The 42,641-nt window shown below is 49.7% G+C and carries 34 protein-coding genes; 8 read left to right on the top strand and 26 right to left on the bottom strand.

Annotation, left to right across the window (positions count from 1 at the left end; genetic code table 11):
• Nucleotides 1-320: 320 nt before the first annotated feature.
• The 8 genes from ACI4WN_RS02495 to ACI4WN_RS02460 form a co-directional block, all read right to left on the bottom strand.
• The gene (locus tag ACI4WN_RS02495) at nucleotides 321-551 is read right to left on the bottom strand and encodes a hypothetical protein (RefSeq protein WP_439776834.1); all 231 of its coding nucleotides are present in this window, start codon (nucleotides 549-551) and stop codon (nucleotides 321-323) included.
• Between the two features lie 136 nt (nucleotides 552-687).
• Entirely contained in the window at nucleotides 688-1,515 is an 828-nt protein-coding gene (gene nadE, locus ACI4WN_RS02490) for an ammonia-dependent NAD(+) synthetase (RefSeq protein ID WP_154486171.1), read from the bottom strand.
• A gap of 114 nt (nucleotides 1,516-1,629) precedes the next feature.
• On the bottom strand, nucleotides 1,630-2,331 hold the full coding sequence (locus ACI4WN_RS02485) for a glycosyltransferase family 32 protein (RefSeq protein WP_439776833.1): 702 nt from the start codon (nucleotides 2,329-2,331) through the stop codon (nucleotides 1,630-1,632).
• 7 nt (nucleotides 2,332-2,338) lie between these two features.
• Nucleotides 2,339-3,442: a glycosyltransferase gene (locus ACI4WN_RS02480; protein ID WP_439776832.1), complete on the bottom strand. Its 1,104-nt coding sequence runs from the start codon at nucleotides 3,440-3,442 to the stop codon at nucleotides 2,339-2,341.
• Nucleotides 3,443-3,455: 13 nt separating this feature from the next.
• Nucleotides 3,456-4,181, bottom strand: coding sequence for a WecB/TagA/CpsF family glycosyltransferase (locus tag ACI4WN_RS02475; RefSeq protein ID WP_439776831.1), 726 nt, complete (start codon nucleotides 4,179-4,181; stop codon nucleotides 3,456-3,458).
• 4 nt (nucleotides 4,182-4,185) lie between these two features.
• Nucleotides 4,186-5,619 (bottom strand): oligosaccharide flippase family protein, encoded by a 1,434-nt coding sequence (locus ACI4WN_RS02470; protein ID WP_439776830.1) that lies wholly within the window; start codon nucleotides 5,617-5,619, stop codon nucleotides 4,186-4,188.
• A gap of 81 nt (nucleotides 5,620-5,700) precedes the next feature.
• Complete coding sequence (iscB, locus tag ACI4WN_RS02465) at nucleotides 5,701-7,029, bottom strand: RNA-guided endonuclease IscB (protein WP_439776829.1); 1,329 nt, start codon at nucleotides 7,027-7,029, stop codon at nucleotides 5,701-5,703.
• Nucleotides 7,030-7,415: 386 nt separating this feature from the next.
• Complete coding sequence (locus ACI4WN_RS02460) at nucleotides 7,416-10,937, bottom strand: DNA polymerase III subunit alpha (RefSeq protein WP_439776828.1); 3,522 nt, start codon at nucleotides 10,935-10,937, stop codon at nucleotides 7,416-7,418.
• Nucleotides 10,938-11,096: 159 nt separating this feature from the next.
• Between ACI4WN_RS02460 and ACI4WN_RS02455 the strand changes: the two genes are divergently transcribed.
• From ACI4WN_RS02455 to proC, 4 genes are all read left to right on the top strand, one after another.
• Nucleotides 11,097-11,297, top strand: a complete 201-nt coding sequence (locus tag ACI4WN_RS02455) for a YjzD family protein (RefSeq protein WP_008461313.1) — start codon at nucleotides 11,097-11,099, stop codon at nucleotides 11,295-11,297.
• Nucleotides 11,298-11,427: 130 nt separating this feature from the next.
• Nucleotides 11,428-12,507 carry a glutamate 5-kinase gene (gene proB, locus ACI4WN_RS02450; protein ID WP_439776827.1) on the top strand — a complete coding sequence of 360 codons (1,080 nt, stop codon included), beginning with the start codon at nucleotides 11,428-11,430 and terminating at the stop codon, nucleotides 12,505-12,507.
• Between the two features lie 58 nt (nucleotides 12,508-12,565).
• Entirely contained in the window at nucleotides 12,566-13,813 is a 1,248-nt protein-coding gene (locus ACI4WN_RS02445) for a glutamate-5-semialdehyde dehydrogenase (protein WP_439776826.1), read from the top strand.
• 51 nt (nucleotides 13,814-13,864) lie between these two features.
• A complete protein-coding gene (gene proC, locus ACI4WN_RS02440) occupies nucleotides 13,865-14,638 on the top strand; it encodes a pyrroline-5-carboxylate reductase (protein ID WP_439776825.1) in 774 nt (257 codons plus the stop codon).
• Nucleotides 14,639-14,761: 123 nt separating this feature from the next.
• On the opposite strand, the gene ACI4WN_RS02435 is transcribed toward proC, so the two are convergent.
• The 4 genes from ACI4WN_RS02435 to ACI4WN_RS02420 all read right to left on the bottom strand — a co-directional run bounded on the left by ACI4WN_RS02435 (nucleotide 14,762) and on the right by ACI4WN_RS02420 (nucleotide 18,072).
• On the bottom strand, nucleotides 14,762-16,141 hold the full coding sequence (locus ACI4WN_RS02435; protein WP_439776824.1) for a glycoside hydrolase family 1 protein: 1,380 nt from the start codon (nucleotides 16,139-16,141) through the stop codon (nucleotides 14,762-14,764).
• A 171-nt stretch (nucleotides 16,142-16,312) separates the two neighbouring features.
• Complete coding sequence (locus ACI4WN_RS02430) at nucleotides 16,313-17,026, bottom strand: GntR family transcriptional regulator (RefSeq protein WP_439776823.1); 714 nt, start codon at nucleotides 17,024-17,026, stop codon at nucleotides 16,313-16,315.
• A 142-nt stretch (nucleotides 17,027-17,168) separates the two neighbouring features.
• On the bottom strand, nucleotides 17,169-17,459 hold the full coding sequence (locus tag ACI4WN_RS02425; protein ID WP_439776822.1) for a hypothetical protein: 291 nt from the start codon (nucleotides 17,457-17,459) through the stop codon (nucleotides 17,169-17,171).
• Nucleotides 17,460-17,508: 49 nt separating this feature from the next.
• A complete protein-coding gene (locus tag ACI4WN_RS02420; protein ID WP_439776821.1) occupies nucleotides 17,509-18,072 on the bottom strand; it encodes a TIGR01440 family protein in 564 nt (187 codons plus the stop codon).
• Between the two features lie 222 nt (nucleotides 18,073-18,294).
• On the opposite strand from ACI4WN_RS02420, the gene ACI4WN_RS02415 reads away from it, so the two are divergent.
• The gene (locus tag ACI4WN_RS02415) at nucleotides 18,295-18,954 is read left to right on the top strand and encodes a hypothetical protein (RefSeq protein ID WP_439776820.1); all 660 of its coding nucleotides are present in this window, start codon (nucleotides 18,295-18,297) and stop codon (nucleotides 18,952-18,954) included.
• Nucleotides 18,955-18,959: 5 nt separating this feature from the next.
• On the opposite strand, the gene ACI4WN_RS02410 is transcribed toward ACI4WN_RS02415, so the two are convergent.
• The 8 genes from ACI4WN_RS02410 to uvrC all read right to left on the bottom strand — a co-directional run bounded on the left by ACI4WN_RS02410 (nucleotide 18,960) and on the right by uvrC (nucleotide 30,012).
• Nucleotides 18,960-20,876, bottom strand: a complete 1,917-nt coding sequence (locus tag ACI4WN_RS02410) for a DEAD/DEAH box helicase (RefSeq protein ID WP_439776819.1) — start codon at nucleotides 20,874-20,876, stop codon at nucleotides 18,960-18,962.
• Between the two features lie 123 nt (nucleotides 20,877-20,999).
• Nucleotides 21,000-22,562 carry a bifunctional metallophosphatase/5'-nucleotidase gene (locus ACI4WN_RS02405; protein WP_439776818.1) on the bottom strand — a complete coding sequence of 521 codons (1,563 nt, stop codon included), beginning with the start codon at nucleotides 22,560-22,562 and terminating at the stop codon, nucleotides 21,000-21,002.
• A gap of 122 nt (nucleotides 22,563-22,684) precedes the next feature.
• Nucleotides 22,685-22,876, bottom strand: a complete 192-nt coding sequence (gene rpmF / locus ACI4WN_RS02400) for a 50S ribosomal protein L32 (RefSeq protein ID WP_008461345.1) — start codon at nucleotides 22,874-22,876, stop codon at nucleotides 22,685-22,687.
• A gap of 114 nt (nucleotides 22,877-22,990) precedes the next feature.
• Entirely contained in the window at nucleotides 22,991-23,785 is a 795-nt protein-coding gene (locus ACI4WN_RS02395) for an SDR family NAD(P)-dependent oxidoreductase (RefSeq protein WP_439776817.1), read from the bottom strand.
• The gene (rnz, locus tag ACI4WN_RS02390) at nucleotides 23,778-24,719 is read right to left on the bottom strand and encodes a ribonuclease Z (RefSeq protein WP_439776816.1); all 942 of its coding nucleotides are present in this window, start codon (nucleotides 24,717-24,719) and stop codon (nucleotides 23,778-23,780) included. Before rnz ends, ACI4WN_RS02395 begins: the two co-directional genes overlap by 8 nt.
• A gap of 35 nt (nucleotides 24,720-24,754) precedes the next feature.
• Nucleotides 24,755-26,710 carry an acyltransferase family protein gene (locus ACI4WN_RS02385; protein ID WP_439776815.1) on the bottom strand — a complete coding sequence of 652 codons (1,956 nt, stop codon included), beginning with the start codon at nucleotides 26,708-26,710 and terminating at the stop codon, nucleotides 24,755-24,757.
• 60 nt (nucleotides 26,711-26,770) lie between these two features.
• Complete coding sequence (obgE, locus tag ACI4WN_RS02380; RefSeq protein ID WP_154487077.1) at nucleotides 26,771-28,099, bottom strand: GTPase ObgE; 1,329 nt, start codon at nucleotides 28,097-28,099, stop codon at nucleotides 26,771-26,773.
• 110 nt (nucleotides 28,100-28,209) lie between these two features.
• Nucleotides 28,210-30,012: an excinuclease ABC subunit UvrC gene (uvrC, locus tag ACI4WN_RS02375; protein WP_439776814.1), complete on the bottom strand. Its 1,803-nt coding sequence runs from the start codon at nucleotides 30,010-30,012 to the stop codon at nucleotides 28,210-28,212.
• 184 nt (nucleotides 30,013-30,196) lie between these two features.
• Between uvrC and ACI4WN_RS02370 the strand changes: the two genes are divergently transcribed.
• Together ACI4WN_RS02370 and ACI4WN_RS02365 are read left to right on the top strand one after the other, a co-directional pair.
• A complete protein-coding gene (locus ACI4WN_RS02370) occupies nucleotides 30,197-31,585 on the top strand; it encodes an APC family permease (protein ID WP_439776813.1) in 1,389 nt (462 codons plus the stop codon).
• A 141-nt stretch (nucleotides 31,586-31,726) separates the two neighbouring features.
• A complete protein-coding gene (locus ACI4WN_RS02365) occupies nucleotides 31,727-32,668 on the top strand; it encodes a nucleoside hydrolase (RefSeq protein WP_439776812.1) in 942 nt (313 codons plus the stop codon).
• Between the two features lie 58 nt (nucleotides 32,669-32,726).
• Here the strand turns inward: ACI4WN_RS02365 and recQ are convergent, their stop codons facing one another.
• The 6 genes from recQ to ACI4WN_RS02335 all read right to left on the bottom strand — a co-directional run bounded on the left by recQ (nucleotide 32,727) and on the right by ACI4WN_RS02335 (nucleotide 40,295).
• Nucleotides 32,727-34,496 (bottom strand): DNA helicase RecQ, encoded by a 1,770-nt coding sequence (recQ, locus tag ACI4WN_RS02360; RefSeq protein ID WP_439776811.1) that lies wholly within the window; start codon nucleotides 34,494-34,496, stop codon nucleotides 32,727-32,729.
• 21 nt (nucleotides 34,497-34,517) lie between these two features.
• Nucleotides 34,518-35,465, bottom strand: coding sequence for an NAD(P)-dependent oxidoreductase (locus tag ACI4WN_RS02355; RefSeq protein WP_009557667.1), 948 nt, complete (start codon nucleotides 35,463-35,465; stop codon nucleotides 34,518-34,520).
• A 66-nt stretch (nucleotides 35,466-35,531) separates the two neighbouring features.
• On the bottom strand, nucleotides 35,532-36,731 hold the full coding sequence (gene coaBC, locus ACI4WN_RS02350; RefSeq protein WP_439776810.1) for a bifunctional phosphopantothenoylcysteine decarboxylase/phosphopantothenate--cysteine ligase CoaBC: 1,200 nt from the start codon (nucleotides 36,729-36,731) through the stop codon (nucleotides 35,532-35,534).
• Nucleotides 36,731-37,204: an arginine repressor gene (locus ACI4WN_RS02345; protein WP_439776809.1), complete on the bottom strand. Its 474-nt coding sequence runs from the start codon at nucleotides 37,202-37,204 to the stop codon at nucleotides 36,731-36,733. Before ACI4WN_RS02345 ends, coaBC begins: the two co-directional genes overlap by 1 nt.
• Before the next feature lie 249 nt (nucleotides 37,205-37,453).
• Nucleotides 37,454-39,151 (bottom strand): arginine--tRNA ligase, encoded by a 1,698-nt coding sequence (gene argS, locus ACI4WN_RS02340; protein ID WP_439776808.1) that lies wholly within the window; start codon nucleotides 39,149-39,151, stop codon nucleotides 37,454-37,456.
• A gap of 229 nt (nucleotides 39,152-39,380) precedes the next feature.
• Nucleotides 39,381-40,295 (bottom strand): LysR family transcriptional regulator, encoded by a 915-nt coding sequence (locus ACI4WN_RS02335; protein ID WP_439776807.1) that lies wholly within the window; start codon nucleotides 40,293-40,295, stop codon nucleotides 39,381-39,383.
• Between the two features lie 130 nt (nucleotides 40,296-40,425).
• Between ACI4WN_RS02335 and ACI4WN_RS02330 the strand changes: the two genes are divergently transcribed.
• On the top strand, nucleotides 40,426-41,640 hold the full coding sequence (locus ACI4WN_RS02330; RefSeq protein WP_439776806.1) for a PLP-dependent aminotransferase family protein: 1,215 nt from the start codon (nucleotides 40,426-40,428) through the stop codon (nucleotides 41,638-41,640).
• The last annotated feature ends 1,001 nt before the right edge of the window (nucleotides 41,641-42,641 follow it).

Below are 42,641 nucleotides of genomic sequence, written 5' to 3'. Positions count from 1 at the left end.
TTTTTCTGAATATTATCACCGGTTCAATTTTTATAATACGAGTTGAGTAAACTTTGGGCAGCAACGCCCATTACTTGAGTAAGTCTGTGTGCATCCCGCCCCTGTTTTGACTCAACCAAACTTGATTTGCCGTTTTTTCGCCCCCGAGTTGACTCAACCAGACTCGTTTGCCACTTTTCCGCCCCCGTTTTGACTCAACCGGACTCGTTTTACCACTTTTCCGCCCCCGAGTTGACTCAACCAACCCCATTTTTCCATTTTTTTGCCCCCGAATTAACTCAACCGGACTCGTTTTGCCACTTTTTCGCCCCCAAGTTGACTCAACCGAACCTGGTTGACATACTTTGGGGGCAAATTTCGGCAAAATCCAGCGCGGTTGACATACTTCGGGGGCAATTTTCGACAAAATCCAGACCGGTTGACATACTTCGGGGGCAATTTTCGACAAAAATCTGACCGGTTGACATACTTTGGGGGCGAATTTCGCCAAAAAACAAGCCGGTTGACATACTTTGGGGGCTTTTTCCGGCAAAATTCAGACCGGTTGACATACTTCAGGGGCGATTTTTGCCAAAATCCAGCGCGGTTGACATACTTCGGGGGCACCATCACCGCCACCACACCGCACCCCACACCGCACCAACGACCACACAAAAAGGCGACCCACCGGGGCCGCCCTACCTAACTTTACTTTTTATAAAAATCATCAAAAATCGTGACTGGCAAGTGACGCTTGTGCTCGCTCTTCTTCCACAGCTTTTCGATCTGTTCAGCCGCAGCATCGCTGACTTCCCGGCCTTCCAGGTAGTCGTCGACTTCGTTGTAGGTCACGCCAAGCGCTTCTTCGTCTGGCAAGTCTGGCTTTTCTTCTTCCAGGTCAGCCGTTGGCGCCTTCAAGTACAGGTGCTCTGGGCAGCCGAGCTCCTTCAGCAGCGCCTTGCCCTGCCGCTTGTCCAAGCGGAACAACGGCGTGAGGTCAGCGGCGCCGTCACCGTACTTGGTGTAAAAGCCGCTGAAGTTTTCAGCCGCGTGGTCAGTCCCGACAACCGCACCATTGTTGGCGCCGGCGATGGCGTATTGCACTACCATTCTTTCCCGGGCCTTGATGTTGCCCTTGTTAAAGTCGGTGATCGCAACACCCGTGTCTTCCAGAGTCTTGACCAAGGCATCAACGCCGGCCTTGATGTTTTCGATCAAGTCCACGTCCGGCTTGATGAAATCAACGGCGTCTTGAGCGTCAGCGGCGTCATTTTGCACGCCGTATGGCAGGCGGACAGCGATAAACTTGTAGTCTTCCCCAGTTTCTTCCCGCATTTCGCTGATGGCCATTTGGCAGAGCTTGCCCGTCAAAGTGGAGTCTTGCCCGCCGGAAATGCCCAAAACGTAGCTCTTCAAGAAGGGGTTAGCCTTCAAGTAGCCCTTCAAGAAATCAATGGTCTTGCGGATTTCTTCCTTCGGGTCGATTTCTGGTAAAACATGTTCATATTCAACGATCTTCTTTTGCAGATCTCTCATTTGCTGCCTCGCAATTCTAGTTTTATATAAAAAATTATCTCTGCCCTTTATTATAACCAAAATTGGTCTACTTAGTTTTCAGAAAATGACTTTCAAGCCTTTTTCTTTAAAAAATTAACGTCTAAAGGCCTGATAGTAAATTTTCGCACGTTTTTGGCTGGTAATATGTAATTTTAAAAAGGTCACCAGGTCGTGCTTAAAGGAATTTTTCCCTTCCAGCCAGGTACCGGTAAAGAGGTGGATGGACAAAGAATCCGGCGACGGGTTGCATAAAATCCCGTCCGGGTAAACGTGCAGGCCGGCTTTCAGGACCTGGTCAAAATTGCCCTTCTTCAGGCCGTACTTGTCCACTGCGATGTCGGTTACCGACAAGGAGTTGACCCCGGCCAGCTGGTCGCCCTGGTCAAAAGTAAAGTCCAGGTCATCGTAGTAGTGCAAAATGTCGCTGGCCAAGGGGTGGCCTTTTTCACAGCCGATAATGGCGGCTGACAGGTAATCGTTATTTTCGAAACCGATAAAGGCCCGGTCGCTGAGCAAGCCGTCAAAGGACTCTAGGACCATCACGTCGGTATCCAGGTAGATCCCGCCCATGTCATAGAGGGCCTTAGCCCGGACGTAGTCGGACACGAAGGCCCATTTTTTGGCCTGGTAGGCCTGCTCCACGTAACGGTTGGCATGCAAATCGATCTTGTCTTCGTTCCATTCGATGATCTGGTAGTCCGGCAGGCGCTTTTGCCAAGAGGCGATGCACTTTTGGATCACCTTGGACTTGGGCGCTCCGCCCACCCAGACATAGTGGATAATTTTGGGAATCATAATTTTTCTAACCCTTTTTTGAATCTAGCGCCGTCTCATAGGCGGTCATGATGTCGGCCAGCTGCTGGTCGAGGGAAAAATGCTGGCTGGCATAGGCCTTCTCTTTTTCCGCCATAGTCATACGATCGCCTTCTGGCATCTGGCAAAAAGTCTTCAAACCCGCAGCCAGTGCCTCCGCATCCCCGACCGGGACGATCCGACCATAGCTGTCATCCGGGATCAAGGCTTCTACGCCCCCCACGTCTGTGGTCAAAAGCGGCAGCAAGTTGTCGGCGGCTTCCAGCAAGACCAGCGGGAAGCTTTCAGAATAAGAGCTGAGCACCGCTAAATCCATGGTCTGGTAGAGCTGCTTAATCTCTTTTTGCGGCAAAAAGCCGTGGAAGACCACCTGCTGGTCTAACCCCAGCTGCTTGGTCAAGTCGCGCAAGTGGTCTTCTTCGCTTCCCGCACCCACCAGGTGCAAGACCAGCTGCGGATCGGCCGCCTTTTTCACAGCTCGCAAGAGCAGGTCTTGGCCCTTAACTTTTTCAAAGCGGCCAACGTTGACAATATTAAAGCCTTCGTGCAGCTTTTTAGGCAAAAGCAGGGCATTATCGGTAAAGTTCAGGCCGTTGTAGATTACGGCGATCCGCTGGGGATCGACGCCGTCGGCCGTCAGGATCTTTTCAAAGCGCTGGGTGATGGCGAAGACCAGGTCTGCCTGGCGGATGGCCCGCAGGTTCAGCTTGGTAAACAGGGTGCCGGCCGCGCCCCGGCCCGCAAAGTCGATGGCGGGGTCAGAATGGACGGTCACTGCCCACAGGCAGGGCAAGGACTTGTGGATCAAGCTGACAAAAAGATTGGCCCGGGCCCCGTGGGTGTGGACCACGTCGTAGCCGCCCTCCAGGATAAAGGCCTTCAGCCGCTTAGGCAAACTCAGGTCATACCGGCTGGCCTTGCCCAGGGTTGTCACCTTGATCCCGCGCTCTCTGGCAGTAGCGGCGACTGGGCCATCGGCAAAAGTCAAGAGCTCAAAATTTTCCTGGGCTTCTTTGGCCTTTTCCAAAAGGCTGACAATGTGGGTTAAGCCGCCGCCCACTTCTAAACCCGCGTTAATATGCAGTACTTTCATTGCTTAGCCCGTCCTACTTTTTCTTGCTCTTTTTGACTTCGACCACGAACTTGGGCAAAACCATCATCCGGCCGATCCGGGTCGGCTCTTTCAAGAGGCGGTAAAACCACTCAAGATGCGCATCTTGGAAGGCTTTCGGCGCCCGTTTGGCCATGCCGGAAAAGACGTCAAAGCTGCCGCCGACCCCCATCATGGTGGCCGGGAGCTCCTCTTCCCGCAAAATGGCCAGCAACCGCTCTTGCTTAGGGAAGCCCAGGGCCGCAAAGACCAGGTCAGGCTGGGCCGCCTTAATCCGGCTGGCCACTGTTTCTAGCGAATCCTTGAAATAGCCGTCTTCGCAGCCCACCAGCTGGATGCCGGGGTAGTCGGTCTGAACCTTTTTTTCCACGGCCTGGATGACTTCGGGCTTGGCCCCGATCAGGTAGACCCGGAGCTTGTCTTTATTTGCCGTATCGAGGAACCAGGTAAAAAGGTCGTAGCCGGTCACCCGCTCGGGCAGGCGCTTGCCCAGCATCCGGGCGGCCTTGACGATGCCGATCCCGTCAGCGGTCACATAGTCGGCCACATTGTTAATGATGTCCCGGTAGCTGGGGTCGTCTTTGGCCGTCATCACGATTTCCGGGTTGGCGGTCACGATGAAGGTGGATTGGCGCTTTTTTAACCGGTCTAAAAATTTCGCCTCGAATTCGCTCAGGCTGTACTTGTCAAAGCCGACGCCTAAGATGTTGATTTTTACCATGGTCTCACGCTTTCTTGAAAAACTTTTTTAAAACGGCCACAAGGTCTTGGTTCAGGTCAAACTTAACCAGCCAGATGATCAGGGCGTAAACCGCCATGATCACCAAAGACTTGACCGTCATGTTGATAAAGGCACTCGGGATGGCCGGGAAGGGCCAGAATAGCCCCAAAGCCAGGCTGACCGCCATGGCCAAGAAGCATTTGGGAATCTCGCCAAAAGTCCCCTTAAAATTGTAGGCATCCCGGACGATGTAGCAGCGCAAAAAGAGCACGACGAGCTCCGTGATTAAGATGGCGGCCGTGGCCCCAGCGGCCGCATAAGGCCGGTCCAAGAGGTAGCTCAGGATTAATTCCAAAACCGCCCCGATGGTCACCGGAATGGCGTAGTCCTTGTCTCTTTGGTTGGCCAGGGCGTACTGGTTGGCAAAAACGCCCCCCATCGGGATCATGATGATGGTCAGGGTGAAGAAGAACATCAAAGGCGTCATCGGAATATACTTTTTGCCAAAGAAAAACGGGACGAATTCCTTGGTATTGACCATGACGATCACGGCAAAAAGCGTTCCGAGCAAGGTTGTCGCTTCAAGCGACTTCTTCATGACCTTCTTTTGCTCGCTCTGCCCCTGGATGGCCATCTGCGGCATGATCACCAGGGAAATGCTGGTGATTACGCCGAGGAGCATGTTGGAGATTCGCTGGGAATTATCGTAAAAAGAAACCTGGGCCGTATTTTGGAAAAGGCCCAAGATTGGCTTGTCCAAAGAGGTATAGATCTGGGTTGCGATCTGCGGAATCATCAGGGTCATGATGGCCTTTTTGGTCTCGGCAAAGTGGTAAAAATGCCAAGTTGGCTTGCCCACGTACTCCCGGATCCGGAGCCAAAAGACGAAAGAACCCAGCATGGTGGAAATGGACATGATCAAAAAGTACTTCCAAAGGTCGCCGGGACTTTTGACCAAGAGCAAGATGAAGACCACACTGGTGATCTTAACGATGGTGTTTCTGAGCACCACCCGGCCAAAGTCGGCCAAGCCCTGGAAGAACCAGGAAATGTCAAATTGGGCCGACACCAGATATGGCAGCATCAAGAGGTACCATTGCCAGTACTTGACGCGGAAGAGCAAGCAAACGAAGACCGTCAAGGCAATGGTGGCCAAGCCGCCCAAAAATTGGAAGTACCACAGGCCCCAAAAAGCCCGGGTCAGCTCGCCCTTAACCCGCTGATTGCGGGCTTTGGAAATCGACCGCACCCCAATGTTGGTGAGCGACAAGACGCAGAAGATCATCAAGAACTGGACGGTGTTGTTGACGCTGGAGTAAATGCCATAAGTCGTTGGCCCCAAGACCCTTGACAGGTAAGGAACCGTGATCAGGGGCACCAGGACCAAAAAGATCTGGTAAACGGCATTGTAAAAAATATTTAGCAGTGTTCTTTTCAATGATTTTCAACGGCAGGCAAGACCGGGATTCCACCTATTTCAATGGGTGGAGGAATAGGGCTCGCCTGCCTTCCTTCTTTCTTACTTAAATTCGTACAGAGAAAGCTTTTGCTCTGCTTTTTGCCAGTTGCCGTTATGCATGATCAGCCGGCACTGCTTTCTATTAATATAATTCTTGCCATTGTTCAGTACGTAATTGCCTAAGCCATCCGCCAAATATACAAAATATCCGTTCGACTTAAAGCCTTGAACGTAGCCCTTGGCATTATTTCCAATTATGCGAACGTAGTCATTCAGCCATATACCGCGGGCATATTTCGTGTTCTTCGCGTTCCGCTTGGCTGCCTTGTTCGGCTGCTTTCTGCCTTTTCTCGCGGTTGCTTCATGAAGCGACCGCTTCTTCTTGCGGAACTGGCTGATCATCGTCACCGTTTCCGGCATTTGACCCACTGACTTGATCCCGCTGATTGCGATTGCATCCATAAAGTGACCTTTTGGCAAAAGAAGATTCTTACGATCTACGTAGGTTTGCGAACCGTACTGAAAACTTGCTTCTGGGAAGGCAGTCATAATCCGCTTGCGCAGAATGTTCATGAACGTTGCACCCTTCAGCTGCTTTGTCACTTTCTTCTTTGCCTTCATCCACTTGTAGAGCTTGCCACCTGGCTGGTGGTTCTTCGTGGTATGGCAGTCCGTGCAAAGCGTTATTAGATTGTCCACCCGGTTTGTCCCGCCTTGTGAGCGGTAGACAATGTGGTGGACAACAAGCTTTACGCCTTCGCCATGTTTATGGCAGAGCTGACAGGTGTACTCGTCACGTGCCAGCACGTAATACTCATAGTTCTTCCAGTCCTTCAGTGAGCCTTCTTGATACTGCTTGCCTGAAATCGTCGGATTGAGCATCTTGGCCATGTCAAACTTGCCTACTTCGATGTGAAGATCGGGATTTGGCAACACAGCCAGATAGCGTTTGATCCAAGCAATGTTATGGCTTACCTTGCCTTTTATTGACGGCGGAAGCCATAAGCCGTCTCGCTTGCCATGCACTCTGTTTAAAAAGCGGGCTTGGCGATAGCGGGTCTTGCGGTTTCTTCTGCTTCTGCGGTAGATCTTGCGGGTGTACAGATTTTTGTGCACGTCTTGGCGAAGATCTACCTCGCTTTGGTACAGCACCTTGTTTTGACTGACAACGGCAAAGCCAATGTGTCTCTGCCCAGTGTCTACGCCAAGGCTTACCTTCTGTTTATAGCCATACGAGCCATATTTCAGCTGGATGGTGAATGGATATTTCTTGACCACAAAAGCCTTGCCGCTTTTCAGCAGCAGCCTGGCCTTTCTTGGACGGCATGGCATTAGCGGCTTGCCGTCCCTGCCCAGCAGAAACACCCGATTGGCATTTTCATGCTTCATGTTTTTTCTCCTTTTTCGTAATGCAGGAAACAGTGATTCCTGCCACTCGTCCAAACCAGGAGACCCAATTTGGATTTGCGTTGTTGCCCATCGACAATGTTATCCATGCTTGTGGGCGCAGTTGACTGTCACGTTAACCTCATGACTGTTTACAGAGCTGCCACAGAGCCAAAGACTTGGGCATCATCCTTGGGTGTGATGACATGGATAACGTAGTTCCTCTATCCAGTCAGCCGAAGCCGATTGGATAGCTTAGTCTAGACAATGAAAGCTGGATTTCTCCAGCCTCCCTGCTAAAGATAAGAGACCTGAAGCTTGCACTTCAAGCCCCTTACTTCGGTAAGGGGTTACCATTGACAAAAATGAATTGGTCAAGAAAATTTTCGCTACTTTTGCAAATTTACTTGGCGGACATGGTAGATCTTAAAATCAATGCCGGCATTTTGACTGGCCAGACCTTCGGTATCAATCAGGTAATAGCTGCCTGCTTGCGGCTTTTGCTTGATTGAGCGAAATTCCTCAGCAAAAAGCAAGGCCCGGTAGCGGCCACTGGAATCAGCAATTGACAAGGTTGCCATTTGATTGCCGTTTTTGTCCAGGTGGTCGCGGACAGCTAAGACCTTGACGATCGCCCGGGCTCTTTGCCGCAAGTGAATCTGTCTTAATCGCACCGTTTGAAACTGCTGGTCACAATACTGCTCAAGCGCCTTTTCCTTTGGCTTTGGCTGCTGTGCTTGCTTGACTTCTCTAGCCTTTTCTAAGAGCTTCTTTTCTGATAAAATCGTAAGCTCCCGCAAGATCAGCTGGTAGCCGCGCGGATCATTTTGGTCATTTCTTTTGGACACCCGGATCAGACATAAAGTACCTTTCGGCAAGGCTTCCAGCTTGAAGCGCCGGTATTCATCTGAAAAAATCGTGACTTTTTCAGACAACTGGGAATCGTTAAAGTAGGCATTGCTGCCCTTTTGACCAGCGTTAGCCCCTTTTTTGATCAGCCAGTCATTTTTTCTTTCAAAAACAGTCAAGACATTGGCCGTTTGGCCTAAGGCGATGGCCGCAAAAGGAATTGCCTGGTAGCTGGCACCCAAGACTCTTTGAGCCAGGGCAAGCGGGGATTTAGTAATGGCAAAGCCTAAGCTCTGCTGCTCCATGGCCATCTTTTCACTGGCGGTGGGTTCTGGCATCTGTTCAAGCTTCACGGTTAATAAGTCCTGCAAGACCAGGCTCTTTTTGGTCATCTTGGCATTTTTGATCAAGGCCGGGCAATTGGCCAAGAGGTTGTTGCGATTAGTGTCTAATTGGTCAAAGGCTCCCGCCGCAATCAGGAGCTTGATCTGGTTTTCTTTCAGATTTTGGTCATCCAGCTGCCTTAAAAAAGCCGAAAAACTGGTAATTGGCCGCTTCATGGCCAGAAGGTTGTCGATAAAGGAATTCGGCAGGCCAATCACCGCCCTAAAGCCCAGATAAATGGCGCCGTTATGGACGCTGGCATTTGCCTCGCTGTGGTTAATGTCTGGCCCAAAGACTTGAAGGCCAAACTTTTGTGCTTCGGCATAGTAATTGCCCAGGTCCTTGCCCCTAGTCTTGCCAAACTGCACCAGGAAAAATTCCTGCGGGTAGTGGACTAAGAGGTAAGCTTCCCAATAGGCCAACAAGGCATAGGCGACGGCATGGGAGTGGTTAAAGCCGTAGCCGGCAAAAGGCTCAATTGCCCGGAAGATTTCTAGAGCTTTTTCCTGGCTATGGCCTTGGCTGACTGCCCCTTTGACAAATTTGGTCTTTTGTTCTTCTAAGACAGCGGCCTCTTTTTTAGAAATGGCCCGGCGGAAGATGTCGGCTTCACTTAGGTTAAAGCCAGCAAAAAGCTGGGCCGTCTGGATGACCTGCTCTTGGTAAACCAGGATTCCGTAAGTTGGCTCGAGGATCGGTCTTAGGGAATCGTCTAAATAGCTGACCGGACTTTGACCATTTTTCCGGGCGGCATAAAGCGGCACGCTCTTGATCGGACCAGGCCGGTAGAGGGCGATGGCGGCCGACAGATCGTCAAAAGATTCTGGCTTCAGCTGCCTTAAGGTGTCCTGCATTCCTCTTGACCCCAATTGAAAGATCAGCGCGGTTTCCCCAGCCTGGAGGAGGCGGAAAACGGCCGGATCATTCAGCGGAATCTTGAGTAGGTCAAGGTCCGTCCCCTTTTCCTTGATTAGCTTCAAGACCTGTTCCAGCATCTCTAGGTTGCTCAAGGTCAAAAAGTCGATTTTTAAAAGGCCGTACTTTTCCACGTATTCCTTCGTTTGCTGAACCGTCCATAAGGGCGCCTCTTGCCCGGTCATCAGGCCAATCTTGCTGGACAAGGGCTCTTCACTGATCACGACGCCCGGGGCATGCGTCCCCGTATCTTCAGGCAGGCCCGACAATTTTTTAGCAGTTTGGTAGACCAGCTGGTTCAGCCAAGAGGCAGAGACTATGGTGCGAAATTCTGGCTGCTGAAAAGCCTCGTCTAAATTTTGGGCGGCCCCCATGGCCTTTTTCAGCTGGTCAATGGCCAGGTTGGTCAAGCCAAAGGCATGGCCGACCCGCTCCAAGGCGCTTTTTGCCTGCATGGTGGTGAGGGCCAAGATCCGGGCCACTAGGTCAGAGCCATGGTCAAAGCGGAGCCTTTGCCCGTATTTTTCCTGCACATAGGCCATGGCGGCCTGGCGGCCGGCCGCGGTGAAGTCTAAGTCGATATCGGGCATGCTGCTTCTAGCCGGGTTTAAGAAGCGCTCAAACAAGAGGTCATACTTTAAAGGATCAATCTGGGTAATGCCTAAGGCATAGGCCACAAGTGAGCCTGCGGCTGACCCTCTCCCTGGCCCCATCAAGTAGCCCTGCTTTTTGGTATAAGCGACGATGTCGCCGACGATCAAGAAGTAGTCGCTAAAGCCCATCTGCTTGATGACTGTTAGTTCTTTTTCTAGGCGTTTTTGATAAGCTGGCCCCGTTAAGCCCAGCCGCTTTAAACCGGCGACCGCCCACTTGGTCAAATAGTCATCCGAGCTTAGGCCCGTTGTTTGCGGAAAGACCGGCAATTGGGGCTTAGCAAATGGGATTTGAGCATCCGCCTTTTCTGCAATCTCCCAGGTATTCAAAAAGGCCTCTTTTAAGCCCAGCTTTTGGCAGGCGTCAAAAAGCTCGCTAGCCGGCCGCAAGTAGTGGGACCCCCGCCCCTTGGCGATTGTTTTTAGCTCGTCTTCTGTAAAGATCTTTTTCGTCTTGATGGCACCTAGCACCTTTTGGCTAAACTGATCTTCCGGGTTAAGGTAGCGGACGTCTTCAGTAATTGCCGTTTTTAAGGAAAAGTCTTTTGCCAGCTTTTGGACAAACTGGTTATAAAAAGCCGCACTCTCAGCTGGGTATAAGCCAAGATAAAGGTCCCACCCACTAGTTTTTGCCTGCTCTCTTAAAGCCGTCAAAAAAGTCTGCCCAACGCTCTCTTGCCCCATATCATAGAGGTAGCGCAGCTCGCTGGTCGGCCCGGCAGGCACGATGGCCATTAAATCCGGCAGGTCTTGGGGCAAGGAATTAAGTGCCGGCAGGCTCTCCCCTTTTAAGTCGCCGGAGGCCAAATTTAAGTAGCTGGACAAGCGCATCAGCGACTGGTAGCCCCGCTGGCTCTTGGCTAAAAAAATCAGGTCAAAAGCCTGATCACCGCTGCCCAGATACCGTCCCTGGATCCCTAATAAGGGCTTGATGCCAGCCTTTTTGGCGGTCAGGTAAAAGTCGGCCAGACCAAAAGTGACATTGACGTCGGTCAAAGCGACCGCGCCATAGCCGCGCTCCTTGGCCCCCAAGACCAGGTCCTTGACCTTCAATGGACTGGCTAAAATCGTATTGGCGGAGATTGCCTGCAAAACTGCTGCTTTGACCATTTTTTGCCCCTTTCTGCGTTACTTATCTTTCCTTGTTTTCTCTCATTTTTTCTTTTTTAAGATATTTATCGTCCTTTCAATTATAGCAAAGTCACCCTTTTTCACATTGAATTTAGTCGCCAATTCTGCTAAAATGCATAGCGAAAGAAGGAAGATAGTATGGGACGTTATATTGTTTGTACCGTCTGGGGGATGATCTTCATGTTCATCGTTGGCTTCATTGGGGCTCCCCTGACTCAAAGCAGCTATGATCCTGTTACCTTGTTGGTAGTGGGTGCAATTTTTGGTTTCTTGTTCTCTTTGATCATTCCAAAAATCACCGCCCATTCTGTTAAAGACGATTCCGTTTATAGCAAATAAGGCACAGATGAATATGTTTCTAGGCTAGTCACTTCGTGGCTAGCCTTTTTGCATTGTACTAAAAGTAAGCAGACATGCGCAAAAAATGCTATCATATCTAGACAAACCAAAATATTAAGGAAGTTTCAATATGGAAGAAAACTTGATCGTTTTTAAAGTCGGAACCTCTTCCCTGACTAGTCCAGCCGGGGATTTGGATCCAAGCAAGATCTTGAAGATTACCAGTCAGCTGGCAGCTTTGCACCAAAAGGGCTACAAGCTGGTTTTGGTAACCTCAGGTTCAATTGCCGCTGGCTTTCGCCGGCTGGGCTTTGACAAACGACCCAAGAAGGTAGCCGACAAGCAAGCCGCTGCCGCCGTGGGCCAGGGCCTATTAATCGAAGAATACACTAAAGACCTCTTGGCCAAGGGCGTGGTCTCTGCGCAGATCCTCTTGACTCAAGACGACTTTGCCGACCAGCGCCGCTACCAAAACGCTTCTAACGCTTTAAGCGTCTTGATCAACCGCCGGGTGATCCCGATCATCAACGAAAATGACACCATTGCCATCGACGAATTAAAGGTTGGCGATAACGACACCCTGTCAGCCCAAGTAGCATCCCTTTTAAAGGCTGACCTCCTGGTCCTCTTGACCGACGTGCCTGGCCTATACAGCGCTAACCCGCGGACTAACCCTAATGCTCACCCAATTCCTGTGATTGAAAACATCACGCCAAAGACCTTCGAAATTGCTGGCGGTGCGGGTTCTAGCAACGGGACTGGCGGGATGGCCACCAAGATCAAGGCCGCTGACATGGCCACCAAGTCTGGCGTGCCGGTCTTCATCTGCTCATCAGAGAGCTCTCAAGCGATGATTGACGCCGTTGACCAGTTAAACCAAGGAACGCTGTTTACCGCCAACGAAAATGCCTTTAACCAAAAGAAGCAATGGCTGGCCTTTTACGCCCCGACCACGGCCAAGGTCTTTATCGATCAAGGGGCCGTCAATGCCATGGCTAAAAAAGGCTCTAGTCTCCTCATCTCCGGGATCAAGCAGGTTAAGGGCAACTTCCAAAAAGACGATATCGTGGAAGTCTACAGCTTAACCACTAAGCACCTGATCGGCAAGGGCAAGGCCCGCTTCTCTAAGCCGGTTTTAAAGGAAATTCTGGAACAAAACCACCCTGAAGGGATCTTCATTCACCGGGATGACTGGGTAACTACATTATAATTTTGACAATTTCAGCTTATTATTTGATCTATACTATTTTTTAAAAAGGAACGACACTATGGAAGAATCATCAACGCAACGGCTGATGGACAGCCTGCTGGTCCACAAGCAAGAAGTCAACTTGGCTACGACCGAAGAAAAGAATGAAGCCTTAGCTGCCATGGCTGATGAGCTATTGGCAGAAAAAGACGAGATCTTAAAGGCCAACGAACTTGACCTGGAAAAGGCCAAGGGCACGATCTCAGACGTGATGCTGGACCGGCTCCGCTTAACCGACAAAAGACTGACCGGGATGGCCAATGGGATCAGAGCCCTGTTCGACCTGCCAGACCCAGTCGGCCGTGTACTGGACAAGTACGTGGCTGACAACGGCTTAGTTATTGAAAAGAAGTCTGTGCCATTTGGCCTGCTTGGCATGATCTACGAAAGCCGGCCAAACGTTACTTCTGACGTCGCTGCTTTAGCCATCAAGTCCGGCAACGCGGCGCTGCTTCGTTCAGGCAAGGAAGCCTTCAACTCCGCTAACGCCATCATGACTGCTTTAAAAAAGGGCTTGGAAAAGAGCGCAATTTCACCTAAGACCATTGAACTGGTGCAAGACACGACTCGCCAGTCATCAACTGAAATGATGACCGCTCGGGGCAAGATCGACCTCTTGATTCCTCGGGGCGGCAAGGGCTTGATCCGCGCCGTCGTTGACAACGCTACGGTTCCAGTCATCGAAACCGGGACGGGGATCTGCCACATTTACGTTAACAAGGCAGCCAACTTAGACGAAGCCGTTAGAATTACGGCTAACGCCAAGATGAGCCGGCCATCTGTCTGCAACGCGGCTGAAGTCTGCTTGGTTGACCAAGAAGTTGCGGCCGACTTTTTGCCAAAACTTGCAGAAGCCTTCGCCGGCAAAGTGGAAATGCGGGCTGACGAACGTGCTAAGGAATACCTGCCAGACGCCAAATTAGCTGGCCCAGACGACTTTGACACGGAATTTTTGGACTACATCATGGCCATTAAGGTGGTTGACGGATTAGAAGACGCCATCAAGCACATCGCCAAGCACTCCACCCACCACAGTGAAGCCATCATCACCGAAGACCAAGCAGCTGCCGACCGCTTCACCCAAGCCGTCGACTCAGCCGCCGTTTACGTTAACGCCTCTACCCGCTTTACCGACGGGGGTGAATTTGGCCTAGGATGCGAAATCGGGATTTCAACCCAAAAGATGCATGCACGTGGACCAATGGGCTTAAACGAGCTGAACACCTACAAGTACATCATTCACGGGGATGGGCAAATCAGAGAATAAGCTGATCAAAAATAAAAGACAGCAAAAAATACTAGTTAGGAGAGATACTTAATGTTAGTTGGATTTATTGGACTAGGCAACATGGGCTCAGCCATCGCCAAGGCAGTAGCCAAGGTGGAAGGCACCGACCTCCTGCTCAGCAATCACAACGTCGAAAAAGCCAGCAAGCTGCAAGCGGAAATTGGCGGTACGCTGGCTACTAACCAGGAAATCGCTGAAAAGAGCGACGTAGTCTTTTTAGGCGTAAAGCCATACCAAGTGGGACAAGCGATCGCCGAACTTAGTGACAGCACTAAAAACAATGCTATTTGGATCTCCATGGCTACTGGCGTGGCCTTGGCTGACCTGGAAAAATTATTGCCTGGCCACAGCATTGTCCGGATGATGCCAAACACCCCCGTTGCCTTGGGTGCCGGCATGACCAGCTTTACCGCTAGTGACGACGAAGCTAAGGCAGTCTTCACCAAGTTGATGGCTTATTCCGGTGAAATCGTGGAAATTGCCGAAAACTTGATGGATGCTGCAACGGCAGTAGCTGGCTGCGGCCCAGCTTATGTCTACCAATTTATCGAAGCCATGGCTGATGCCGGCGTGCAAAATGGCTTGGCTCGCCAGGCCGCGATCAAGATGGCTGCCCAAACCGTTTTGGGGTCTGCTGAAATGGTCTTAAAGACCGGCCAGCACCCAGCCCAGCTGCGCGATGCCGTTACCTCACCAGGCGGCTCCACCATTGCCGGCGTAGTTGCCTTAGAGCAAAATGGCTTCCGCTACGCCACGATCAGCGCTGTTAACGCTGCTTTGGCCCGGAACAAGGAATTAGGCTAAAAAGATAGCTAATCATAGCTAATCAAATCAAAGAAAAACAGCTTTTTGACAGATGCATATTGTCAAAAAGCTGTTTTTTTGTACCTGATAGTTTTGGTTTCGGAAAGTATCTAGTTTCAAATGCTACAGTTTTTCACCGTTGCTGGTAAAGACCTGCTTAAACCAGGCAAAGGACTTCTTTGGCACCCGCTTAAGGTCGCGCAGGTCGTGGTTGCCCCGGTTGACATAAACGGCTCCGTAGCGTTTTTCCATGTCGCCATGGGAGCTTGGGATGTCGATCAGGCCCCAGCCGAGGTAGCCCAAAACTTTTGCCCCATCTTCAAAAATCGCATCTTCCATAGCCTGGATGTGGGCCCGGTGGTAGGCAATGCGGTTATCATCGGCGATTTCATGGACTCCATCCCACTTTTCCCGGCAGCCGATCCCATTTTCGATTGGGAAAACTGGCAAATGGTAGGCATTATAGGTATGGGTAATGACGTTTCTAAAGCCGAGGGGGTCAATATCCCAGCCAAAGTCGCTGGTAGCCAAGAAGCGGTTATGTTCTCTGCTCCAATTTAGATAGCGGTTTGGCGCCTCCCCTGCCGGCACCTTGTCTCCGTTTAAGCAGGTTGACTGGTAGTAGCTAAAGGCCAAGAAGTCCGTATGCATCTGGGCCAAGATTGCTTCATCGCCTGCTTGAAAGTCCGGATCAATTTTGTGACTCTTGATCCAGGCCAGAACTTCATCTGAATACTTGCCGGTCGTATAGAGCTTGTTCAGGTTTTCGTTCAAAAATTCGTTGGACTTCCGCGCCATAAAGACATCGATCGGCTTGCTGCTTGCGGGATAAACCGGCGTATAAGCAATCATGCCGCCAAAGTTGATCTCTGGATATTTTTCGTGAGCGTAGTGGCTCAGCTCAGCATGGGCCAGCATGGTGTGGTGGAAGATTTGGTATAAGTCACTAATCGATTTATCGCCTTTGGTGTAGCCTGCGATCTCAAAAGCCAGGTCGGTAAAGTAGAGATTATGCTCGTTAAAAACGATCCAGTACTTAACCCGGCCGGCAAAATGGTCCAGCATGGCTTTCCCATAGCGGACAAAGTCGCCGACAACTTTCCTGGACATAAAACCATTGTCTTCTTTGGCAAGTTTTAAGGGCATGTCAAAGTGATATAGGCAGATCATGGGCTCAATACCCCGCTTCCGCATCCCATCTACCAGACGATCATAATAAGCTAGCCCGGCTGGATTAAGCTCGCCGTCCCCATCCTTGATCACCCGCGACCAAGAAATCTGGATCCGGTACATGTTCATCCCCATTTCTTGCATGAGGTCTAAATCTTCGTCATAGCGGTGGTATTCGTCAATGGCCGTGTGCCAGTCGGAGCTGTTTTCCGTGGCTTCCCGCACGTCATAGACTGACAGGCTTTTGCCATCCAGATTCCAGGCACCTTCGGTTTGCATGCTGGAAGTCGAATTCCCCCAGAAAAAGTCTTTTGGCAGCTTTCTTTCGCTCATTTTTTGCCTCCTATTACGTTTGCCCATCAGACATTAATATGTCTTTCTTTTTTACTATCTATGCCTTTATTATATAGCAACCGTTTTCAAATTGTAAAGAATATGTTTTATCTTTGGGCCAAAAAAAGTCGGATCTTACTTTTTGAATAAGATCCGACTTTTAATTTTTATTTACCGCGTGCCCTCAACCGTGGAGTAAGCCCGCTTGTCGTAAAGGTTACGTGAGCGTGAGTATTCGATGTTAGTCCCAGAATTAGTCCAAACGATTTGTTCGATTTCTAAAATCGGCGTTTCTTTAGTTGCACCGAGGTACTTGATGTCGTATTCGTCAGGAACGGCTGCCTTGATCTTCCGATAGGCCCCGCCAAACTTGATGTGCAGCTTTTGGTGCAGGTAGTCGTAAACAGAACCTTCTAAGACCTGCTTGGACAAGCCTGGCACGTCCTTGACTGGCATGTAGGTGTGCTCAATAATGAAAGGTTCCTTGTCAATCAAACGTAAGCGGATGATTTCATAGACTGGATTGTTAGGCTCCAAGTTCAGCTTGGTGCACAGGTCCTGGTCAGGAAATTCTACGGCAAACTTGATCACCTTGCTAGTAACGTGGTCATCACCCTGTTCGCTAGTCAGCCCCATGAAGGAATCAACTGGTGCGTCATGCTTGTTGACCAAAGACAGGTTGGACAAAACCAAAGTGCCTAAGCCTGACTCCTTGTAGACAAAGCCTTGCCGGGCTAACAAGTCCAACGCGCTCTTGATCGTGATCTTGCTGACATTAAATTCCGTTGCCAGCTGGTCTTGACTTGGCAAGAAGGATTGAGCTGGATAGGTCCCGTCAAAAATCCGATTCTTAATTGTGTCAGCTACATATTGATATTTTTTCATCGTCATGCCACCTTGATTTTGATTAATATTACTTGCCTAGATATACTAATTCCATTCTATCAAGATTTTGCCGGACTTGGGGGGAATTTTGTTAATTTTTTACAAAGCTTTGGATATTCTTTTTAAAAGGCTGATAGCATTTTTATCTAGTAACAAAATAATTATAGACCAAGTACAGGAAACACAGGGCTAAGGATAAGCAAAAGGCTAGCAGCTTGACTTGCCAAGGTTTGAATTTACCAGAATTGCGCTTGGCCAAGGCAAATTCACCTTCTTCATAGAGAATGATCAGCCAGGCCCAAAATAAAAAGTTGCCTAGTTCTGCCTTACCGCTCCAAGGCGCCAGGATCGTGGCAATTGCTAACAGGCCTAGCAGCAGATAGCGAATCAGGCGCTTTTTGTCTTTGTACCAGTTCTTTACTTGCTCATTCATCGACTTCTCTCATTTCTTGCTTTTTGCTTGGTTGTTACTTGGTCTTTTTCTACATCAAGCTCTCGTCGTAGATGGCTCTTTGCCCGCCAACGTACTTAGGACGACGCCGAGCACAGATGATGTTGGCTGCCCCGATCTTGTCTAAAGAAATTCTAAGTGGCACGACTACTGGGTGGATGTGCATCCCGATCAAGGTGCCGCCGATGTCAATCCCGGCTTCTGCCTTGGCCTGGATATCTTCGACCAATACCCGGTCTGGCATTTCCCGGTAGGCGATGGTCGCAAAGGCGCCGCCAGCGTGGTTGGGCTGGGGAATGGCATTGACCTGTTCAAAGTCGTACTTTTCCATGGCTTCGCGCTTGATGACCAAGGCGCGGTTTAAGTGCTCGCAGCACTGGGCCGCCATGTAGATGCCCTTCTCATCCAGCACGCTGCTGATTCCCTTGTAAAGAGCTACCGCGACGTCGACGCTGGTGTTGGTCCCAATCGTTTCGCCTAAGACTTCGCTTGATGAGCAGCCAACCACGAAGATTTGCCCCTTCTTGATCTTGGAAGCCTCAACGATTTCCTTGGTTGCCTGCCTTGCCTGCTCTTCAATTTCTGCTAAATCCATTTTTTCCTCCTATTTTTGATTCTTCTTTGATGCTTTCTCATTAATTTGTTATTTTCAACACCTCAATTTTAGTACATTCACTTCAAAAAGGTGCTTTTTAAGTCTTATTTCTTAACTTATTTAAGCCTTCTGCTAAAATTTAAAGTGTAAACGGATATAAATTTTATCCAGCGATTTTTGATAATAACACAATATTTTCATTCTTGGTTAGGAGTGATCCCCATGCGTAAACAAGCGCTAGCCATCAAGTTTACCTTCATTTTCGTGACCTTGTCCATGCTGGTTTCCCTAGTCACCAATTCTTGGCACCTGCTCTTTTTAGGGCAAAAAAGCTATGCCCTCTTAGTGGCAGAAGTTTTGGCGGGTTTAGTGTTGACCGTTTTGCCCTATCTTTTAGGAAAAATCTTCCACTTCTACCTGCCCAATTTTTTATACTTTTTCTTCATGGCCTTCATCTACTGCGCCATCTACCTAGGAGACGCCTACCACTTCTACTATGTCGCCTACTGGGACAAGTTTCTCCACGTCATCAGCGGGGCCTTGCTCTTTGGGGCAGGCCTGGCTGTCTTGGGTCTTTTTACTAAAAAAGAGCTCCCGGCTGGTTTTATCTGCCTTTACGGCATCGCCTTTGCCGTTTTCTGCGGAGTCTTGTGGGAGTGCTACGAATTTACCTGCGATGGTCTTTTTAACATGAACCTGCAGCGCTACCTGTCAGGGAAGACCCCATTAGTTGGCCGGGCGGCCCTGATGGACACCATGGGCGACTTGATCGCCGACTTGGCCGGAGCCTGCCTCTTTAGCCTCTGGGCCCACCACCAATTAAAGAGCGACCCAGCCTGGATCGAGAGCTTCTTTTTTAAAAAGCAGCCGAAGAAAAAGTAAAAGCATTATTTCAAAGTCATTCTGACCGCCTTCAAGAGCGACTCTTGCGAGATGTCCTTGTGCTTGAGGCTGGCCAAGATATGCTGGTCAATCGTCCCCTTGGTTAACAAGTGGTGGATGATGACCGGCTTTTTTTGTCCTTGCCGGTAAAGGCGGCCATTCATCTGCTGGTACTGCTCTAAGCTCCAAGGCAGGGTAAACCAGATGAGGGTGTGCCCGCCTTCTTGCAGGTTGAGGCCCGCCCCGGCACTAGCCGGCTGCACCAGCATGACCTGGATCTCGCCCTGGTTCCAGCGCTTGATCATCTGGGGGCTGCCGTCAAAAAGCTCCGCCATCACGCCATTTTTCTTATAGTACTTTAACAGGCGACTGGCGTCTGAATGAAAGTAGTAAGCTACTAGGCATGGCGAGGAGGTGTTGCTGGTCAGGTAAAAGCACCGCTCTAATTTATCGGCAAAAAATTCCTGGTAATTGACCCCATCTTCTTCATAGATGGCGCCGCTAGCCAGCTGCCGCAAACGGCCCGCTAAAACAGCGGCGTTATCAGCCGTAATTTCCCCGCCGCCAACTTCCAGCACTTGCTCTTTTTTCAGCTGCAGGTAGCTATTTTTTGCCTTGGGCGACATCTCCACCGTATCGGTCACCATCGTCAGTTTCGGCAGCTCTAGGCGGGTATTTTTCATGGAGATGACCAAATCGCCAATTGCCTGGTAGATCTGCTCCTCGCTGCCTGGAAGCGGCCGCCAGTCAACCGGGTGGCCATTGATCAGCATCCCCGGCTTAAAGTACTTGGCCCGGTACTGGCTGATGCTAGTGCCTAACCGCTCCCCTTGGTCTAGCAAATAAATCTGCGACCAGAGGTCTTCTAAGGAATTTGGCGCCGGCGTCCCGGTTAATTCAACCAGTCGCTGGATTCGCCCGCGCACCTTTTTCAGCGCCTTAAAGCGCTTGGCCGTTGGCGACTTGAAGGACTGGGACTCATCGATCACCACGTTTTTAAAAAGCCAGGGTCCAAGGTCCACCAGCTTGGTCACCAGCTCGCGGTTGATAAAGTAGAGGTGCCAGTCGCTTTTCGCCGCAAAGGCCGCGGCTTCTTCATAGATCTCCTGCCGCTTTTTGGCCGAAACGGCATGGCCTTTTTCATCGGTTAAAAAAGAAACCGTCTTAAAGGGCAAGTTCCACTTGGCAATTTCGTCTTGCCAGGTCGACTGGGCAATGGCCTTGGGGGCAATGACCAAGATGTGGCCGGTTAAGCCCTTTTCCCGCAATTTGGCAAAGGCAGCCAGGGTGGTCAGGGTCTTCCCCAGCCCAATATCCAGGAAGATCCCGCAATATGGGTGCTCTTCGATAAAGTTCAAGGCGTAGAGCTGGTAGTCATGAAGCGGCAGAGTTTGGCCAGCAATCTTGACCTCTTGATCAACCAGTTTGGGCTTAAAGGTCTCTGTTGCTGCTTCTTTGTTAGTTTCTTTCTTTTTTTCTTTCTCTACAGTTTTCTTTATTGCTTTTTCTGCCTGTTCCCGGCCCAGGATGACCCCAGTTAAGGCAAGTTTCCGCTTTTGGGAGTCTTTCACGGTAACTTGGAGAGTGACGCCTTGCCCCTTTTTTACCTCTTGGCCAAACAGCTGGGCCAATCTCCCCTCCTCCTGTTTAGCTAGCCATGGGAGCATCCCTTCGCCGGCTTCGGCCTGAAAGGTAGGACTAGCCAAAAGCTGCTCTTTCAGCCAGGCTGGCGCGGCGCCTGAAACTAGTTCTGCCTCTTTGACCCGGATAAAGGCAAAGGGATGCTGGTGGACGACCTCGCCCATCACGGCTTCACCTGCTTGCAATTTTTGCAAGTCTTCGCCCATGATAAAGCTGGTCAGGTGGCTGATTTCACAAATGGCGCTGATCCTAATGCTGCTTCCCGTACTCTGCCTAGTCATGTCCTCACCTCACTTCTTTTTTACCAGTATAACATTTTTCTAAAAGGGCTAATTTCACTAAAGATGCAAAAAAGAAGGCCCAATGGCCTTCTTTTGCTTTTGCTACTTTTTTACATTAGGAAATTAGTAAAAACGGTAGTACTTCTTAGTATCTACGTGAACGTCGGCTTCCGTCAGATATTCGCTGAACATTTGCACGTAGTCCTTGTCTAGGGACATCTCGATCTTGTCCAGGCTGTATTCTGGGTAAAAACCGCCGCCGTTAGCCCGGTAATTGTTGACGGCCAAGTGGTAGACCTGGTCATCCTTGATGTCTTCGCCGTGCAACTTCAGCTTGGTCAAGCGGTGACCAGCCGGCTTAGACAGGTCTGCCTCATATTCCAGCGGGTAAAAGACGTCAAAGTGGTAGAGCTCCGGCTTTGGCTTTAAGTAGCGGTCGATAAAGTGGATGGACCCATCTGCGTCTTTCCGTAAAAAAGTTGCCGTGTGTTCGACGATATGGCGTAGCTCTTTACCGGTCAAGCGCACCTTGACCAATTGGTTGGCGTACGGGTAGTTGAGCAGGATGTCCCGCATCGTGACCGTCTTGCCAAAGCCCTTGGCCACGTCGTTCATGACCGCAGTCGCTGACAAGTCAGCCCCGGTGAAGTAAAGCTGCATCTGCTGGAGGAGGTTGATAAACGGCGCTCCTTCAATTCTCCCCTTGTTGGCATCTTCGATTGGGGCTGGCTCATCCAGGTGAGCGATTGGCTGGTCCAGCCACTTTTGGGTGGCTTGGTCCAGCGGCTTCACGATTTCGGTCAATTCTGGGTCAGAATCATAGTCCTTAGTGTCGATCAGCTTGCTCTCAGCATTAACTACCTTGTAGCCGTCTTCGGTCTGGTCTAAGTCCAAAACGACTTCGGCAATGGCTTCACCCCGGTAGCCTGGCTGCACGCACGGCTTGCCATCTTTGATGACGTTTAAGCGCCGGTGCTGGTGGCCGGTTAGCATCACGTCGACTTCCGGAATCTCGGTAAAGATCCGGTAGCCTTCGTTTTCGCCGTTATGAGGCTCAGTAGCGTGACCATCTTCAATGTCGCTTTCAAAGCCGCCATGGTAGAGGACGACCAAGACATCGACTTGCGGCTTCAGCTTTTTCGCCAGCTTGGCCACCTGGTCAAAGGCTGACTTAAATTCCAGACCCTTGATCCGGTCTGCTGCTTCCCAGTGCGGGATGTACTGGGTGGTAATGCCGATTACGCCGATCTTCACGCCGCTTCTTTTTAAAATGACGTATTCCCTGCCAAGAGCTGGCATGTGGGTTTCAGCGGCTAAAATATTGCAGTTGACAAATGGCGCCTTGTTGTTGTCCACGTAATTGGCCATGTAGCTTTGACCAAAGTTGAAGTCGTGGTTGCCTAGGCAGCGGACATCGTAGCCAACAGCATTGTAGGCCGCAGTAAAGCGGTCAAGGTTCTTTAAATCGCCGCTGCCGTGGGCATAAGCGGCTAAAGGCGAGCCTTGAAGGCAATCACCGGCATCAGTGACTACCACGTGCTCAGCGCCCCATTTGGCCTTTTCAGCCTTGATGGCGCTGGCCACCCGGCTGAGACCGAAAGGCGCGTTATATTCGCCATCATTTTGGTAATCAGTTGGCAATAAGTAGCCATGCGTATCGCTAGAATGTAAAAAAACTAACTTCATTTCTTTTGATTTCTCTTTTTCTCTTGCGTTTTTTGTTTTTTTGCTTTTTTCTCTCTTTTTTCTTCGCCCACTAGGCAAATTTTTGCATGAAAAAAAGACACCATGAAACAGGTGTCTTTTAATTAGTCGTTATCGCTAGCGGTGTTTTCGCTTACTACTTGACGACCCTTGTAGTAACCCTTTGGGGATACACGGTGGCTCAAGCGGTATTCACCAGTAGTAGCGTCGTAGTGCATAGCTGGTACGCTGAGCTTCAAGTGAGCGCGACGTGAACGTTTCTTTTGCTTAGAAGTATGTCTTGCAGGAACTGCCATTTATAACTGATCTCCTTTATTGTAGTATCGCAGCATTTGGTCTGGGACCAAAATACTCAAGTAATTAAATAATACTATTGCTTGGCAAATAAATCAAGAAAAAGATGATTTTATTTATTTGCGAGAAGCAAATTCTAATGATAAGTAGTCTCCAATCGTTGGAAACAGGTTGTAAAGCTTGGCCAAAACCGCCAGACTGACTGGCAGGTTCAATTCGCGCTTGGCAGAGCCAAAGTAGTGGACTACTTCCCAAGCAACGTCATCCGGGTCAAGCATGAAGGCCTGGACGTTCTTCACATAGTCGCCCGTTTCGTCGGCGATGTTGAAGAAGTTGGTGTAGACAGGGCCAGGGTTTACTGTCATTACTTTAACACCAAATTGCTTTAATTCCAACCGCAAAACGTTAGAAAATTGAATTACGGCTGCCTTGGCGGCGCTATAAGCAGCGGATTTGGTGGTTGGCACCTTGCCGGCCATGGAGGCAAAGTTGATGATTTGGCCGCTTCTTTGGTCCATCATCACCCGGCCAAAGAGGCGGGTCATGTACATCAGGCCCAAAACGTCCACTTGGAACATGCTAGTAGCGTCTTGCATTGGCGCATCCATGAAGTATTCGAACTTGCCAAAGCCAGCAGCGTTGACCAAGTAGTCAATGTGGCTGACCTTGCTGGTCACTTCTTTAAAAGCCTCTTCGATTTCACTGGCGACGCCCAGGTCCACCTTAATGGCAAAAGCGGCTGAGCCAGACAATTCTTGGGCTTCAGCAGCGATTTCTTCCAGCTTGTCCAGGCTTCTAGCCATTAAGACCACCGTTGCCCCCCGGCTTGCGCTTTCCATGACAATGGCGCGGCCAATGCCGCTAGAAGCACCGGTAACAACTACAACTTTATTGCGTAATGAATCACTCATTTTTTTCACCTTTCATCGGAATGACAAAACAATCCAGATCTTTGGCCAGAGTCGTTTCTGGGAAAATCTTCCTAGCCTGCTTGACCATTTGGCTGGCTAAAGGCCCGACGTAGCGCGCCGAAACGTGAGTCAGGTACAAGTGCCCGACCTGGGCGGCTTTAGCCGTTTCTGCAGCCTGGGTGCAGGTTGAATGGTAGTACTCTTTAGCCAGCTTGCTTTCGCTAGCGTCAAAAGTGGCCTCATGAACCAAGACGTCGGCATGGTCGGCTAAGCGGCCAATTGCCGGCGTGGACCGGGTATCGTAGATGATCGTGACTACCCGGCCCTTTTTGGCAGGACCTAAAAAGTCATGGCCATCTAATACCGTACCATCTGCCAAGGCAACCTGCTCTCCCCTCTTTAGTTTACCAAGGAGTGGCCCATTTGGCACATGATATTGTGCCAATTTGTCCATTAAAAGTTCCCCGGCCTTATCGCCTTCCACCACCCGGAAGCCCCAACTGTCAATCCGGTGGTCCAATTTTTCGGTATAAACCTTAAAGCCCTTCTCATCGACGATCTTGCCCGCCTTTTCCAAGTTGACGAACTTGATGGGGTAAGACAATTTCGTCTTTGAAATCCGGAGAGAGGTCTTGACGAATTGGTCAAGGCCTGGTGGTCCGTAAATGGTCAAGGGGCCAACGTCCCCTTGGAAAGACCGGGTGGCTAAGAGACCTGGCAAGCCAAAGATGTGGTCGCCGTGGTTATGGGAGATGAAGATCTTGGTAACCTTTCTTAAACGAATATTGGTCTGCAGGATTTGGTGCTGGGTGGCTTCCCCGCAGTCAAAGAGCCAAATTTCGTTTAATTCATCCAATAATTTTAAGGCTAGACCCGACACATTCCGCAATTTTGACGGCTGGCCTGAACACGTTCCGAGAAATTCCAGTTCCATTGATTACCTATTTTCTAAAAATCCTATAATTTCGCTTACTCACCTTTACTCAACATTTCCTTGACTACATAGCTGCTGTAATACATCTGTCCCACATTATTCGGGTGGGTCTGGTCATCATAAAACCAGCTGGAGTGACTGTGGGCATAGCCATACCAGTCAATCACGTGGAAGTTCTTGTGCTTTTTGGCAACACCAGCCAGCTGCTGGTTGACCTGGTTTTGCCATGACCTGGTTGGCACAACCACATTGATCCAGTAGATCTGTCTCTTTGGTCCCACCAAATTCAAGATCTGCTGCATGTCAGAGTCGCTAATTGGGCCGTTTGTGCCCAAACCAATCAAGACGTTTTCCTGCAGCTGTCCTTTTTGCAGGTAGGAATTGATCAAAGAAACCCCAACGTCGCCTTGGCGAGACACGGCAGCATCCACGATAGAATTTGGCATCAGCTTGTGGAGCAAGTCGCTTGAAGATGCCATGACCGAGTCCCCAATTGCCGTAACTTGCAATTTTTGCGCAGCCTGCAGCTGGGCTTGGCTGATGCCGTACTTTTCAAATTCCTGGTTGACCTTCTTGCCGCTGACTTTCTGCTTTTGCTTGGTCTTAGAACTAGATGCAGACGCCTTTTTCGCCTTCGAACTTGAACTGGACTTGGACTTAGCTTTTAAGCTTGAAGTCGACTTAGCTGACTGCTTGATGGACTCTAAAGCCCGCTTGTTCATTTCCGCCTGCTGTTTTGAGTTGTTGTCGATCGTCTTGATCAAGGCGCTGTCCTTGTCGTCAGCCTTGGCTAAAGGTGAAACCGCAATTCCGCAGGTCCCGATCAAAAAGATCAGGAAAAAGGCGGCTGTTTTCAGCCAGGATTTAGACAAGTAGCGAGGCCGGCGGAAAAGTTGCTTTAAGCTATTGATAACTTCCACCGGATCAAAGCGCGGCTTTTCGATTAAGCGGTAAGCGATTTCGCTAATCAGCAAAATCAAGGCCACTTCCAGCACCCGGTACCAGGCCACGTGGTCTGCCAGGTCACTGACCCGGCTTTCGAAGAAGATCATGACCGGGAACTGGTAGAGGTAGATTTCATAGCTTCTTGACCCCAGCCAGTCAAAGACCGGATTGGTCAAAAACTGGTTCCAGATGCCAACTGGCGCGGCTATGACCGCCGCCAAGATGGTGACTAACAGGCTAAAGAGGAACATCCCCCCGTAGTAAGGAAAGGCTGTTTGGGCATCCATCAAAGGGGTAAAGAGCAAGGCTATCATGCCTAAAAAGGCTGCTAAACCGGTCCAGTTGAGGATGCGGGCATCGCTTTGGGTGAAGCGATTGTCCAGTTCTTCATAAGGCCAAAGCAGTGCCAAGGCTGCCCCTAAGCCTAGGGAGTAAAAGCGGGTATCCGTTCCGTAATAAATCCGGCTGGTGTCTTGCCCCGGTTTAAAGAGAATAGCCATTTCGACCGCCGAAATCAGGGACAAGGCAACTAATGCCCAAAAGATATTGCGCTTTTTCTTAACCAGTTTAACCAAGACCGCCATGATAATTGGCCACAGCAGGTAAAACTGCCAGTCAATGGACATGGTCCACAGGTGAATAAAGGGCGATTCGTTGTTGGCAAAGCGCTCAAAGTAGCTCTGCCCGTTAAAAATCTGCCACCAATTATATACGCCCAGCAGGTTGGTCAAGACGATCTGGTAGAGCTTGTTCAGCAAATTCCTTTGAAAAAGAATAATATAGGCTGACGTCACCCACAGCATGGCAATCAGCGGCGGGTACAGCCGCTTAAACCGCCTTTGGTAAAAGGCCCTGACGTCAAAAAAGCCAAAGCGCCGGTGGGCCGCCATAATCTGGTCAGTGACCAAGTAGCCAGTCAAGACCAAGAAGATTGGCACGCCAAGATAACCACCTCCAAAATGGTTCGGGTCCAAGTGATAGAGGATAACTCCGATCACCGCCAATGCTCTTAGGCCAGAATAACCCGTAATGTATCTTTTTTTCATTGTTTACTCCATATTACAAGATTACGATTTGCAAAGATCGATTCTTTATCTGTTATACCCTTATTGTACAAATTCAAAACTAAAGTTGCCGATGTAGACGTCATCACCGTCTTCGGCCCCTTGGGCCCGCAGCTCATCGTCAACGCCCAGCTTCTTCAGCTTACGGGCTAAACGCATAATCCCATCTTGGTGGTCCATGTTGGTCATGGCAACCAGGCGTTCCAACTTTTCGCCGTGAATTTCAAATTCGTGGTCACCAATCTTTTCAACCGTGAATTCCATCTTTTCAGGACGACGGTACTTGTAGGTCTTGCTTTCAGCTGGAGCTTCAGCAGCGGCCTTGGCCTTGGCAGCGGCTTGTTCAGCTTCAACCTCACTGACCAGGTTAGCGGCGTCGCTCATCAACTTGTCAACCCCTTGGTGGGTGATACTGGAGAGTTCGTATACTGGCTGATCAATGCCGTGATCTGCCAGGTCTTGCTTAAACTGAGCCAATTTTTCATCGGCGCCTGGAATATCCATTTGGCTGGCGACGATTAATTCCCGCTTGCTGGAGAGGTCGTCTTCTGTATAAGAAGCTAGTTCGTGCAAGATGGTTTCGTAGTCATCGTATGCATCCCGGCCGTTATTCGGATCCATGGACACCATGTGCAAGATAACCTTGGTTCTTTCAACGTGGCGCAGGAACTGAATCCCCAGACCTACGCCTTGGCTGGCGCCTTTAATCAGCCCTGGCAAGTCGGCCATGGAGAAGTCCCGGCCATCTGGCAAAACCACCATGCCCAGGTTAGGCTTCAAGGTCGTAAACTGGTAGGCGGCAATCTTTGGCTTAGCCTTAGTTACAACCGACAGTAAGGTTGACTTCCCAACGGATGGGTAGCCAACCAAACCAACATCGGCTAAAACCTTTAATTCAAGACGCAGGGTCCGGAACTCGCCTGGTTCCCCGTTTTCAGCGATTTCTGGCGCGGTGTTGACGCTAGTCGCAAAGTGGATGTTGCCCCGGCCACCCCGGCCGCCCTTAGCAACGACTAATTCTTGCCCGTTTTCGGTCAAGTCGCCGATTTCTTCACCGGTGTAAAAGTCGTAAACCGTGGTCCCTACTGGCACCTTTAAGTAGAGGTCTTTGGCTGCCCGGCCGTATTGAGACTTGATCCGGCCGTTTTCACCGGGATCAGCCTTGAACTTGCGCCGGTAGCGGAAGTCCATCAGGGTTCTTAAGCCATTGTCGGCCACAAAAATAATGGACCCGCCGCGGCCGCCATCGCCGCCGGCTGGGCCACCATTTGGCACGTACTTTTCGTGGCGGAAAGCCACCATACCGTCCCCGCCCTTACCGGCTTGGACTTCGATCTTTGTTTGATCAACGAATGTTGAAGGTGTTGGCATTCTTTATTTTTACCTTTTCTTTCTTTAACTTAATTTCTGTCTATTTCTGTTTAGAATCGTAGTAGTTAACTCTTTATTATAGGCTATTTTTGCCCATTACTAAAGGCAAATTACAGAGAAAGTTTAACTGCTTGCGCTTGAGGAAGAGTTAACCCGGCTTTTCGCAGATCATCGATTGACGCTTCTTTGATCTTTTTCAGGGAACCAAATTCTCTGAGCAGCTTGGTTCTAGTCTTAGGTCCAATCCCCTTGATCGAATCAAGGCGACTGGTCAGGGCATTTTTAGCATGGGTTTGCCGGTGGAAGGTGATGGCAAAGCGGTGGACCTCATCTTGAATCCGGGTCATCAGGTAAAAGCCTTCAGACTTTGGATCGATCGGGATCAAGCGGAATTCTTCCCCTCTAAAAGGATCCCCGTAAAGGAGGTGGTTGGTCCGGTGCTTGTCGTCTTTGACCATGCCGGCTACCGGAATATCCAAATTCAATTCGTTTCTTAAGACGTCTTCGCAGGCTTCCACCTGGATCTGCCCCCCATCCATCAGGATTAGGTCTGGCAGGCGCTGGTGTTCTTTTAAAAGGCGCGTATAGCGGCGGCGGACGACTTCTCTAGTGTTGCCGACTTCATCAGCCGCGTTTTGGTGCTCGACTTCGCCTTTTAATTTGTACTTGCGGTAGCCCGTTTTAAAGGGCACCCCGTCTTTAAAGACGACCAGGGCTGACACCGGATCTGCTCCTTGGATATGGGAGTGGTCAAAACTTTCAATGTAAGAGCCATAAGGCAAGCCCAAAGCCTTAAAGATTTCAGCCTGGGCCCCCTTGGTCTTGCGGTCGGTGAGTTCCAAAAGTCGGAACTTGTCATCCAGCTTTAGCTTGGCATTTTCCTTGGCCATCTTTAATAAAGAGGCCTTTTGCCCTCTTTGCGGCACCCGGACCGGGATGCCGATGGCTTCTGACAAGGTGTCTGGATCTAAATCTTTCGGCACCAAGACTTCCCGCGGCTTGACCCGGTTCCTTTGGTTATAAAACTGGGCAATAAAGGACATCATTTCGTCTTCTGGGTCAGTCACGTCCGTCAAAGGAAACATGTAGGATTCCCGTCTTAAGAGCTTGGCCTGTCTCAAGAAGAAGACCTGGATTGAGATCCAGGAGTGGTCCACGTAATAATTAAAGATGTCTCTTTGGGTGTGGTCGTTAGAAATGATTTTCTGTTTTTCCACCGTTTCCTCGATGTACTTGAGCTGGTCGCGCAGTTCCGCTGCCCGCTCAAATTCCATCTGGCTGGCCGCCTCGGTCATCTTTTGGGTCAGGTCTTTTTTAACCTCTTGGATGTCCCCGTTTAAAAAGCGCTTAATTTTCTTGATCTGCTCGTCGTATTCTTCTTTAGGCACTTCCTTAAAGCAGGCCCCTAAGCATTGCCCCATGTGGTAGTAAAGACAGGGCCGGCCGGTATAGCCGGTGCAGCGGCGCAAGGGAAAAACTTTTTGGATAAACTTTAAGGTCGCTTGCGCGGCATACACGTTGGGATAAGGGCCAAAGTAGTAGCCCTTGTCTTTATAGACGATCGAGGTCAAGCGGGTTTGCGGATTGCGCTCATTGGTGATTTCGATATAAGGGTAGCCCGTGCCGGACTTTAGCGCCACATTGTAATATGGCTGGTATTTCTTGATTAAGGTGATTTCCAGCAAAAAAGACTCTTTATCTGAATCTACCACGATGATGTCATAGTCGGCAATATTGCGGACCAGTTCCGCCCGTCTGCCCTCTTGCTTGCTCTTAAAATAGGAGCGCACGCGGTTTTTCAGGTTCTTGGACTTGCCGACATAGATCACCTGGCCATTGACGTCTTTCATCAAATAGCAGCCTGGCTTCTCTGGCAGAAGTTTCAATTTTTGCTCAATCAGTTGGTTTGCCACTTCCTGACCACCTTTCTATAGTACCGGAAAAATTTTATCATGAATGACGCCCCTTTTACACTTTTCCGCTTTACTTAACAGAATTCTTTAATAAAATGTTTTTTCGCATTGCCTAATGCTGATCCAGCATAGTACAATTATTAGATAAGTTTTAAAAAATGGATTAGAAAAGGAAAATATAGTTATGTCGATGAACATTTTTCGCAAGGAACATGCGGATAACTTGCTCTTAGAAGACAAGCACTTCGAGCGTTCCTTAACCGCCAAAGACCTGATTGCCTTGGGCATTGGGGCCGTGATCGGCACGGGGATCTTTATTTTGCCGGGAACGGTCGCTGCTACAGAAGCTGGACCGGGGATTTCCCTCTCCTTCTTGGTTGCGGCCGTCGTCTGTATTTTGTCTGCCATGTGCTACGCTGAATTTGCCTCAGCGATCCCTGTCGCTGGGTCGGCCTATTCTTACGGCAACATTGTTTATGGGGAAGTCGTTGGCTGGGTATTAGGCTGGGCCCTGGTCCTGGAATACATGCTGGCTGTAGCCGCCGGTGCAGCGGGCTTTTCCAGCTACCTGCAGTCATTTTTAAAGTCCTTTAACCTGGCCTTGCCTAAGGCCATCTCTGGTCCCATGGACATCAAGCACGGCGTTTACTTTGACATTGTAGCAATCACGGCGATTTTGCTGGTCTGCGTCTTGCTCTCACGCGGCCTGCGGACATCGGTCAAGATCAACAACGTTGCCGTTTTTATTAAGATTGCCATCGTTCTCTTATTTATCGCCGTTGGCCTCTTCTTCATCAAACCGGCCAACTACCACCCATTTTTGCCATATAAGTTCTCAGGCGTCTTGAAGGGGGCAACCACCGTCTTCTTCGCCTATCTGGGCTTTGACGTCGTTTCTGCTTCAGCTGCCGAGGTTAAAAATCCCCAAAAGAACATGCCGAAGGGGATCATCGGGACCTTGTCCATCGTGACCGTCTTGTACATCCTGGTTTCCCTCGTCTTAACTGGCATGGTCAAGTACACCAAGCTGAACGTAGCCAACCCAGTTGCTTACGCTTTAGTGCAGGTCCACCAATCCTGGCTGGCACAGCTTTTGTCCTTAGGGATCCTGCTAGGCATGGCGACCATGATGATGACCATGATTTACTCTAGCTCCCGTCTGGTTTACGCTATGGCCCGCGATGGCCTTTTGCCTCACTTTTTGGCCAAATTAGACGAAAAGCACAACTCCCCTCAAGGAGCCCTGTGGCTGGTCGGAATCATCATCGCCTTAGCCGGCGGGGTCTTCTCGGTCAACCAATTGGCCAACCTGGTCAACTTCGGAACGCTACTAGCCTTTGCCTTTGTCTCCTTTGGGGTGATTCCTTTGAGAAAGCGGACTGACTTGGTCAATGAAGGCTACAAGGTGCCGCTCTTCCCATTCATTCCGATCTTGTCTGGCCTGGCTGCCGTCTTCATGCTCACCCGCTTATCAGGAGAAATGTGGCTGGTAGCCGGCATCTGGTTCTTGATCGGGATTGCCATCTACTTCAGCTACGGCTACTGGCACAGCCAATTAAACGACAAGCAATAGCTAGAAAAAGCAAAAAAACAAAAATTCGTTTTTACTGCCCTTCGGAGCAGTTTTTTCTTGGATGATCTCGAACTAAAAGGCTTTTTCCCGTATAATGATCTTAGTAAAACAGATTTGATTCATAGGAAGGCAAGAAAGAACATGAAGAATTTTTACTTAAACCATGACTCCAACATGGATGACTTTACTTCTCTTTTGTTGATGCTGCTGGCTCCAGACATCAAGCTGATCGGCGTTGGGGTCACTGACGCAGACGGCTATGTTGAACCCGGCGTTTCTGCATCCCGCAAGATCATCGACCGCTTCAACCAAAGAGGCGACAAGCTGGAAGTAGCCCGGTCCAACTCCCGTCCCATCAACCAATTCCCGGAAGCTTGGCGGGTATCTTCTTTTTCCGTTGACCACTTCCCAATCTTAAACGAAACGGGCGTGGTTAAGACTCCAATCGCTAAAAAGCCAGCCCACCTGGACATGATCGACAAGATCCACGAAGCTGACGGCCCGGTTACCTTGGTCTTCACCGGTCCTTTGACCGACTTGGCTCGGGCTCTAGAAATCGACCCAAGCATCCAAGACAAGGTCGAAGAACTCTACTGGATGGGCGGCTCTCTTAACGGTCACGGCAACGTCTTTACCCCAGTTTCAGACGACACCCAAGAATGGAACGCCTGGTGGGACCCAGAAGCCTGCAAGACGGTTTGGGACTCTAAGCTAAAGATCCAGCAAGTGGGTCTGGAATCAACGGAAGAATTGCCACTTACCGACGAAATGCGCCAGCACTTTAACCAAAACCGCAAGTACCCAGCCTTTGAATTTGTTGGCTACCTCTACTCCTTGGTCAACTCCTTTGAAGTTGACTCCACTTACTACCTCTGGGACGTTTTGACCACCATGAGCGCCCTTTACCCAGAAATCGTCACTAGCCGCGAAGCTAAGTCCGACGTTTACACCGATGGCCACCGGGCTGGCCGCTTCTTTGAAACGGAAAATGGCCGCCCAATGACTTTGGTAACTTCCGCCAACTACGACAAGTTCTGGGAACACTTTGACAGCTTGTGCAAGAATGCCAAGCTTTTAGGCTAAAAAGCAAATCACAGCATAGAAAAAGACAGGCATTGCCTGTCTTTTTTCTTTACAAATTCTAAGCGTAATTTTTGATCACGGCCATCATGGTCTGGCCATAGTTGGCTAGCTTTGCCTCCCCGACCCCGGAGCAGGCCAAAAATTCTTCCGCTGTTTGCGGCTTTAGGCGGGCCATATCCCGCAACGACCGGTCCGAGAAAATAACAAAAGGCGGCACGTTCTTTTGCTGGGCCAGTGCCCGCCGTTTTTGCCTAAGAGCCTCAAAGAGGTCTTGGTTGTCCGTCTCCTGGGTAGCAGCTTGGATGGCGGCTTCTTGTCTTCGCTTGACAAAAGCCTTGCCATCTAAAACGTCCCACCCCCGGTTGGTCACATGGACTACCGGATAGCGGTCGCCAGCCAGGGTCAGGTAGCCTTTAGATACCAGGTAGTCGATCAAGTTGGAGACATCCGTTTGCTTGTGCCCCTTCAAGCGGCCATAGTGGTCGCAGTCTTGTGCCCCAATTTCTTCCAGTTTTTTCACCTTGGAGCCAGTAACGGCTTGAGCAACCAGCTTTTTCCCGTAGCGGCCATCCAGGTCATAGACCATGCCAATGATCTGCTTAGACTCGTCAGTCACATCAACCAAGTCGCCTTGACTCAGGCAGTTGCTGCATTTTCCGCAAGGCGGGCAATCCTGGCCAAAGTAGCGAACGATAAACTGCTGCAGGCATTCATCGGTATTGGCATAGTCGGTGATGGTCTGGAGTTTTTGATACTGGACCTGGCGGTAGGCCTCGTCGGCTTCAGAATTATCGATAAACCAGCGAAACTGCCGCATGTCGCTGGCATGATAAAGCATGACGGCTTCGCTCTCTAAGCCGTCTCGGCCAGCCCGACCCGCTTCTTGGTAGTAGGCCTCAAGATTTTTGGCGCTATTGGCGTGGAGGACAAAGCGGACGTTGCTCTTGTCGATCCCCATGCCAAAAGCGTTCGTGGCCACTATCAAGGGGATGCGGTCATAAAGGAAATCGTCTTGGACGGCGGCTCTAGCCTCATTGCTCATCCCGGCGTGGTAGCCTTTAACGCTGAAGCCCTGCTTTTGCAAAAATTCGGTCAAGCCCTCAACCTTTTTCCGGGTGTTAGCATAGATGATACCAGCTTCGCCTTGGTGCTTTTGCAAATAATTGACAATGTAAGCCCGGGTATTTTTCGGCGAATTGACCAGCTTAAAGTGGAGATTTTTCCGCTCAAAGCTGGTGATGACAAAGTTTGTTTCCGGTATATCCAGCTGCTGGCCAATATCCTCCCGAACCGCCTTGGTGGCTGTCGCCGTAAGGGCTAAGACGTTGGGGTGGGTATGAAGCGCTGAAATCCCTGCCTTCAGCTGCCGGTAAGCTGGCCGAAAGTCGTGCCCCCACTGGGAAATGCAGTGAGCTTCGTCGATAGCAACTAAATTGACCTCCAAAAAGTTCAGCTGGTAGCGGAAGTAGTCCATTTCCATCCGCTCCGGAGTCACATAGAGCAGCTTGATCCGGCCCTCATAGCAGGCTCTTAAAATCGGGTTCACGTCTTCTTGCGGAGTCGAAGAATTAAGAGCTGCAGCTGGAATTCCATATTCCTTCAAGCTGTCGACTTGGTCTTTCATCAGGGAGATCAGGGGCGAGATGACCACGGTTGTGCCTGGAATCATCAGGGCCGGTATCTGGTAGCATAAAGACTTCCCGCCCCCCGTCGGCATGACGGCTAAGACATTTTCGCCCTTAAAGACTTTTTCAATAATCTCCCTTTGCCCTGGCCGAAAACTGTCATAGCCAAAATACTTTTTCAATACTTGCTGCGGATCAAGCAAGTCCTCTCCCCCTTTATCTGCTTAATTTACGCGGTTGACCGGCTGGCCGTCGACTAAGAATGACAGCAAGTTGTAGCTGGCCTCTTTTAGCACGTTGCGCCGCGCTTCTTTCGTGGCGCTCCCCGCATGCGGCGTCAAAATAACGTTGTCCAGCTGGCAAAATTCCTGGTTAAAGTCCGGCTCATTGGCAAAAACGTCTAGCCCGGCCCCGGCCAGGCGGCCATTTTTCAGGGCCCGCAATAGAGCCGCTTCATCCACCAGGCTGCCCCGGGCCGTATTGATCAAGTAGGCGGTATCCGGCATCATGCTGATCGCAGCCTCATCGATCACGTGATAGGTTTCTGGCGTCGCCGGTGCGTTTAAGCTTAAGTAGTCGGCCCGGGCTAAAAGCTCAGCCAATTGTACATAGTTGGCGCCCAGCTCCCGCTCTGTTTCTTGGGGCAGGCGGCGGCGGTTATGGTAGAGCACGTTCATCCCAAAACACTTGGCGTAGCCAGCTAAGGTCTGCCCAATCCGCCCCATGCCAAAAATGCCCAGGGTCTTGCCCACCAGGCTTTGCCCCTGGTTTTCCGGCAGGCTAGTATCAAGAAACGCTCCTTGTTGCATGCCTTCATCGTACTTGATCAGTTTCCGGCTCAAGGCCAGGATCAAGGCAAAAGCCATCTCAGCTGTTGGCTGCATGACGCTTTCCGGACAGTTGGAGACCACGATGCCTTGCGAGCTGGCATAGTCCACATCAATGTGGTCAAAGCCGACCCCGCAAGCGGTAATAATCTTCAATTTGGGCGCGGCATCGATCATTTCCTGGCCAACCTGCACCTTGCCGGCGATCATCCCATCAATGTCCGGTAAGACCTGCTGGTACCAGGCAAGATCGGCATTTTTCGGGGCAAACAGCAAGTCAAACTTGGCTTCAAGCTCCGGCAGCTGGTCGATCGACAATCCGGCAATTAAAATTTTGCCATTCATTTTTATACACCTTACTTAATATAGCATAAAGAGGCTTTTAGTAGCGGAAAAGCCTCTTTTACATTCTTACTCTCGTACTGGTTTTTCTAAGCGATTAGCCAACAGCGTCAGTAACTTCTTAGCTACTTGGTCCTTGGTCATCCTCGGCCAGGTAACCGGATCTTGCTCCTTCTCTAGGATGGTTACCTGGTCATAGTCGCCTCCAAAAGCATCCCCGCTGACGTCATTAGCCACGATGAAATCAGCGCCCTTTTCTCTTAACTTGCGCTCAGCATTAGCTAGCAAGTCATTGGTTTCAGCCGCAAAGCCGATGACCACTTGCCGATCTTTTTGCGCAGCAACGTTTTTTAGGATATCAGGATTTTTGACCAAATGCAAAGTCAGCTCATCAACGCCTGGCTGCTTTTTCAGCTTGTGATCGGCCTTTTCCTTAACCCGCCAGTCGCCAACGGCCGCCGCCATAATTAAGGCATCACTGTCTGGAAAAAGGCGTTCCACTTGGGCCAGCATTTCGGCAGCATCCCCTACTGGGTAAAGGCTAATCTGACTATTCTTTGGCACAGGTACCGAAATATTGCCATAAACCAGGGCAACCTGGGCTCCCATTTGGGCTGCCCTTTTAGCTAGGGCCAGGCCCATCTTGCCGCTAGAATGGTTGCCAATGTAGCGGACCGGGTCGATGGCTTCTTTGGTGCCGCCGGCCGTAATCATGATTTTTTTACCCAAGAGCGGCCGGTCAAAATGCTGGTCAACCCAGGCTAAAATGACTTCTGGCTCTGGCATCCGCCCCTTGCCGCTGTAGCCTTCGGCTAAGTAACCCGTAGCCGGCTCTAAGATTTCATCGCCTTGCTCTGTTAAATAGGCTAAGTTGCGCTGAACGGCGGGATTGGCCCACATGTGAGAATTCATGGCTGGGACGATTAATCGGGGACCAGTACTGGCAAGTAAAGTTGTTGAGACTGCATCATCGGCAATGCCGTTAGCCATCTTGCCAATAATGTTGGCATCGGCCGGCACGACCAGGGCTAGGTCGCTCCAGTCAGCCAGGTCAATATGAGCCACAGAAGCTTGCACCTCTTTGGCAAACAGATCGTCTAAAACAGGATGCTTGGTTAAAGAGGCCAAAGTAGCTTTCCCCACAAACTGCTCGCTATTTTTAGTCATGGCCACGTGAACTTCATGGCCAGCTTTTTGCAAGCCGCGCACGACGCTGACTGCCTTATAGGCCGCGATGCCGCCAGTCAAGTAAACTGCAATTCTGGCCATTAATATACCTTGCGGTCCTTCACGATCGCATCTGCCCAGTCGGCAAATTCTTGAGCAGCCTCATTATTCTTCATGATGACCAACAGCGTATCCGTCCCCGCAATGGTGCCGGCAATATCGTCATTTTCAATATCGTCAATCAGCCCGGCCAAAATTGGGGCATAAGTCAATTTCATGCTGGTTTGAATGACCACCGTAAACTGTACGGCAGTAACCGTGGCCACCCGGTCACGAATAGCTTCCCGGAGCTGCCTTTCCCGGTTGACAGCAGCTGATGGGGCCTTCACGTAGTAGCTGCGCCCATCATCATCTGGCACCTTGGAGATATGCAAGGCATGAATGTCCCGGGAAATGGTGGCCTGGGTGGCCGTAGCCCCGTGGGTCTTCAAAAGCAGCAATAATTGTTCCTGGGTTTCAATCTTGTTGGTTTGAATCAGCTCGTAAATTAATTGTCTTCTCTCTTTATAGTTCATGAATTTGCTCCTCAAAATGGTGATAAAAATTATTAGCTAGTATTAATTTTAGCGCATTTTGATAGTTCAAGAAAGCCGTTACGAAATAATTCTCTCTTCATTTTATGCACAGCTGGCATCCCTAATAAAACGCGGATTAAGCGGTTAACCAGGTTAAGAATATTATTATTTTTTGACCATTTATGCTTAAAAATAAAAAATGCCTTGAAATCAATTTCAAGACATTTTTTTATTTGAGATGCGAAAAAATTACATTTCGTCTGGAGCCTTCACGTCCAAAAGGTCCAAAGCAGACTTGATGACTTCGCTGACTGCCTTAACAACAGCCAAACGTGCCTTCTTGACGTCTTCATCAACGTCATCAACCAAGATCCGGGTGTGAGCGTAGTACTTGTTGAAGCGCTTGGCCAGTTCCAAGGCAAACTTGGCAACGGCACTTGGGTCGTAAGTTTCCAAAGCCTTTTGCAAAACGTCAGCGTAGCGGCCCATGAAGGATACCAGATCCCATTCAGCTTCACCGATCTTGGTCAAGTCAACATCGTCAAAGCCCTTGATGCCGCTCTTTCTCAAGAGGCTTTCGCCGCGGGCACGAGCGTATTGTACGTAAGGACCAGTTTCACCTTCGAACTTAACGACTTCTTCCAAGTTGAAGTCGATTGGGTTGCGGCGGTAGTTCTTCAAGTCGTGGAAGACAACGGCACCGATCCCAACTTGCTTGGCAACTTCGTCAGCGTTAGCAAGACCTGCGTTCTTTTCAGCGATTTGCTTACGGGCAAGGTCAACTGATTGGTTCAAAACGTCTTCCAGGTCAACGACGTTACCCTTTCTGGTTGACATCTTTTGACCGTTGATGCTCATCAAGCCAAAGGAGATGTGCACAATGTCGTCAGCCCAGTCAAAGCCCATTTCCTTCAAGCAGGCACGCAATTGTTGGAAGTAAACTTCTTGTTCTTGACCAACCACGTAGATGGACTTGTAGAAGTCGTAGGTCTTCTTCCGGTACATGGCAGTGGCCAGGTCACGGGTGATGTAAGTAGAAGTACCGTTACTCTTGATCACCATCAAAGGTGGCAGGTTGTACTTGTCCAGGTCAACGATTTCGGCACCTTGGCTCTTTACCAGCAGGTTCTTTTCCCGCAAGATGCGCACTGGTTCGTCCATCATGGTTGCGCTGAAGGCTTCACCGGTGTAGGAGTCAAAGTCAACGTCCAGCATCTTGTAAACCCGCTTGAACCGTTCAAGAGAAACTTCTCTGAACCAAGTCCAAAGACGCTTAGCTTCTTCATCGCCGCGTTCCAGTTTAGCGAACCATTCACGGCCAGCATCGTCGTATTCTGGGTGGTCAGCAGCTTCTTTGTTGATGCGGACATAGTATGACAATAAGGTGTTGATTGGGTCCTTTTCGATTTCGGCATCGTCGCCCCACATCTTGTAGGCAGCCATCATCTTCCCGAATTGGGTGCCCCAGTCACCAAGGTAGTCAATTCTGATTGGCTTAAAGCCTTCCTTGGCCAAAATCCGCGCAATTGATTCCCCAATCATGGTTGAGCGAAGGTGGCCCATCCCCATTGGCTTGGCAATGTTAGGTGAAGAATATTCAGTTGAAACGTTGCGGCCTTGGCCGATGTTGCGAGCACCGTAATTTTCAGGATCTGACAGGATTTCCTTCAAGATTTCGGCACCAACTTGGCTCTTGTTCAAGAAGAAGTTAACGTAAGGGCCAACTGCTTGCACCTTTTCGAACTTGCTTGGGTCAATCTTTTCTGCCATTTCGCTGGCAATCAGGTTTGGCGCCTTACGCAAGGTCTTAGCCAAGGTGAAAGTTGGGAAAGCATAGTCGCCCAGCTTTTCATCCTTAGGACGTTCAATCTTGACTTCGATGTCTGACATTTCCCAGTCAGGCAAAACTGGTTGCAAGGCTTCTGCTACGATTTGTTTACCGTTCATAAAATACCTTCTTTATATCTGAATAAAAATTACTCAGCGTCTGCTTGCCCCATCGCTGATGCAAGTTTTGTTTCAAAAATTCCTATTAATCTCATCCAATGTGACAAAACGCCTTGTAGTCTCTTTTACTGTTACTCTATCTATTATAGCAATAGTTAAGAGATTATGACAACAGCTTTTAAGCCCTTTAATTAATTAGTTATTCAGTCAATATGCACAAAATAACTGATTATTTATCAGCCTTGACCATGGTTAAGCGGCCAGTGGGATATTGCTGCTGAATTAATTCATGGACGTTCTTGATCATCTGCCGCGTTGATGGCGCCAGGCGCTGCTGACTCGAAGTCACCAGAGCGATTTTCCGGTAAAAAGGCGTGCTAAAAGGCAGGATCTGCACCTCGCCCTGCATTTTCTGCAAGGCCAAGGCAGGCAAAATCCCTAAGCCGAGACCCGCTTCCACCATGGCCACGATTGACTGGTCGTCAATTGAGAACTGGATGGCGGTTGACTTGATGGAATAGTGGTCAAGAGCGGCCTTGGTATCCAGGTCATAGTCGCTTTGCTGCAAGATAAAGTTGTAGTTGACCAGGTCCTCTTCGCTGACGCTGTGGCCATTTTTGACCTTAAAGTTCATCGGCGCAATGCAGTAAATTTCGTCTTCCAGAATTTTTTCTACGGTAATCCCCAAATCGTTTTCTGGCAGCATGGTCAAGCCTAGGTCCAGCTGCCCGCTCTTGACGGCTTCAGTAATTTCATTAAAGCCGGCTTGCCGCACCGAAATCTTCACCTGCGGGTAACTTTTGGCAAAAGTCTGGATCAACGGCGGCAGCCAGTTGATGCAGGCTGAAGAAAAGGCCCCGATCCGGATTAGCCCAGTATCTAGCCCCTGGATCTGCTGGGCTACTTGCTCTAGCCGGTTTTGGTCATTGATGATTTCCTGGATCAAAGGCAGAATTTTTTGCCCATCTGGAGTCAATTTAACGCCGGTCCGAGACCGCACAAAAACCGGAAAGCCTAGTTCGCTTTCCAACTGATTGACCGAGTGGCTGATGGCGGACGGGGTCACGTTTAAGACGACCGAAGCCTTGTAAAAGGTCCCCTGCTCTAAGACCGTGCGGAAGACCAAGTATGGAAATGGCAGCATCTTTGCTCCTTACATGAAATAATTTCATCTAAAATTAAATAAGTTGAATTTTATTAATCTTTCAAAAGCAATTATAATATACTCAACTGAAAAAGCAAATTCAAAAAACACAATTTAGGAGTTATCGAGTATGTTAGAAAACTTATTTGCCAAGAGAATCAACAAGAATATTCCTTCCCGCCTGCAAGGTTTGTTCCCAGAAACTAATTTTCCAGACAACATTTCCTTTGGGGGCGGCTGCCCTGATGAAAAATCCTTCCCAGCTCGTGAATTAGTTAACGCCTACCAAGAAGCGATCATTAATGAAAAAGAACACTCTTTCCAATATCATGACGTCAAGGGTCCAGAAAGGCTGCGGGAATTTTTAGCAGACAGGGCTCAAAAGAAGATGGGCATCGCTAACGTGACCAGTGAGGACGTGATGCTGACGGCCGGCGGCCAGCAAGGGATTGAACTTGTCGCAAAGCTTTTCCTTGAAGCTGGAGACAAGATGGCTGTCGAAGTGCCTTGCTACGTGGGCGCCTTAGCCGCTTTTGACGTCTATGAGCCCGACTACTACGAAATTCCCATGGAAGACGATGGCGTCAACCTCGACTATTTTGAAGACACCTTAAAGGCCAATCCGGACATCAAGCTTTTTTACACGGTGCCAGACTTCCACAACCCGACCGGCATTACCATGTCCTTAGCTAAGCGAAAGCGACTGGTAGAACTGGCCAACAAGTACAACTTTGTGATCCTGGAAGATACGCCTTACCGGGACCTGCGCTATCACGGGGAAAGTCTGCCAAGCATCAAGAGTTTTGACAGCGAAGGCCGCGTCATCTTCTTGTCCAGCTTCTCCAAGATCCTGTCACCTGCCTACCGCCTTGGCTGGCTGGTGGCAAGTCCTGAAATCAAGGCGGAACTGACCAAGCTGAAGCTTGCCGAAGACCTGGAAGTGCCATATATCCCATCTGCGACCGTAGACAACTACATCGCTCATAACGACTTAGATGCTCATATTGAAGGCTTAAAAAAGATCTACCGGCAAAAGCTGGATAAGATGGATCAAGCCCTTCACGCTTATCTGCCGGCTGATGCCAAGATCAGTCACCCTGAGGGCGGCTTCTTCTTCTGGATTGAACTGGGCGATGACGCCAATACCAGTCAGCTCCTACTTGAGGAAGCAATTCCCAACGAGCACCTGATTTACGTGCCATCTGCCAGCTTTTACCCTGACCGAGACTACGTCAACGGCCTCCGGGTCAACTTTACAGGTTCTAGTTTAGCAGAAATCGACGAGGGATGCAGACGCTTAGGACGCCTTCTTAACGTAGATTCTTTGATGCAAGTAGCAATTTAAAGCGAAAGTTGCGGTTTTCCGCAACTTTTTTATTTTTCGGGAGTGCAGCTTCAAATTTGACTCATCTGAACCGAACTTTTTAATAATTACGGCAACTTTTTACTCGACTACCGAAACCTTTCTCATTATCGCTACAAGGCTTTACTCAACTTCAGGGGCTTTTCTCATAATAGACCACGTATTGTGATCAACTACGGTCCAATTTCTCATAATCGCCCCTAAAATTTACTCAACTGGCTATCGCTTTCTCATAATTCATTCCGAGCAGCAATTATTAAATTCCGAACCGCGGTTGAGTTATTTTTGAACCTAAAGATTAAAAAGTCGGCCGTACTTGAGTACGACCGGTGCTCAATTATTAAAATGCTGCTAGTAGTTGAGTGAACTAATTTCCGATTATTAAAAAAGCCTCAGCAGTTGAGTCAATTTTGAGGCTGATTATTAAAAACGGACAGCTAGTTGAGCAAGTGACGTCACCTACTCACTTTAGTTTGCTAAAAAGTGCGACCTACTTCCGCCAAGATCGCTCTTGTTTGCCAAAAAGCGCCCCTGACTTTGACCAAAATCGCTCTAGTTTGCTAAAAAATTGCGCCTTGCCTCCGCCGAAATCAATCTAGTTTCTAAAAAATGCGCAACCGAATGTCCAAATATCGTCTAGTTTCCAAAAAATGCGCACGCAGCTAGACAAATACCGTTTAGTTTCCAAAATTTGCGCATGCAACTTGCCAAATACCGCCTAGTTTACCAAAAAATGTGCACGCAATCAGCCAAAATCCGTTTAGTTTCCAAAATTTGCGCATCACCTACACCAAAAGTCGCTTAGTTTACTAAAAAATGCGCAACACACCATCCATCACAGTTCAAAAATACCACCGCCGCACCCACGATACATCGCACTACCTCAGACAAAACAAAAAAGCCAGACCTTCCGGTCTGACTTACCTTGGCGCGGCAGCTTCCTATCCTCGCAGGCAGTTTCCCACCAACTACTTTCGGCGTGA

It is taken from the genome of Lactobacillus sp. (assembly GCF_051893255.1).
Taxonomy (GTDB): domain Bacteria; phylum Bacillota; class Bacilli; order Lactobacillales; family Lactobacillaceae; genus Lactobacillus.
The sequence above is the reverse complement of the archived record's forward strand: the minus strand, read 5'-3'. Positions and strand labels throughout refer to the sequence as shown.

Excerpts from the sequence above, each read along its gene's own strand:
- ACI4WN_RS02495 (WP_439776834.1), bottom strand. The coding sequence starts at position 551 with ATGTCAACCGGTCTGAATTTTGCCGGAAAAAGCCCCCAAAGTATGTCA.
- nadE (WP_154486171.1), bottom strand. The coding sequence starts at position 1,515 with ATGAGAGATCTGCAAAAGAAGATCGTTGAATATGAACATGTTTTACCA.
- ACI4WN_RS02485 (WP_439776833.1), bottom strand. The coding sequence starts at position 2,331 with ATGATTCCCAAAATTATCCACTATGTCTGGGTGGGCGGAGCGCCCAAG.
- ACI4WN_RS02480 (WP_439776832.1), bottom strand. The coding sequence starts at position 3,442 with ATGAAAGTACTGCATATTAACGCGGGTTTAGAAGTGGGCGGCGGCTTA.
- ACI4WN_RS02475 (WP_439776831.1), bottom strand. The coding sequence starts at position 4,181 with ATGGTAAAAATCAACATCTTAGGCGTCGGCTTTGACAAGTACAGCCTG.
- iscB (WP_439776829.1), bottom strand. The coding sequence starts at position 7,029 with ATGAAGCATGAAAATGCCAATCGGGTGTTTCTGCTGGGCAGGGACGGC.
- ACI4WN_RS02460 (WP_439776828.1), bottom strand. The coding sequence starts at position 10,937 with ATGGTCAAAGCAGCAGTTTTGCAGGCAATCTCCGCCAATACGATTTTA.
- ACI4WN_RS02455 (WP_008461313.1), top strand. The coding sequence starts at position 11,097 with ATGGGACGTTATATTGTTTGTACCGTCTGGGGGATGATCTTCATGTTC.
- proB (WP_439776827.1), top strand. The coding sequence starts at position 11,428 with ATGGAAGAAAACTTGATCGTTTTTAAAGTCGGAACCTCTTCCCTGACT.
- ACI4WN_RS02445 (WP_439776826.1), top strand. The coding sequence starts at position 12,566 with ATGGAAGAATCATCAACGCAACGGCTGATGGACAGCCTGCTGGTCCAC.
- proC (WP_439776825.1), top strand. The coding sequence starts at position 13,865 with ATGTTAGTTGGATTTATTGGACTAGGCAACATGGGCTCAGCCATCGCC.
- ACI4WN_RS02435 (WP_439776824.1), bottom strand. The coding sequence starts at position 16,141 with ATGAGCGAAAGAAAGCTGCCAAAAGACTTTTTCTGGGGGAATTCGACT.
- ACI4WN_RS02430 (WP_439776823.1), bottom strand. The coding sequence starts at position 17,026 with ATGAAAAAATATCAATATGTAGCTGACACAATTAAGAATCGGATTTTT.
- ACI4WN_RS02425 (WP_439776822.1), bottom strand. The coding sequence starts at position 17,459 with ATGAATGAGCAAGTAAAGAACTGGTACAAAGACAAAAAGCGCCTGATT.
- ACI4WN_RS02420 (WP_439776821.1), bottom strand. The coding sequence starts at position 18,072 with ATGGATTTAGCAGAAATTGAAGAGCAGGCAAGGCAGGCAACCAAGGAA.
- ACI4WN_RS02415 (WP_439776820.1), top strand. The coding sequence starts at position 18,295 with ATGCGTAAACAAGCGCTAGCCATCAAGTTTACCTTCATTTTCGTGACC.
- ACI4WN_RS02410 (WP_439776819.1), bottom strand. The coding sequence starts at position 20,876 with ATGACTAGGCAGAGTACGGGAAGCAGCATTAGGATCAGCGCCATTTGT.
- ACI4WN_RS02405 (WP_439776818.1), bottom strand. The coding sequence starts at position 22,562 with ATGAAGTTAGTTTTTTTACATTCTAGCGATACGCATGGCTACTTATTG.
- rpmF (WP_008461345.1), bottom strand. The coding sequence starts at position 22,876 with ATGGCAGTTCCTGCAAGACATACTTCTAAGCAAAAGAAACGTTCACGT.
- ACI4WN_RS02395 (WP_439776817.1), bottom strand. The coding sequence starts at position 23,785 with ATGAGTGATTCATTACGCAATAAAGTTGTAGTTGTTACCGGTGCTTCT.
- rnz (WP_439776816.1), bottom strand. The coding sequence starts at position 24,719 with ATGGAACTGGAATTTCTCGGAACGTGTTCAGGCCAGCCGTCAAAATTG.
- ACI4WN_RS02385 (WP_439776815.1), bottom strand. The coding sequence starts at position 26,710 with ATGAAAAAAAGATACATTACGGGTTATTCTGGCCTAAGAGCATTGGCG.
- obgE (WP_154487077.1), bottom strand. The coding sequence starts at position 28,099 with ATGCCAACACCTTCAACATTCGTTGATCAAACAAAGATCGAAGTCCAA.
- ACI4WN_RS02370 (WP_439776813.1), top strand. The coding sequence starts at position 30,197 with ATGTCGATGAACATTTTTCGCAAGGAACATGCGGATAACTTGCTCTTA.
- ACI4WN_RS02365 (WP_439776812.1), top strand. The coding sequence starts at position 31,727 with ATGAAGAATTTTTACTTAAACCATGACTCCAACATGGATGACTTTACT.
- ACI4WN_RS02355 (WP_009557667.1), bottom strand. The coding sequence starts at position 35,465 with ATGAATGGCAAAATTTTAATTGCCGGATTGTCGATCGACCAGCTGCCG.
- coaBC (WP_439776810.1), bottom strand. The coding sequence starts at position 36,731 with ATGGCCAGAATTGCAGTTTACTTGACTGGCGGCATCGCGGCCTATAAG.
- ACI4WN_RS02345 (WP_439776809.1), bottom strand. The coding sequence starts at position 37,204 with ATGAACTATAAAGAGAGAAGACAATTAATTTACGAGCTGATTCAAACC.
- argS (WP_439776808.1), bottom strand. The coding sequence starts at position 39,151 with ATGAACGGTAAACAAATCGTAGCAGAAGCCTTGCAACCAGTTTTGCCT.
- ACI4WN_RS02335 (WP_439776807.1), bottom strand. The coding sequence starts at position 40,295 with ATGCTGCCATTTCCATACTTGGTCTTCCGCACGGTCTTAGAGCAGGGG.
- ACI4WN_RS02330 (WP_439776806.1), top strand. The coding sequence starts at position 40,426 with ATGTTAGAAAACTTATTTGCCAAGAGAATCAACAAGAATATTCCTTCC.